Source organism: Burkholderia sp. COPS (genome assembly GCF_019425585.1).
In the GTDB taxonomy this organism is placed as follows: domain Bacteria; phylum Pseudomonadota; class Gammaproteobacteria; order Burkholderiales; family Burkholderiaceae; genus Burkholderia; species Burkholderia cepacia.
Window position 1 is genome coordinate 1 of the sequence record NZ_WIXR01000008.1, and the last position, 56,454, is coordinate 56,454.

Consider the following 56,454-nt stretch of genomic DNA (forward strand, 5'->3'; position numbering starts at 1 on the left):
GGCCGGCGACCCGCGCGTGCGCATCGTCGATCTCACCCGGCGCTTCGGCAAGGAAGCCGCGCTCACCGCCGGCATCGACGAAGCCGCCGGCACCGCCGTGATCCTGATCGATGCCGACCTGCAGGACCCGCCCGCCCTGATCCCCGCGATGGTCGAACGCTGGCTCGCCGGTGCCGAGGTCGTCGCCGCGAAGCGCACCGACCGCATGTGCGATCCGCTGATGCAGCGCGTAGCCGCCGCGCTCTACTACCGCGTGCACAACCGCCTCTCCGAAGTCGAGATGCCCGAGAACGTCGGCGATTTCCGGCTGATGGACCGCCAGGTCGTCGACGCGCTGCGCGCGCTACCCGAGCGGCGGCGTTTCATGAAAGGCCTGTTCGCGTGGGTCGGCTATCGCACCGAGATCATCGAATACACGCGTGCGCCACGCAGCGGCGGCCGCTCGAAATTCTCCGGATGGCGGCGCTGGAACTTCGCGCTCGAAGGCATCACGAGCTTCAGCACCGTGCCGCTGCGCGTCTGGACCTACGTCGGCCTCGCGTTCGCCGCCCTCTCGTTCATCTACGGCGCCTTCATCGTCATGCGCACGCTGCTGTTCGGCAATCCCGTGCACGGCTACGCGTCGCTCATCTCCGTGATGCTGTTCGTCGGCGGCATCCAGCTGATCGGCATCGGCGTGATCGGCGAATACCTCGGCCGCATCTATCACGAGTCGAAGCAGCGCCCCGTCTATCTCGTGCGGCGCCGTTATCGCGCGCAGCGGGACACCGCCGCGCATCCTGCGTCGAAACTGCTGCAGTTCCCGCTCAAGCGCACGCACGCGGCCCGCCGCCGGACGCCGCTCCCCGCGACTGCCGCCGGCCACGGCGCGCGGAAAATCTCCATCAAGTAGTCGCTACACGCCGCATGGATTTCCCCCGGGACACGACGCGATCGGCGGACCATCCCGTCCGCGCATGGCTGACTCCGCGGCGCGTCGTCGCGTACAGCGCGGTCGCGCTCGCGTGCTACGCGCTGTTCGGCGCGATCTGGGTATCCGTCGTCCGTCATGCGCCGGCCACCGCCTTGTCGCGCCCGGGCCCCGACTACGCGGTGTTCTGGACGGCGTCGTACGTGATGCTGCACGGCTCGCCATGGCAAGCGTACGATGTGCCGACCTTCACGCGGCTGGCCGCCGACCTGTTCCCGCAGTTCCGCCGCGAAGACCTCGTCGCGTGGCTGTACCCGCCCACCAACCTGCTGCTCGTGACGCCGCTCGCGCTGCTGCCTTTTGCGATCGGCTATCCACTGTTCGTCGCGTTCGGTATCGCCGTGTTCGGTTTCGCCGCTTCGCGCGTATCGGGCCTCGGCGCGATCCCCGGCGCTGCGCGCGTCGGCGGGTTCGCGCTGGTCGCCGCCCCGTGCGTGTTCGTCACCGGGATGTTCGGGCAAAACGCGTTCCTGACCGCGTCGTGCGCGGCGCTGGCCGTCTGCTGGGCGGACCGCCGGCCGATGTGGGCCGGCCTCTGCATCGGCCTGCTGTCGGCCAAGCCGCAACTGGCGTTGCTGTTCCCGTTCGTGCTGGTCGCCACGCGCGCATGGCGCACGATCGCGTGGGCCGCGCTCGCCACCACCGCGTTCGCCGCATCGAGCATCCTCGTCTGCGGCGTCGAGTCGCTCCATCGGTTCGTCGCCGGCACCGCGCTCGCGCGGTCGCTCCTCCTCGAGCAAGGTGTCGTGTTCTGGCTCGCGTCGCCGGCGCCGTTCGCCGCCTTCCGGCTCGCGGGCCTGACGCCCGGGCTCGCGTATGCCGCGCAGGCGTGCATCGCGGCGCTGGCGATCGCAGCCGCCTGCATCGTGTGGACGCGTTCGCGCGACATCCGCATGCGTGCCGCCGTCCTGGCGGTCGCGACGCTCGCGGCGAACCCTTACGTGTGGCACTACGAGCTCGCATGGCTCGGCATCGCGATCGCGTGCATGCTGGCGACCGGCTGGCAGGACGGCTGGCTGCGCGGCGAGCAGGCCGCGATCGCGCTCATGTGGCTGCTGCCGCTCGTCGAATACCTGAACCCGTGGCTGCAATGGCCGCAGATCGGCCCGGCCGTGACGCTGTTCGCGCTCCTCGCGCTGCTGCGCCGCGCCGGCCCGCGTGCTCACAACGCGAGCCGCGGCGGCACGTAGACGCCGTAGTACGGCCCGACGCCGGTCCCTGAGCCCGACATCTTCACGCCGGCGACGAAGTGGCCCTGGATGTACTTGTACGTGCCGCCGAGCGACACGTCGATATGGAACGGCGCGAACGCGACGATCGGCACGGTGGTGCTGGTCGCGGTCTGCGTGACGACCGGCAGCACCACCGTCGTGCCGACCGGCACCGATGTATAGAGCGTCGCCTTCACGCCGGTCGCGAGATTGATGCTGTCGCCGATGTTGAGCGCCGTCGGGTTGCCGGTCACCATCAGGTTGCCCATCGTCGTCGTGTCGGTCGCGGTCGACTGGAACGAGGTCCACTGCCCGCCCATGCAGAGCAGGCCGTAGACCTGGCCGTTCGTGATCGAGAACTCGTACGGCTGGCCGGTCAGCGGATTGATCAGCGGCTGGTTGGTCGCGGCGTTCCAGTACAGGTTGTACACGCACTGGTCGATCGCAACCGGAAACAGTGCGCCCGCCGCCACCCCGCCCGGCGCCGCCAGCACCGCCACCGCGGTCGCGCTGCCGGAGGCGCCGGGAATCCCCAGCAGCCCGCCGAGCAGCAGCGGAATCGAGCCGCCGTTCACGCCGGGCGCGCGCGACACGGTGACCTGCACCGCCGGCACGTCGTAGGTGCCGGGCGTGATGGTCGTCGGCTGCATCGACGCGGGATTGCGCGTCACGTTCCAGTATCCGGTGGTCACCGTGCCGGTCGACAGCGCCGCACCGGCCGCCGAGTTCCGCGCGATCACGCCGTTCGCCGCCGGCGCGGCCTGCGACCAGTTCACCGCGCCGCCGCTCGGCGACATCATCGCATCGGCCCCCGCGAGCGCGGCCGCATCGGCCGCGTTCTGCAACTGGTTGTTCACCGTGACCACCCACGCGATGTCGATCGCCAGTGCGCCGAACGACAGCAGCGGAATCAGGAACATCAGGAAGAACAGCGCGACCGAACCGCGCTGCCGCGCGGGGCCGGCGGGTTGCGTTGCGCGCGCGTCATTCATAGAGCATCACCGAAGTCGCCGAAACCGTCACCGGGCCGGTGAGCGCGCTGAACGCCGAACCCAGCACGAGCCCCGTATACGTGTAGGTCACGGTCACCGTCAGCGCGGTGCCCGACGTCGTGCCGTTCGCCTGCGTCACGGTCACCGCCGGGGTGGTCGCGGTGCCGCCGGTGATCAGGCTGTTCTGCATCGCGTTCTGCGCGATGCCCGCGATCTGCGTCGTGGTCAGCATCGGCACGCGCAGCACGACACCGGCCCGCGCCGCCTCGCGGCTCGCGTTCGTGATGACGGCCTTGTCGCACAGGATCAGGCTGGTGTCGATGATGCCGATCAGCACCATCAGCAGGAACGGCAGCATCAGCACGAATTCGAGAGACACGACGCCGCGCGCGCGGCGGGCGCCGGCCGCCCCGCGTGTCATTTTGCGGCCCCCGCACCCGGCGGTGCGGCGCCCGGCTCCAGCGCCGCGCCGGACATCGGCGGCGCGGCACCGGCCCCCCCTGCACTGCCGCCGCCCCCGCGCGACGCGAGCCGCGCGCGCACCGCCTGGTAGAAGCGCAGGTTGTCGGCCACCGCCGACGCGGGCAAATCCGCGGACAGCAGCTTCTTCGCCGAATCGGTATTGCCGAGCACGCCGTACGCGAACGCGAGGTTCTGGCGCGCCTGCCACGGCGCGGACGGCAGCCCGGCGACGTCGAGCAGCACGTTCACGCCCTCGCGCGGCCGGTTGCTCAGCACGAGCGACAGCCCGAGGTCGACGCGCAGCCCCTGCGCGTCCGGGTGCGCGCGCAGCGCGTCGCGATACACGACCTGCGCATCCGCATGACGCCCCTGCAGGTCGAGCACGGTGCCGAGCCCTTCCGCCGCGAGCGGATGGTTCGGCTGCGCGGCCAGCAGGTCGCGATAGCGCTGCGCGGCTTCGTCCAGACGCCGCTGCCGCAACGCGACGCGCGCGAGCCCGAGCCGCGGGCCGAGCTCCGCGGGCGCCTGCCGCTGCGCGTCGTCGTAGAGGATCCGCGCGCGCTCCAGGTCGCCCGCGCGATAGTTGACGTCGCCGAGCCCCAGGCGCGCCGCGAGCGATTCGGGATGCTTCGCGAGCACCTTCTCGTACAGCGTCGATGCGAGATCGACGTTGCCGCCGGCCAGCGCGCTGTCCGCGATGCGCAGCTCGGCCTGCGGGTCGTCGCTCTTGTGCGACAGCACCGGCCGCGTCTGGATGCCCGGCGCGCAGCCGCCGGCCAGCACCGGCAGCACGGCCGCGAACGCGAACGCGAACGCGCGTATGACGGATCGTGTCATCTGAATACCTCGAGCAGGCGAATCGCCGCCGGGCCCGCCGCGATCAGGCACACCGTCGGCAGGATGAACAGCATCATCGGCAACGTGATCTTCGGCGCCAGCTTCGCGGCCCGTTCCTCGAGCGCGACGATCTGCTCGGTGCGCTCGGTGCGCGACAGGGTGCGCAGCGCCTGCGTGATCGGCGTGCCGAAGCGCTGCGACTGCGTGAGCGTCGTCGCGAGCGACCGCGCCGACGTGAAATCGACGCGCGTCGCGAAATGCGCGAGCGTCGCGGACACGTCGCCGCTCAGCGTGAGCTCGTCCGCGCACACCGTCAGCTCGTCGGCGAGCGGCGGGCAGATGCGCGACAGTTCGTGCGCGACGCGCCGGATGCCCGACGCGAGGCTGTTGCCGGCCATCGTGCAGATCACCAGCAGGTCGAGCGCGTCCGGAAAGCACGCGGCGATGAGCCGCCGCCGCCGCCGGATCATCGCGCCGAGCACGTATTCCGGCACGATCACGCCGATCACGAACGCGGCGACCATCGCCAGCGCCCGGATCACGAAGTATTCGCCGAAGCGCGGAATCAGCGGGCTGAACACGATCGCGCCGCATGCGAACAGCACGCCGCAGCTCAGCTTGATCCCGATCATCGACGACACCGCGCGGCGCTCGCGAAAGCCCGCGCGCGTCAGTTGCAGGCCGAGCTTCACGCGCTGCATCGGGTCGAGCACCGGCAACCGTTCGCCCAGCTGCGCGAGCCGGCGCGTCAGGTCCTGGCGAACGCCGCCCGGCTGCAGCCACCCCGTCACGGGAGCCGGCGGGTGCTGCCCGGCAGCCTGCCGCACGCGCGCGGCGATCCGCTGGCGGGTGCCGCCGCCGGGTCTGCCGAGCACCGCCGCGACACAGGCGAGCAACAGCAGCAATTCGAAGCCGCGGGCGGCCAGTATCGACATCGTCATCGCGCGGTATCCAGTTTCGAGATCTTGCGGATCAACAGCAGGCCGACCGTCAGCAACCCGGCCGCGATCGTCAGCATCGTGTGCCCCGCGTGCGTCGAGAACAGCAGCATCACATAGTCGCGGTTCACGAGAAACAGCGCGCCGATCATCACGAACGGCACCGCTGAAATGATGTTCGTCGTGATGCGCCCTTCGGCGGTCAGCGCGCGGGTCTTCAGGCGGATGTCGCGGCGCGTGCGGATGATGCTCGACAGCTCGTCGAGCGTTTCGCCGAGGCTGCCGCCGGTCTCGCGCTGCAGCAGCAGGTAGACGGTGAAGAACGAGAAGTCCGCGATCATCAGCCGGTCCGCCGCCTGCGTCAGCACGTCCTTGAGATCCGCGCCGACGCGCAGGCTGTCGCCCATCGAACGGAACGTCGCGCGCACCGGCTCGGCCGCGCCGTCGCCGACCATGCTGATCGCCTGCGTGACCGGAATGCCCGCGCGCACGGCCCGCACGATCACGTCGATCGCGTCCGGGAACGCTTCGAGAAAACGCACCCGGAAGCGGTCGACCAGCGCACGGTAGCTGGCGCGCATCGCGACCAGCGGCAACCCGGCATAGATCAGCGGACGCAGGAAACCCGGCGGCCCGATCAGCTTCACCGCGACGATCGCCGCGATCGCACCGGCGATCGTGCTCGCGACGACGATCCTCACCCCGCCCTTGCCGCCCACCGCGCGCACCCGCGTTACGCGGCGTTGCAGCCATGCGCGCAAGCGGCCTTGCCGGCGCTCGAGGTTGAACAGCGCGACGCCGGGCGCGGCGGACGCGTGCCCGGCGTGCCCGGCGAGCGACGGCGACAGCTTGCGCATCCGTGCGCGGATGCGCTGCGCCGGGTGATGGCTCGCGCGATCGAACAGCGACGACAGCACGAGCCCGATCGCGAGGATCGTCACGAACCCGCCCACCGCGAACAGGTCGGCGGCCCTCATTGCCGGAAGACCTCGGCGAGCGCATCCTCGACGCCGTAATACGCGGCACGCGCCGCGAATCCCGGCCGCAACGGCGACGCCTCGAACACGCCCTTCACCGAATCGCGCGTCGTGTCGCCTTCCTGGCGGAACACGAACAGGTCCTGCGTGATGACCACCTCGCCTTCCATCCCGACGATCTCGGTGATCCGCGTCACGCGCCGCACCCCGTCGCGCATCCGTTCGATCTGCACGAACAGGTGCACGGCGCTCGCGATCTGGCGGCGGATCGACAGCAGCTGCAGGTTCGCGTTCGCCATCATCACCATGCTCTCGAGCCGGCTGATCGCGTCGCGCGGCGAATTCGCGTGAATCGTCGTCATCGAGCCGTCGTGCCCCGTGTTCATCGCCTGGAGCACGTCGAACGCCTCGGGGCCGCGAATCTCGCCGAGGATGATGCGGTCGGGCCGCATCCGCAGCGCGTTGCGCACGAGATCGCGCTGCGAGATCCCGCCGAGCCCCTCGGTATTTTCCGGGCGGGTCTCGAGGCTCACGACGTGCGGCTGCAGCAACTGCAGCTCGGCGGCATCCTCGATCGTCACGATCCGTTCGTGCTGCTCGATATGCTGCGACAGCGCGTTGAGCAGCGTCGTCTTGCCCGAGCCGGTGCCGCCCGAGATCACGATGTTCAGCCGGCACGCGCACGCGACCTTCAGCACCTGCAGCATCGGATGCGAGATGTTGCCCTGCTGCGCCATCCGCGCGAGCGTGATGTCGCGCTTCGCGAACTTGCGGATCGAGATCGACGGGCCGCGCATCGCGATCGGCGGCAGCACGACGTTCACGCGGCTGCCGTCGGCGAGCCGCGCATCGACCATCGGGCTGCTCTCGTCGACGCGCCGCCCCACCGCCGCCGCGATCCGCTGCGCGACGCTCGCCACGTGCGCGTCGTCGCGGAACTTCAGCGACGTGAGCTCGAGCCGGCCCGCGCGCTCCACGTACACCTGGTCGGGCCCGTTGACGAGGATGTCGGTGACCGTGTCGTCGGCCAGCAGCGGCTCGATCGGCCCGACGCCGAACATGTCGTTCAGGATCGCATCGACGATCAGCACCTGCTCGCCGGCCGTGATCTTCAGGCGCTCGCGCTCGACCGTGTGCGCGGCCACCTGCTCGATGCCCGCGCGCACCTCGTCGCGCGTCTTCATCAGCGCCGCCGACATGTTCATCGACGTGAACACCGCGTGGCGGATCGCATCGAACTTGCTCGACCGGATCAGCGCCTCGTGGGTATCGGCCGCCACGGGCGCACGGGCCGATGCCGACGCGGGCGCAGGTGCTTCCGCCGGTGCCGGCTCGTGCGCCACGGCGGGCGTCGCGGCCGGCACGGGGTTCGCCGGCGGCCGGTTGCGGGTACCGAACGTCACGATCCCTTCCTCCACTTGACGAGCCGCGCATACCACGGCTCGGCGACGGCCATCGGCTCGCCGGTAATGCCGTTCGCGAGCTGCCGGATCTGATCCACGAAGCCGTGCCGCTTCGCGCCTTCGATCGGCTCGCCGAGATTCTCGGCGACGGCGAGCGTCTGCGGCTCGTGCGGCAGTTCGTGCAGCGGCGCGCCGCCGAACGCCTCCTCGAAATCGACCGGCTCGACCCGGCCCGCGACGGGCGCGAGCGGGTTGTTCAGCACCATCGACAGCAGCCGCTCGCCGGGCAGTTCCCGCACGAAACGCACGAGCCGCGCGGCCTCGTATGCGGCATGCACCGAGCGGTCGACCACGACATGGACGAGATCGGATGCGACGAGCGCGTCCTCGAGCAGCTTGCCGGCACCGCTCCCGACGTCGAACAGCACATAGTGGAAGCGGTCCTTCAGCATGTCGACCAGGCGCGCGACGGCCTCGTCGCCCACCGGGGCGTCGGCACCGTACGCCAGCTCGGCGGACAGCACGTGCAGCCGGTCGCCCTTCGTGACGAACATGCGCTCGAACAACGCGTCGTCGGGGCGCTGGCCCATGTTCAGCAGTTCGATCAGCCCGTTGTTGCTGGACAGCCCGAACATCGAGTTCGCGCCGCCGCCATGCAGGTTCAGGTCGACATAGGCCACGCGGCGGCGCTTCTCGCCCGCCAGGAAGCGCGCGAGGCTCACCGTGATCGTGGTCGCGCCGACGCCGCCGCGGGCGCCGACGAAGCTGACGACCTTGCCGGTACGCGCCTGGACGACCGACTCCGTGGCCGTAAGCGCGCGCCGCATCAACTCGACGGTCAGCGGCTTGACGATGTAGTCCTGCACGCCGATGCCGAGCAGGTTGCGAAACAGCCCGACGTCGTTCTGCGTACCGATCGCGATGACGCGCACCGACGGGTCGCACACGTCGGCGAGCCGCATCAGGTCCGACACCGGCAGCACCGAATCCGACACGTCGATGACGAGCTGGCGCGGCGAACGCTCGTACTGCTGCAGCAGCCGGATTGCATCGTCGCAGGTGCCCGCCTGCAGATGGGTGCGCGTGATCGACAGCTCCTGCGCGACGCGGCGTATCACGTCCTCGCTGCCCGGATCGGCGACGACCGCGACGAGATCGGCCGCTCCCGCGGACGCGGCGCGCCGGGTGTGCTGGCGATCGAGGAGGTTCATGGGCGGCATCGTGATGGCATCCGGGTCGGTTCAATGGCCGGGCGAGCCGGTCGTCAGCGTCTTGCCGGGTGTCGGCTGCTTCACGCGATCCTCGACGTAGCGGCGCACCGCGTCGGCCGCGGCCTGCGCGTCCGCGCCGCCGTAAGGCACGGGCGCGACGAGATCCTCCGGCCGCGCGAGCATCGCCGCGAGGTTCGAGTAGGTCGCGCAGCCGAACGGCACGCCGGGCCGCGCGTACCCCGCGTCGACGAGATGCGACGGCTGCATCAGCGTCGCGCAATCGGGCGGCACCGCGCGCGCGCCGTCGAAGCCGATCGTCCGCGCATCGGGCAGGTTGACCGGCGGCGGCGCCGACAGGCAGCCCGCGAGCCCCAGCGGCAGCAGTGCGGCAACGATCGATCGGGTTCGCATGGGCGCGCCTCCGGTTCAGTACACGAAGCCCGCGGCGCCGACGAGGCGCGGCGTATCGCCCGACAACAGGTCGAGCCCCAGGTTGCGCTGCACCGCGAACTCCAGGTCGCTGCTCGGCCGCGCGACCGTGTCGATCGCCTGCTCGAGCTGGCCGGGCCCGGCCGGCTGCACGATGTACGGCGTGACGATGACGACCACCTCGGTCTTGTTGTCCTGGAAGTTCTTCGACGAAAACAGCCGGCCGATGATCGGCAGCCGGCCGAGCCCCGGGATCTGCGACACGGTGTCGGCCGTCTGGCTCTGCAGCAGCCCGCCGATCGCGAAGCTCTGCCCGCTCGACAGCTCGACCGTCGTCTCGACGCGCCGCACCGTGAGCCCCGGCACCTTGACGCCGCCGGTCGTCACGCTGTTGTTCGCATCGACCTCGCTCACTTCCGGCCGCACCTTCAGGCTGATCCGGTTGTCGGCAAGCACGGTCGGCGTGAAATCGAGCGACACGCCGAACGGCTTGAACTCGACCGTGATCGCGCCGGTCGACGAGCCGGCCTGTGCGACCGGGATCGGAATCTCGCCGCCCGCGAGGAAGCTCGCGGTCTCGCCGGACATCGCGGTGAGGTTCGGCTCGGCGAGCATCGTGATCAGGCCCTCCTGGTCGAGTGCGTCGAGCACCACGTCGATCGACCAGCGCCCCGCGCGGAACCCGCCGAGCACGGAGAACGCGCCCGTCGGCGACAGGTTGAACAGGCTGGTCGTCGGATCGAACAGCGTGCGCCCGTTGAACAGCCCGCCGACGAAGTTGCCGGCCCCGCCCAGCGAACTCCAGTTGATGCCGAGCTGCTGCGTGATGTTGCGGCTCACCTCCGTCACCCGCACGCGCAGGTTCACCTGGATCGGGCGCGACAGCGTGAGCCGGTTGACGATCTTTTCCTTGTCGTGCAGGTACGGCGTGAGCGACTGCATCACGGCGTCGGCGTCGGCCGCGCTCGGCACCTTGCCCGACACCATCAGCGAGCCCGGCGCACCGGACACCGACAGCTTCAGTTGCGGAAAGCGGCTGTCGAGCACGCCCTGCAGCGACGCCGTGTCGACCTGCACGATCACCGTCTTGCGCAGGATCGGACGATGGTTCGCGCCGAGCGCGATCAGCGTGGTCGTGCCCGCCTTCTTGCCGAACACGAATACGGTACGCGGCGACGGCACCTGGATGTCCGCGATGGCCGGATCGGCGACGAACATCGCGGTTGCGGGCTCGGGCAGCGACAGCAGTTCCCCCTTGCCGGTCGCGATCGACAGCGCCGCGCCCGCGTCCGGCGCCCGCGCGACCTGCGCGGCGGCGCCCCCGGACGCGATGCCGCAGGCCAGGCCCAGGAAAGCGATCCAACGAACCATGCGCACCATGCGTGTTCCCGTCAAATGCCGGCCGCCGGACGGACGGCCCGAATCGTCAATCCGTCACTGCACCGTCGCTCCCGGCGGCGGCGCACCCGCCTGCGCCGCGACATTGGCACCGCCCGGCGCCGCGGGCATCGCCGGCCACGACGGCAGCCCGGACGGCAGCGGCGGCAGGCCCGGCGTGCCGGTTCCGCCGCCGTGCGATCCGTCGTCGACCGACGAACCGCGATAGATCACCACCGCGTTGTTCCGCCACGCCGGCCGCGCGCCCGCATCCGGCCTGGCGGACGGCTCGCGCGCAATCTCGCGCGCCGCGCGCGACACGTCGCCAGCCCACACCGGCTGGGTATCGGCCTCCTGCTCGTCGCCGCCCGCCGGCTGCCGCCGGTCGCTCGTCGCGAAGCTGCGCAGCGCGAGCGACAGCGAGCCGAGGCGGGTCGCCACCAGCACGACCTGCGCGGTGCGCGGCGCGACCTCGAGCGTGACCGTGCGCGCACGCGCCGTCGCGTCCGGCGCGCTCGCGGGTGCCTTCGCGCGCTGGAATTCGGAACCGACCGCGAGTACACGCGCGCGCCGCACCACCGTCTCCGCTTCGAACGTGCCCGGCGACGTCGCCGAGCCGCCGATCTGCTGCGTCAGCAACACGTCGACGAAGTCGCCCGGCTGGATCAGCCCCGCATTGCCCGACACGTCGTCGACCGGCACCGAGATCGCGCGCATGCCGGGTTGCAGCGCGGCCGCGAGAAAATCCGGCGCGCCGGCCGGAATCACGTTCTCGACGCGAATCGGCGCGCCCGCGCCCACGCGGTTGCGTAGCAGCGCGCCCTTCAGGTCCGCGCCCGGCTGCGACTCGACGAACGCGCCGGCCGGCACCTGCGCGCGCGGCATCCGTTTCCACGCGAGATCGTTGTCGCGCAGCAGCAGCCCTTCCGGCAGGTCGGCGGCGGCGACCCGCACACGCGCCTGATCCGTTTCTACGGGCACCGACGGCGTCGACGCGGCGACGTACAGTTCGCGCAGGATGAACGCACCGATGCCGGCGGCAACGACGAGCACGGCCATTCTCAGCGGTTTGGGCATGGCGGCGTGCGTCCCCCGGGCTAGGTAAGCGAAACCGTGTGTGGAAACGACACCCAGACGGCCAGCGTGCCGCCGAGCGCGAGCGCCACGCCGTACGGCACGCCGCGCGCGTCGATCGCGTGCACCGGCGTGGCACGCCGCGACCGCGATACCAGCAACGCGACGCCGCACAGCGCACCGCCCGCGCCGACACTCGCCAGCACCGGAAACACCAGCGCCGGGCCGGCCCACAGGCATACCGCCGCCGCGAGCTTGACGTCGCCTCCGCCGATCCAGCCCGCGTGGCGCATCGCGCCGAACAGCAGCAGCGTCGCCGCGCCGATCGCGACATGCCCGGCCAGCGGTGCGAAACCGTCGCGCGCGAGCGCCGCCGCGACGAAATACAGCGCCGCGAACGCGAGCACCACGCGATTGGGCAGCCGCCGGTCGCGCAGATCCTGCGCGGCGAGCGAGGCCAGCAAGACCGTGGCCACCGACTGCACGAGCGTGAGCATGGGAGAGCCGTCCGTCGACACGCACCGGCCGCGGATACGTTCTACCGCTGCGGATCCCGGTGTTCGTCGGTGGCGCGCGGGTTCAGCGGATCAGATCAGGCTCGTCACCTTGTTGATCAGCGTCGTGAATATGCTCGGCAAGCCGCCGCTGGTGCTGCTGAGGATTACGCCGACCGCCGCCAGCGCGACCACGACGATGCCGGCCAGCACTGCGTATTCGAGCGAGCTGACGCCGCGTTCGTCACGCAGCAGGGACTTGACGTATTGCAGCATGGCAACCTCCGTGTAACGGGTCGGTGACCGACCGTTGAACGCAAAGACGCACCCTTGCTCCGGCGGTTGCGCAGGACATTCGCCCATTGCGATGCCTGCGGGCGACCCTGGCACTGGGTCGTTCGCATCCCCCGGAATACTCTCGAACACGACAACACGCGGCGAGCAACGATGACTTCGACCGTTGCGTGCCCGCATCCCTGGTGCGGTCTTCCCGCACGATGCAACCGCGCTGATTCGTCTAGGGTATAGACAATTTTTCAGGCGAATTCAAATGATTTGGCGTCGGAGTGCATTTATGGATTTCATGCTGCAACGATGAAAGCCATATCGCTCATTTGCCTTCATTTTTCTCGCGGTATTTCGCGTGGTTCACCTATCTGAACAGGCATAGCCACTGTTGCGGCGCATGATTTTCCGACCGGCCATCGAACCGTTTCCATTCGATTTGTCGGCATGCCGGATCGATCGACAGTGGCTCGTTTCTCCTTATCCAGCGTGCCTTCCCGGCAAAATTGACCGGCCCTCGTCGCATTTCCCCGATTACCTGCCTCCATCTTTCCGCCCGGATTCGTCCAGCGATCCTTACGTAAATCCATCCACGTCACCATTGCGATTTTCAAATCGACGATTTCCCTATTCCGCATCCGGCCGCAATCGACATGATGGGAATCCTGAATGAATCTCCAATGCATGTGAATGCGGTTCTCCGTCGCAAAGAACGGAACGCGCGACGCGGCAACCCGTAAAGCGGCGATAAGCATAGTTCAAATCGTTTCTTGTCCGGCCCCGGCACGTCATCGAGAATGCCCCGACGGGCTGCGGCCCTGCCTTGTTCCTCAACGTTCCGGACCCGTCGATTCATGCTTCCACTGCGCCTGCTGCGATCGCTGCTCATTGCGTCCCTCATTGCGTTGCCGGCCGCCGCCGCGCACGCCGACAAGCCCGCCACCATCCGCATCGGCGTCGCCCAGCAAGGCGCCGGCGATCCGCCGACGTTCGGCGGATCGAGCCCCGCCACCGCGCAGTTGCAGCAACAGGTCGAAAAGGAGTTCGCGGCAGACGGCATCAAGGTGGAATGGCTGTTCTTCAAGGGCGCGGGGCCTGCCGTCAACGAGGCGATCGCCAACAAGGCGCTCGACTTCGCGTACCAGGGCGACCTGCCCGCCGTGCTCGCGCGTGCGAACGGAATCAAGACGCGCCTGCTGCTCGCCGCGAGCGTGCGCTCGGGCGTCAAGATCGCGGTGCCGCCCGACTCCACGATCCGCTCGATCAAGGACCTGAAGGACCGCCGCGTGTCGATCTTCCGCGGCACCAACCTGCAGCTCGTCGCCGACAACGCACTCGCGAAAAACGGCCTCGGCGAACGCGACCTGCGCGTGATCAACCTCGATGCCGCAAGCTCGCTCGCCGCGCTCGCGTCGAAAGGCATCGACGCGTCGGTGGGCGACTACCAGTTGTACAAGCTGCGCGACGCAGGGCTCGCGAAGATCATCTACGAATCGCAGAACGACGGCCCGCAGTTCACGCGCCAGACCCACCTGCTCGTGCTCGACGACTTCGAGCGCGCGCATCCGGACATCGTGCAGCGTGTCGTGACCGCGATCGTCAAGAGCGCGCAATGGTCGTCCGACGAAGCGAACCGCGATGCGCTGTTCAAGCTGTGGGCGAAGAGCGGCGTGCCGGTTTCGTCGTGGCAGGCCGACTACGCGAACCAGCGCCTGAAGGACCGCTTGTCGCCGCTGATCGATCCGTTCTTCGTCGCGCGCTACAAGTCCGTCGCGCAGGATGCGCTCGCGTTGAAACTGATTCGCCAGCCGGTCGACGTCGACGGCTGGTTCGAGCCGAAGTATCTCGACAACGCGCTGCGCACGCTGAAGCTCGAAAACTACTGGCAACGATACGACGCGGCCGGCAAGCCCCTTTCCTGACCCGGACTTTCCCGATGAGCGACACCGCGTTTTCCGTCCCGTCGTCCGACACTCGCACGCCCGCCGCGCTCGCCGCGCAGCCGCACCCGGCGGCGCACGTGAAACGATGGCCGTGGCGGCTCGCGCCGTGGCTGCTGCCCGCGCTGCTGTTCGCGCTGTGGAGCGTCGGCAGCGCGCGCGGCTGGATCGCGCCGCAGATCCTGCCGCCGCCGGAACGCGTGTTCGACGCGCTCGCGGATCTCGCGACGAGCGGCGATCTCGTGCGCCACACGCTGATCAGCCTGCAGCGCGTGCTGGTCGGGTTCGCCGCCGGCACGCTGCTCGGCTTCGCGACCGGCGTCGCGCTCGGCCTGTCGCGCACGCTGGAAGCCTACGTGCTGCCGAGCTTCAACGCGCTCGTGCAAATTCCGGTGCTCGGCTGGCTGCCGTTCCTGCTGCTGCTCGTCGGCGTCGGCGAACCGCTCAAGTACCTGCTGATCGCGCATGCGGCACTCGTTCCCGTCACGCTGAGCACGCTGCAAGGGTTTCGCCAGACACCGCCCGCGCTCGACGAAGTCGCGCGCGTATTCGGCTACACGCGCCGCCAGCGCATCGTGCACGTCGTGCTGCCCGCCGCGATCCCGACGCTCGCGACCGGCGTGCGGCTCGCGTTCACGAAGTCGTGGCTCGCGCTCGTCGTCGTGGAGCTCGTCGCGTCGTCCGAAGGGCTCGGCTACCTGATCGTGTACGGGCGGCAACTGTTCCAGCTCGATCTCGTGATGGCCGCCGTGATCGTCGTCGGGGCGGTCGGCCTGCTGATCAACCGGCTGCTCGACGCGCTCGAGGCGCGCCTGCGCCGCGGCGTGCCGTCCGCCTTCCGGGGCTGAGCCACACACGATGCCCGCCCCGCCCGCGCAACCGAAGGAGATTCTCCCGTGACGCATTCCGCTTCGCCGGACGCCGCACCGCCGGCCGCCACGGCCGCCAGGGTCGCACGCCGCCTGCGTGCGCCCGACTGGCGCGGCTTCGTCCTGCCGCTCGTCGCGTTCGCGCTGTGGTGGGCCATCGCCTCCGCGCACCTCGTGAACAGCGGCCTGCTTGTCGGCCCGGCCGACGTGTTGCGCACCGCATGGGTGCAAGCCACGAGCGGCGCGCTCGGCCGCGCGCTGTCCGCGTCGCTCGCGCGCGAAGCCTGCGGTTTTGCGATCGGCGCGGCCGGCGGGCTGCTGCTCGGCACCGCGCTCGGGCTGTCGCGCCTCGCCGCGCGGATGGTCGGCCCGAGCTTCGACACGTTCAAGCAGATCTCGCTGTTCGCGTGGATTCCGCTGATTTCCGTATGGTTCGGCCTCGGCGACGTCGCCAAGGTCGTGTTCCTGTCGCTCGCCGCGCTGCTGCCCGTTGCCGCGCACACCTGCGACGGCATTCATGCGGTGCCGCGCGCGTATGTCGACGTCGCCCGCGCGCTGCGCTACTCGCGGTTCCAGCTCGTGCGCCACGTGATCCTGCCGGCCGCGCTGCCGTCGATCTTCACCGGGCTGTATCTCGGCCTGATCTATTCGTGGCTCGCAACGCTCGGCGCCGAATACCTGCTGGTCGCCGGCAGCGGGATCGGCAACACGCTGATCGACGGCAGCGAGCAGTTCCGGATGGATCTCGTGCTGTTCGGGATCATCGTCGTCGGCGTGACCGGCTGGGCCCTAAACGCGATCGCACGCGCGATCGAGCGCAAGGTGCTGGCCCGGCGCGGCGACCTGCCGCGCTGATCGCCCTTTCCTTACCTCCTTCCTCGCACCGCCATGACGACCCTCGCCTCCGATTCGCTCGACATCCTCCACGTGAGCAAGCACTACGCGCAACGCGGCGCCGCGCTCGCCGTGCTCGACGACGTGTCGCTGCACGTGCGCGCCGGCGAGTTCGTCACGATCGTCGGCGCGAGCGGTTGCGGCAAGTCGACGCTGCTGCGCCTGATCGCCGGGCTCGACACCGATTACGCGGGCGAGATCCGTGCCGGTGCCGAGCGCGTCCGCGATACGTCGCTGCAGCGCGGGATCGTGTTCCAGGATCACCGGCTGTTCCCGTGGCTGACCGTCGCGCAGAACATCGAGGCCGCGCTGCGCAACGCGCCGCTCGATGCGGCCGCGAAGCGCCGCGCGGTCGCCGATCACGTCGCGCTCGTCGGGCTGAACGGCTTCGAGCACGCGTATCCGAACCAGTTGTCGGGCGGGATGGCGCAGCGCGTCGCGATCGCACGCGGCCTCGTGAACCGCCCGCGCGTGCTGCTGCTCGACGAGCCGTTCGGCGCGCTCGACGCGCAGACGCGCGCGCGGATGCAGAACGAGCTGCTGCGCATCTGGGAACAGGAGCGCATCACGATGATCCTCGTCACACACGACGTCGACGAAGCCGTGTATCTCGGCGACCGTGTCGTGACGATGGCGCCGCGCCCGGGCCGCATCGAGCGCATCGTCGATGTCGCGCTGCCGCGCCCGCGCCGGCGCGATTCACCGGAATTCGCACGGCTGCGCGACACCGTGCTCGCCGGTTTCGACGACGGCGAACCGCCGGGCGACGACCACCCGCGCGGCAAGCGTATCGACCCGCCGCGCCCGCACCGGATCGGCGAATGGCGGCTCGCGTGGTAGCACGCATGGCGCTTCGATTTGCTCAGCACGACGACGCATATCGATCGTCGCCGCTCGCACGCTAAGGTTGTGACGATTCATCGGTTCCGGTTGCGCACGGTCCCTGCTTGAATGGAGACTCGACCGACCCGACTCCAGGAGACTCCCGATGTCCGAAGTCCAGCACGCCGCTCACCCGTCTTCGCATGCTTCGCACGCCGCACCGCGCACGGCCGCCACCCCGCTCCAGCTTCGCCAGGTCGCCGGCCGGATCGGCGCCGAGATCGCCGGCGTGCGGCTGTCGGGTACGCTCGACGACGCGACGTTCGACGCGATCCAGGCCGCGCTGCTGCGCCACAAGGTGCTGTTCTTCCGTGGCCAGCACCACCTCGACGACACCGCGCAGGAAGCGTTCGCACGCCGCTTCGGCGAGACCGTCGCCCACCCGACCGTGCCGTCCGTCGACGGCAGCGCGCACCTGCTCGAACTCGATTCCGCACACGGCGCGCGCGCCAATTCGTGGCACACCGACGTGACGTTCGTCGATGCGTACCCGAAGGTCTCGATCCTGCGCGCGGTCGTGATTCCGCCGTTCGGCGGCGATACCGTGTGGGCCAACACGGCCGCCGCCTATGCGAACCTGCCCGACACGCTGCGCGCACTCGCCGACACGCTGTGGGCGCTGCATACCAATGCATACGACTATGCGTCGACGCACGTGCATGCGGACGATGCGCAACTGAAGCGCTATCGCGAAGTGTTCACGTCGACCGTCTACGAAACCGAGCACCCGGTCGTGCGCGTCCATCCGGAAACCGGCGAGCGCACGCTCGTGCTCGGGCATTTCGTGCAGCGGCTCAAGGGGCTGTCGGCGCAGGATTCCGCGCACCTGCTGCAGGTGTTCCACGAACATGTGACGCGTCTCGAGAACACCGTGCGCTGGAACTGGCAGGAAGGCGACGTCGCGATCTGGGACAACCGCGCGACGCAGCACTACGCGATCAACGACTACGGCGATGCGCGCCGTGTCGTGCGCCGCGCGACCGTGCACGGCGACGTGCCGGTCGGCATCGACGGCCGCCGGAGCGTCGTGCTGAAGGGGCCGGGCGCGACGCTGCAATAACGCCCGCGTCACGCGGCGGCGCCGTTCCGTGCCCGCCGCCGCACCTGCCTCCCCGCCACCGGACACCCGACCATGCCTTTCCCGCCACCGGACCGACGCGCGCACGCGCAACGATGTCGGCCCCGCACCCCGTTCACTTCCGCCAGGAGCGTCGCATGAGCGCCTTACTCGAACCCGCCGCCGAGCCGATCGACGTGATCCCGCTGTCCGCCCATATCGGTGCGGAAATACGCGGCGTCGACCTCACGCAACCGCTGACCACGCCGCAGATCTCGGCGATTCGCGCCGCGCTGCTGAAATGGCGCGTCATCTTCTTCCGCGAGCAGTTCCTCACGCACGAGCAGCACGTCGCGTTCTCCGCGCAGTTCGGCGAGCCGACGGTCGGCCACCCGGTGTTCGGGCACGTCGACGGGCATCCCGCCGTGTACTCGATCGCGAAACACCGCAAGGCAACCCGCTTCGAAGGCGAACCGGTGCGCCGGCCGTGGACCGGCTGGCACACCGACGTGACGGCCGCCGTGAACCCGCCGTGGGCGTCGATCCTGCGCGGCGTGACCATCCCGTCTTACGGCGGCGACACGCACTGGACCAACCTCGTGCGCGCGTACGAAACGCTGTCCGCGCCGCTGCGCGGCTTCGTCGACGGCCTGCGCGGCCTTCATCGCTTCACGCCGCCGGCCGGCGCGCGCGCAACCGATGCGTTCGACGACGCGGTCGAACGCCGCCCGCTCGTGACCGAACATCCGCTCGTGCGCGTGCACCCGGAGACCGGCGAACGCGCGCTGTACGTGAGCCCGAGCTTCCTGAAATCGATCGTCGGGCTGACGCCGCGCGAGAGCCAGGCCCTGCTCGAACTGCCGTGGGAACACGTGACGCGGCCCGAATTCACGATCCGCTTCAAGTGGGAGCCGCGCAGCATCGCGTTCTGGGACAACCGCGCGACCGCCCACCTCGCGCCGGTCGACATCTTCGATCTCGACTTCGACCGCCAGCTCTATCGCACGACGCTCACCGGCGACGTGCCGGTCGGCCCCGACGGCCGGCCGTCGGTCGCACTCGAAGGCTCGCCGGTCGAGGCCGCGGCGGCGGTCGCGCTCAACTGAACCGGCGGCAGCCGGCGCACCGCGGCGCGCCGGCCTTTCCTTCGCTTCCGTCACGCCATGCGGATGAATGCGCGGGCCGCGCGTGTGCGCGGCCCGTCCGTCAATCCAGCCAGACCCCGTCGAAGCGGTGCCCGCCGAGCGGCGAGAACGTCAGCCCGTGCACGCGCTTCGACACGGGCAGCGACACGATCGACGTCGCGATCGGCGTGAACGGCACCTGGTCCTTGAACACGACCTGCGCCTGTTCGTACAGCGCCGTGCGTTTCGCGACGTCCGCATTGGAACGCGCGGCGTCCACCAGCCGTTCGAAATCCTGGTTGCACCATTTCGCGAGATTGCTGCCGTGCACAGCGTCGCAACCGAGCAGCGTGCCGAGCCAGTTGTCGGGATCGCCGTTGTCGCCCGACCAGCCGTACAGGATCGCGTCGTGCTGCCCTTCGAGCTTCGCGCGGCGGTTGTATTCGCCCCATTCGTAGCTGACGATCTTCGCGCGCACGCCGATCTTCGCCCAGTCCTGCTGGATCAACTGCGCCATCAGCTGCGCATTCGGGTTGTACGGGCGCTGCACGGGCATCGCCCACAGCGTGAGGTCGAAGCCGTTCGGGAAACCGGCCTGCGCGAGCAGCGCCTTCGCGGCCGCCGGATCGCGCGGCGCATCCTTCAGGCGCGGGTTGTACGACCATTGCGCGGGCGGCATCGGGTTCGTCGCGATCTTCGCGTCGCCGTTGAACACGGTCTTCACGATCGCCGACTTGTCGATCGCGATGTCGAGCGCGCGCCGCACGTCGACGCGATCGAGCGGCGCATGCTGCGTGTTGTACGCGACGAAGCCGACGTTGAAACCCATTCCCGAGAACAACGACAGCTTCGGGTCGCGCCGCACCGTGTCGAGGTCGGCCGGCCGCGGGAACACCGACACCTGGCATTCGCCGGACACCAGCTTCTGCAGGCGCGCGGCCGGATCGGGCGTGATCGCGAACACCAGACGGGCGAGCTTCACGTCGTCCGGCTTCCAGTAGTCCGGATTCGCGTCGTAGCGGATCAGCGCGTCCTTCTGGTACGTGCGCAGCAGGAACGGCCCCGTGCCGACCGGGAACTGGTTGATGTCGGCCTCTCGATGACGCGCCGCGAGCTGCGACGCGTACTCGGCCGACAGGATCGACGCGAACGCCATCGCGAGATTGCGCACGAACACGACGTCGGGCGTCTTCAGCACGAAGCGCACCGTGTAGTCGTCGACCTTGTCGATGCGTTCGATGTTGCGGTCGAAACCGAGGTCGCTGAAATACGGGAAGCTGACCGGATAGGCCTTGCGGAACGGATCGTCCCGATCGAGCATCCGGCGGAACGTGAATACGACGTCGTCGGCCTGGAACGGCCGCGTCGGCTTGAACCAAGCGGTCGTCTGGAACTTCACGCCGCGCCGCAAATGGAACGTGATCGTGCGCTGGTCGGGCGACACGTCCCAGCTCGTCGCGAGCGACGGTTCGAGATCGAGCGTGCCGCGCCTGAACTGCACGAGCCCGTTGTAGATCGTGAACGTGCTCGCGTCGAAATCGGTGCTCGTCGTGTGCTGGCCCGGATCGAAGCCGGCCGGGCTGCCTTCGGTGCAATACACGAGCGTCTTGCCAGCGGGCGCGGCAAGCGCGTGGGTGGCCGCGCCGGCGAGCAGCAGCGACGCCGCGATGCAGCGCAGCGCCGTCGCGGCGCGCGGCGGTTTCCGCACGCGACGCGCGGCGGGCGAAACGAAAGAGGTCTTCATGGTGGCGGAATCGATGGCTGTCATGCAGATGACGACGGCCGATCTTCGCGCGTCGCCCGCCGATCGCTTACCAATTAATTCCGCGTTGCTTATCGCTGGATCGGCATCCCGCCGCCGCGGCACGGGGATGTCCGTGCGAGCGTCGGGCACGTGGCCCGCGTGGTCTCTTCCGGCCCCGTGCAGGTTCGCCGAAATGGGCGCATCGTATCGGCTGGCCAACGCCGGCGCGCATCCCGTCGCGCCGCCGATTCCAGGAGGACACACCATGCCTGTCAGCCCCGATACGCCTGCTCGCCCGGTGAAGACGCCGGGCCCCGATCACCCGATCACGATCGAATCGCACCCGCGGCGGGTCGTGGTCAAGGCGGCCGGCCGGATCGTCGCCGACACGCGCCGCGCGCTGGCGCTGCGCGAAGCCGCCTACCCGGCCGTGCTGTACATCCCGCGCGAGGACGCCGACCTGACGCTGCTGCTGCGCACCGATCACGCGACCTACTGCCCGTACAAGGGCGACTGCGCGTACTACTCGATCCCGGTCGGCGGCGAACGCGCGGTCAATGCCGTCTGGACCTACGAGGCGCCCTATCCGGCCGTCGACGCGATCCGCGGGCATCTCGCGTTCTATCCGGATCGCGTCGATTCGATCGAGGAAAGCCCGACCGGCTCCGATTGAGCGTCGCGGCAGCGGTTCAGGCAGCGGCTCGTCGAACGCCGGGCGGCCACGCGTGTGACGCGGCGATTTCTCCGGGGCGGCCTGCCATGCCGCGCCGTTCCGGCCGCGTTCCGGCCGTGTTCCAGCCGCGGTTTGACCACGTTTCGGCTCGTCGCTGCGGGTTCCGGCTCGTCCCGGCGGGTTTTTGCACCGATCGCCGGAGCGAAAGCCGACAACGCGTCCACCGCTGATTTGCATATGCGCATTCGTTGGTTGGCCGCCGGTGCGGGCGGACGTATCGTCACGAGTCCGGCGCGGGCCGGCCCGTGGCGTGCAGCGCCCGCATCCGGCCCCGCCCTGCGCCGACCGCGTCGCCCTTCGCGCGCGGCCCGCTCCTTCGCCCGCAGGACGCCTCGATGAACGACACACCGCACGCAGACGTTGAACCGACACCGGCGAACCCGCATCGCCGCCACTGGCTGCAAGGCGCGGCCGCCGGGCTGGCCGGGCTCGCGCTCGGCCCGCTCGCCGGCCTGCCCGCGTACGCGCAAGACAGCGGCACGCGGCTGCGCGTCGGCTTCCAGAAATACGGCAACTTCGTCGTGCTCAAGGCACGCGGCACACTGGAAAAGCGGCTCGCGAGCCAGGGCGTCACGGTGCAATGGCTCGAATTTCCGGCCGGCCCGCAATTGCTCGAGGGCCTGAACGCCGGCGCGATCGACGTCGGCACGGTCGGCGAGACGCCACCGATCTTCGCGCAGGCGGGCGGCGTCGATTTCGTCTACATCGGCAACGAGCCGCCCGCGCCACAGGGCGAGGCGATCGTCGTGCTGCCCGATTCGCCGATCCGCAACGTCGCGCAGCTGCGCGGCAAGAAGGTGGCGTTCAACAAAGGCTCGAACGTCCACTACCTGCTCGTGAAGGCACTCGAACACGCGGGCCTGACGTATGCCGACATCCAGCCGATCTACCTGACGCCCGCCGACGCGCGCGCCGCGTTCGTGCAGCGCAACGTCGATGCGTGGGTGATCTGGGATCCGTACCTGGCCGCCGCCGAGCGGCAGATCGGCGCGCGCGTGATCGCGAACGGCGAAGGGCTCGTGCGCAATACGCAGTACTACCTCGCCGCCCGAAAATACGCGGCCGCTCATCCGCAGGTGCTGCGCGCGCTGCTCGACGAAGTCGACGCGGTCGACCGCTGGGCACGCGACCATGTGACGGAAGTCGCCGCGCAACTGTCGCCGCTCGTCGGCCTCGACGCGCCGACGCTCGAAGTCGCGCTCAAGCGCGCCGGTTATGGCGTGCAGCCGATCAGCGACGCGACGCTCGCGTATCAGCAGAACATCGCCGACGCGTTCAGCGCGCTGAAGCTGATTCCCGGCAAGCTGTCGGTGGCCAGCGCACGCTGATGCACTGCCGCTGACGCACGGCACGGCACGACGCGGCCCGCGTGCGTCAGCGCGCGGAGGCCGCGCCGATGCGTCGCCATTCGTCGTAGTCGGTGACGAGGCCCGCTTCGTCGACCGCGATATCGGCCGCATACGTGCCGCTTTCGTAGCGGTACACGTGTTCCGCCGCGCGGGTATAACGCTGCTCGCCGCGCACGAACTCGAATTCGGGGAAGCGCAGCCACGCGGTATGGATCACGGCCGCCTCGCCGACGGCCAGCCCGAGCCGCCGGATCGGCAACGTGTTCGTCGACGGGCTGAAACCGAGATCGATATCGGTCGCGCCCGCGAGCGCCGGTACGTCGACGCCGTCGATCGTCCAGCGCCCTGCGTCGCACGCAATATCCCGCTGCCGTGGCGGCTGCGTGCCGCCCCACTGCGTGATGCGTGCCGCGCGCGTGAGCCAGTCGGCACCGCACGAGATCGCGTAATCGACACGAAACGGCGCGCCGTCGATCGCACCCGACACCGACCCCGACAAGCCGATACCCGTTCGCGACTCGACGAGCCTGCACCATTCGGCCGCCTGCCAGGTCTGCACGATCTGCCATGCGACGCAGCGCGTGCGCACCGCTTCATCCTGTTGCGTCATGTCGTCGTCTCCAGTCGATCGCACGGAAGCCGATTGTCGCCCATCGCACCGGCGAACACACGCGGCCTGCGCAACCGATGGTCAGTATCGGGTCGCTCCGCACCTTCATTCAGCCGTGCTTTGGTACCATCCGTCGATCGGCATCAACCGGAACCGGACAAGGGGCGCGACTTCATGGATTTGCTGGCGACGATGCGCATCTACGTCAGGGTCGTCGAGCGCGGCACGATGTCCGGCGCGGCGCGCGATCTCGACATGGGCCAGCCGGCCGTCAGCGAGCGTATCGAACGGCTCGAGAAGCATCTCGGCACACGGCTTCTGATGCGCAGTGCGCGCACCCTCGTGTGCACGGAAGAAGGCCGGATCTTCTACGACCGCAGCAAGGCGCTGCTCGAAGCGGCCGACGATGCGGTCGCATCGGTCTCGAAGACGGAAACCGCGCTCGACGGCACGATCCGGCTCGCGGCGCCGCAATGCTTCGGCGAGGTCGTGCTGCCGGGCGTGCTGATGCATGTCCGCACCGCGTATCCGGGCCTGCACATCGATCTGGTCCTGAACGACGACATCGTCGATCCGGTCACGGAAGGCGTCGACATCTCGATCCGCGTCGGACAGCTCGGCGACGGCGGGTTCGTCGCGCACCCGGTCGGCGCGGTGGGCCGCCGGCTCGTCGCCGCGCCGTCGTATCTCGACCGGTGCGGCCCGATCGACACGGCGGCCGATCTGGCCAACCATCCGTTCATCCGCGTGAAAGGCGTCTTCGCGAGCGAACGGCTGCCCGTGCAGCACGACGGCGGCCCGCTCGAATACGCGCGCATCCGCACGATCATGACGACGAGCCACTGGCGGCCGATGTTCGACACGATCGCGGCGGGCGGCGGCATCGGCGTGGTCCAGCACCCGGCCTGCGCCGACGCGCTCGCGGCCGGCACGCTCGTCGAGCTCCTGCCGCGCTACGCGATTCCCGACTTCGCGCTCAACGTGCTCGTCCACGCGCAGCGGCCGCTGCCGCAGCGCGTGCGGGCCGTCGTCGACGTGCTGAAACAGGACATCCCGCCGCTGCTGGCCCGCGCCGCCCGCTGACGACGGCGGCCGCCGTCAAGCCTGCAGCGACTTCCCCGGCTCCTTCACGTGCGCGTCGACTTCCATCTGGTAGAAGCGCGCGCTGACGAAACCGAACAGCGTCCAGCCCAGGAACACGCACAGGCCACCGAGCATCAACGCCTGCTCGCCCGAGCTGAACAGCGCATAGAAGCTGTACGCGGTGGCCACCATCGCGATCACGTTCGTCAGCAGCGCCTTCGCCGGCGGCACCTTCGCGACCTTCTGGATCGTGATCAGCGCGGCCATCGACATCACGTAAGGCACGAGGTTCGTGACGACGGCCAGATCGACGATCTTCTGGAACTGGCTGCTCAGTTCCGGGCTGATCGTCATCAGCGCGAGCGCGACCTGCGCGACGAGCAGGATCACCATCCCGACGATCGGCGTGCCGGTGCGGGTCGCCTTCGCGAACACCGGCAGGAAATAACCGACGTCCGCCGAACTCTTGAACACCTGCGCGACCGTGAACTGCCAGCCGAGCAGCGAGCCGATGCACGCGATCACCATCAGCGCGGTGACGATCGTGCCGACCGTCGGCGTGAACATCGTCGCGAACGCAATGCCGAACGGTGCGTTCGACTTCGCGAGGATCGCGTTGGGCACGATCCCTGCGATCACGTTGGTCGACACGATGTAGAAGATCGCCGACGCGATCGTGCCGCCGAGCACGGCGATCGGCACGTTGCGCTCCGGATTCTCGACCGCGTCCGAGTTCGCGCACGCGGATTCGAGCCCGAGGAACGCCCACAGCGTCACCGCGATCGAGCTGCTGACGGCCGGCCCGAACGGCAGGTTGTTCGGATTCCACGCGGCGCCCCAGGTCGCGCCGCTGAACCAGAACCAGCCGATCAGCGACACGGCGACGACCGGAATGATCACGCCCCACACCGTCACCGCGCCGATCCGGCCGGTGATGCGCGAGCCGCCGAAGTTCGCGACCGTCGTCAGCACGAGCAGGAAGATCGTCCACAGGCCGGTTTGCAGCGGCGACAGCGTCGCGTCGAACAGCACGGTGCCGTAGCCGACTGCCGTCACGCCGATCGCGACGTTGGCGATCACCAGCGACAGCCCGTACGTGTAGTTCGCCATGTAGTTGCCGGCCTTGCCGAACGCGTATTCCGCGTAGCCGCCCATCCCGCCCGGCTTGCGGCTCAGCATGCCGCAGCGCGCGAACGCATAGGCCAGCGCGAGCGAGCCGCCGGCCGTGACGATCCACGACAGCAGCGAGATCGTGCCGACCTGCGCGAGCTTCGACGGCAGCAGGATGATGCCGGAGCCCATCATGTTGACCGCCGTGAGGATGGTCAGCTGCCAGACGTTCATCCGGTTCTTCGGCGCGGCCGCCGTGGCCGCGTCGGACATGCGCGCTGCGTTTTCCATGATGTCGATCCTTCGATGTGAGGCCGCCGCGCGGCCGGTCGCCTGCTCGCGTGTTCGCGTGTTCGCGTGTTCGCGTGTTCGCGTGTTCGCGGGTTGACCCGTTCGCCCGGCCGGATGCTCAGGCCGCCAGGCAGTACACGCGGTACGTGCCGTCCTCGACTTCCACGCCGTGGGTGTCGTGCGCGAAGCCCGGGAAGCGCCGGTCATACGCCTCGAGCGCCTTCAGGTAACCGAGCACCGGGCCGCCGGCCGGCCCCGCGTTCTCGCCGGGCATCAGCAGCGGAATGCCCGGCGGATACGGCACGACGCCGGTGGCGACCGTGCGTCCGGCCAGTTCCTCGAGCGTGACCTGCTCGACGCGGCCCTGCACCAGATGCTCGTACGCGCGCACCGGGCTCATCTCCGGCTTCGGCAGGATCGAGAAGGCTTCCGACATCAGCCGCGTCGTGCCGAGCTGCTCCATCGCCGCGAACATCGTGTCGGCCAGGTCCTTCAGCCCCATGCCCGCATAGCGCGAACCATGCGCCTTCGCGAGCGACGGAATCGCCATGTCGAGCGGCAGGTTCGCGTCGTAGTCGCGCTTGAAGTCGCACAGCGCGCTGACGAGCGAGCCCCACTTGCCTTTCGTGATGCCGATCGAGAACAGGAACAGGATCGTGAAGTCGGTCGTCTTCTCGACGACGATCCCGCGCGCATCGAGATACGCGGTCAGAACGCTCGCCGGAATGCCGACCGGCATCAGGCCGCCGGCCGGCGCGACACCCGGCGTGACGATCGACACCTTGATCGGATCGAGCATGCAGTAGCCGTCCTCGATGTTGCCGAAGCCGTGCCATTGCGCGCCGGGGCGCAGCACCCAGCACGACGGATCGCTCGCGAGCAGCTCGGGCGGCGCATCGTGGAACGGGAGCGTGCGGCCCGTGCGCGTCTCGAGCACGGTGTCCGGTTGCCAGCATTCGAAGAACCAGTCGCCTTTGGCGCCGAACTCGCTGTTCATCCGCGCGATCATCTGCCGGAACGCGACGGCCTCCTCGATCGACTCGTGCGTGAGCGCCGCGCCGCCGGGGCCGTCCATCATCGCGGCCGCGACGTCGTTCGACGCGATGATCGCGTAGTTCGGCGACGTCGACGCGTGCATCATGAATGTTTCGTTAAACTGACCATGCGGGATCGGATTGCGGCCGTCGCGCACGTGGATGTACGACGCCTGCGACAGCGCGGTCAGCAGCTTGTGCGTCGACTGCGTCGCGAACACCGTCGGGCGGTCCGCATGGTGGTCGCGCAGGTCGCCGTGCATCGCGTGGCGATCGCGGTAGAGCGGATTGAAACGCGCGTAGCCATACCAGGCCTCGTCGAAATGCAATCGATCGACGCTCGCGCCGAGCAGCTCCTCGACGCGCGCGACGTTGTAGCACAGGCCGTCGTACGTCGAGTTGGTGACGATCGCATGCTTCGGCTGGCGATCGGCGAGCCCGGCCGTGAGCGGATTCGACGCGATCGCCTCGCGGATCGCCGTCTGCGTGAGGCGCTCGGACGCGATCGGCCCGATGATCCCGTAGCGGTTGCGCGTCGGCACGAGGTAGGTCGGGATCGCACCCGACATCGTCATCGCGTGTTCGGCCGACTTGTGGCAGTTGCGGTCGCACAGCGCGATCTGGTCGCGGCTCACGCTCGCCATCAGGATGATGCGGTTCGACGTCGACGAGCCGTTCGTCACGTGATACGTGCGATGCGCGCCGAACACGCGTGCCGCGTAGCGCTCGCTCTCGCCGATCGGCCCCGAGTGGTCGAGCAGCGAACCGAGCTCGCCGACCGAGATCGACAGGTCGGAACGGAACAGCGCTTCGCCGAAGTATTCGAAGAACGCGCGGCCCACCGGCGATTTCAGGAAACCCGTGCCGCCCGTGTGGCCGGGTGTATGCCATGAGTACTCGTAGACGCGCGAGAATTTCGCGAGCGCGCCGAACATCGGCGGCAGCACGGTGGCGCGATAGCGTTCGATCGCCGCATGGATGCGCCCGCCGATGAAGTCGGCGGTATCTTCGAGCAGCCACACGAAATCGTCGACCTGGCCCATCACCGCGGACGGCACCGTCGATGCGACGCTGCGGTCGGCCAGCAGGAAGATCGGCACCTTGCCGTTGCGATGGCGGACCGCGTCGAGCACGGCCTCGGACGGCCCGTGGCCGTCCACGCCGAGATCCCAGTCGAGCAGCACGCACTGGATCGACGGATCGGAGCGGATCAGCATGATCGCATCGTCGGCCGAGGTTGCCGTGAGCACGTCGATGTCGCGCTGTGCGAGCTCCGCGCTCAGCGTGCGGACCGCGCGCCCGGTCGCCGTTTCCTGCGTGATCTCGTCGTCGACCAGAAGCGCGCGCATGCCGAGACGACGAATGCCACCGACGGACGTATTCATGTTGTTGCCCTCGTTGTTCCGATGCTTCGTTAGTGTGATCGGTCTCACGAGCACGCGGACAGCAGGCCACGGGCCGCGGCGTGAGACGCTCGCCAATCCGGTTTGATTCGCCATCCAATTCGGAGCCGACTATGCCATAGATGCCTTTTGATGAAAAGCAGACGATTCGGTGAAACTGTCAGCCGTTTTCAAATCGCATTTCACGCCCGGTTCATTTTGATGTGCATTGCAACACGCGCATTCCCGATTATTCGAGTGCTTTCACCCGGCAGCCGGACCGGCAATTCCGGTCGATTGAATTCGCAGGGTTTTGTTGCTACGATCGGCTGCGCCGTGCGTTGACCGGCGGCGGCTGCACGGCGCCGCGCAAGGCCTCTGCGCGCGGCGCGCCGTGCGTCATTCGGCATTCAGCATTCGCGGGAGCATTTCAATCGGCTGCGGCGCGTGCCGGATTATGCGGATTACGCGCCCGTGCGAATGCGGCTCCCGTTTCAGCACATTTACGGGAGAATTCGCGTGAGCCTGTTGAAAATCGCAGTCGAGCCGGCGCTGATCGGCGCCTTCCTCACCACGCATGAACAGGTCGATGTATTTCAGACCGATTTCACGAATATCGCGGCAATCGTGGTCGGAATCGATTCGGCGCAACAGGTGCTGAAAACCGTCGAACGAACCGGGTTCGCGATTCCGTTCTTCGTCGCGGTCGAGCCCGGCCAGGAAGTGCCGCCGTCGGTCCTGCCGAGCGCGAGCGGCGTGATCCAGCTCCGTCATGGCGGCCGCCACTACTACGGCCGGCAGATCTCCGCCGCCGCCGACATCTACAGCGAGAACCTGCTGCCGCCGTTCTTCAAGGTGATGCGCGAATACGTTCAGCGCGGCTATGTGGAGTTCGACTGCCCCGGCCACCAGGGCGGCCAGTTCTTCTCGAATCATCCGCTCGGCCGGATGTTCTTCGACTTCTTCGGCGAGACGATCTTTCGCGCCGACCTCTGCAACGCGGATGTCCGGCTCGGCGATCTGCTGATCCACGAAGGCCCCGCGCTGGAAGCGCAGCGTAATGCCGCGCGGATCTACAACGCGGACAAGACGTATTTCGTGCTGAACGGCACGTCGACGTCGAACAAGGTCGTCACGAGCGCACTGCTCGCCCCCGACGATCTCGTGCTGTTCGACCGCAACAACCACAAGTCGGTGCATCTCGGCGCGCTCGTGCTGTCGGGCGCGCGCCCGGTCTACCTCGAAACCGCGCGCAACGCGTGGGGCCTCATCGGCGGCGTCGACAGCGCGGCGCTCGACGAGGCGCGCATTCGCGACGCGATCCGCGACGTCGCGCCGGAGCGCGCCGACCGGCCGCGCCCGTTCCGGCTCGCGGTGATCCAGCTCGGCACCTACGACGGCACGATCTACAACGCGCGCGAGATCGTCGACCGGATCGGGCATCTGTGCGACTACATCCTGTTCGATTCGGCGTGGGTCGGCTACGAGCAGTTCATCCCGATGATGCAGGACTGCTCGCCGCTGATGCTCGCGCTCGGCCCCGACGATCCCGGCATCTTCGTCACGCAGTCGGTGCACAAGCAGCAGGCCGGCTTCTCGCAGACGTCGCAGATCCACAAGAAGGACAGCCACATCGAAGGCCAGAAACGCTTCTGCGATCACCGGCGCTTCAACAACGCGTACATGATCCATGCGTCGACGAGCCCGTTCTACCCGATGTTCGCGGCGCTCGACGTCAACGCGCAAATGCACGCGGGCCCGGCCGGCAAGCGCCTGTGGCGCGACTGCGTCGCGCACGGCGTCGACGCGCGCAAGCTGCTGCTCAAGACCTGCCGCCAGATCCGTCCGTTCGTGCCGCAGAACGTCGACGGCCGCCCGTGGGCCGACTACCCGACCGAGCAGATCGTCGACGACCTGCGCTTCTTCCGCTTCCACCCGGCCGATACCTGGCACGGCTTCGAGGGTTATGCGGACGACCAGTATTTCGTCGACCCGTGCAAGCTGCTGCTGACGACACCCGGCATCGATCGCGATACGCACGAGTACGCGTCGTTCGGCGCGCCGGCGCCGATCCTCGCGCGCTACCTGCGCGAGCACGGCGTCGTGCCCGAGAAGGCCGACCTGTACACGATCCTGTTCCTGCTCACGCCGTCGGAAAGCTTCGGCAAGCTGCAGCACCTGGTCGCGCACCTCGCGCAGTTCGAACGGCATCTCGACCAGGACACGCCGCTGCGCGAAGCGATTCCGTCGCTGTGCGAAGCGTATCCGGAGCTGTACGGCAACATGCGCCTGCGGCAGCTGTGCCAGCGGATGCACGACTTCTACCGCAGCCACGACATGAAGCATCTGCAGAAGCTGATGTTCCGGCGCGCACGATTTCCGAAGCAGGCGATGCTGCCGCAGGCCGCGAACGCCGAGCTGATCCGCAACAACGTCGAACTCGTCACGCTCGATCGCATCGAAGGCCGGATCGCGACGGAAGGCGCACTGCCCTATCCGCCCGGCATCTTCTGCGTGGTGCCCGGCGAAGTCTGGAGCGGCCCGGCGCTCGACTACTTCCGCGCGCTCGAAGCCGGGATCAACGCGCTGCCGGGTTTCGAGCCGGAAATCCAGGGCGTCTATCTGCAAACGCAGCCGGACGGCACGAAACAGGCGTCGGCGTATGTGGTGGCGGCCGGCGCCGACGCGTCGAGCGCATAACCCGGCGGGCAGTGCGGCAGCTGTGCTTCGGGACTGCCGGACGGCGCGGGCATCGTGACGTGAATGCGTGGCGGGCGGCGCGCCGCGCCCGCCCCGTCACCACGCCTGCCGGTAAATCTCCAGCGCGTCTGCTTCCGTCACCTCGCGCGGGTTGTTCACGAGCAGGCGCGTCTGCAGCATCGCGTCCGACGCCATCCTCGGCAGGTCGGCCTCGCCGATACCGACCTCGCGCAGCGTGCGCGGAATGCCCGTCGCGGCGATCAGCCGGTCGATCTCGCCGATCAGCGCGTGCGTACGCGCTTCGTCGCTGCCCGTCGCCGACGGCGCGACGATCGCCGCGAGTTCCGCATACAGCGGTGCGGCGGCCGGTGCGTTGAAACGCAGCACGTGCGGCAGCACGAGCGCATTCGACAGCCCGTGCGGCACATGGAAGATCCCGCCGACCGGATAGGCCAGCGCGTGCACGGCCGCGACCGGCGCATTCGCGAACGCCTGCCCCGCGAACATCGCGCCGACCAGCATTGCCTCGCGCGCGTGGCGGTCGTGGCCGTCGTCGCACGCCGCGAGCAGGTTGCGCGACAGCAGCGTCAGCGCGTGCACGGCCAGCATGTCGGACACCGGGTTCTTCAGCCGCGCGGACGTGTAGGCCTCGATCGCATGCACCATCGCGTCGATGCCCGTCGCGGCCGTCGCCGCGCGCGGCAGGCCGAGCGTCAGCTCGGCGTCGAGGATCGCGACATCCGCGAACAGGTGCGGCGACACGACGCCCATCTTGCGCGCCTCGCCGACCGTGACGATCGACACGGCCGTCACTTCGGAGCCCGTGCCGGCGGTCGTCGGCATCTGCACGAGCGGCAGCCGCGCGCTCGTGACCTTGTCGACGCCGTACATGTCGGCCAGCGCCTGCTGCCCGGGCACGAGCACCGCGATCAGCTTCGCGACGTCCATCGACGATCCGCCGCCCAGGCCGAGCACGATCTCGGCATCGGCCGCGACGGCCCGCTCGGTCGCGTCCAGCACCACGTGCTCGGGCGGATCGGCGATCACGTCGTCGATCACGGTGACCTGCCAGCCGTGCGCGGCGAGACTCTCCAGCGCCGGCGCGAGCACGCCGCTGCGATGCAGGAACGCATCGGTGACGACGCACAGCCGCACGAGCGCCGGAAAACGTTCACGCAACAACGCGCCGAGCCGGCGCGCGGCGCCGAATTCGACGACCTGCGTCGGCACGGTACGGAATTGAAACGGGTTCATCAGGCGCCTCCCGGCGACGTCGCCGTGCCGGTGTCCGGCTGCACCATGAAGCGCAACACGTCGCGGCGATCAAGCAACGGAAAGATCGCGCCAACACCGATCCGCTGGAAATGCGGCGTATCCCGATGCACGTCGAGGCCGTCCGCGTAGCGGTAGCGTTCGAGGATCACGATGTGGTCGGGATCCTCCGCCGACCGGAAATACGCGTAGTCGAGGTTCTGCGGCTCGGTACGCGTCGCCGGCGCGAGTTCCGCGAGCAGTTCGAGCACGCGGTCGCCGTTGCCGGGTTTGGCGAAGAAATGCGCGATGACCTGCAGGTAGGGTTCGTTCATGTTGCGCTCCGTGTTCGACTGGGGGCCGTCACGACGGGGACGCACACGATGCGCGGCGAACCGGGGGATTCGAACGCGACGGCGCAACGCCGTGTCACTGGCTTGTCGTCGCATTGTATTGAATCCGCACGGTCTTCGCAGAGCCGGCATCGGGCCGCAAAAGGCCTGGCGAAACCCGCGCCCCGATCACGAGGCGGCGGATCGCAGCGGGGAGCCCGCCGTGACGATTACCACGGCACCGTGCGCCCCAGATAGTCGAGATACTCGAGCCCCGGGCGCGCCCGCTTGGCGACCAGCACGTCGACGAGGCTCGGCACGCTTTCCTCGATCGTCAGGCGCGCATCCGGCCCGCCCAGCTCCGTACGGACCCAGCCGGGTGCCATCAGCACCATCGCACGCCGCGTATCGGCCTGGCGCGCCGCGAAGCTGCGCATGAACTGGTTCAGCGCGGCCTTGCTGCCGCGATAGACCTCGCGCATCCCGCTGACGTTGTTCGCGACGCTGCCCTGCCCCGACGACATCGCACCGATCAGGCCGTCCGCGGTCACGCAATCCTGCAGCGTCTCGATCACGCGCATCGGCGCCAGCGCATTCGTGACCATCACGCGCACGAACTCGTCGGTCGTCACTTCGCCGATCGTTTCGGTCGGCTCGTTCGTCGTTCCCGCATTCACGAACAGCATGTCGAAGCGCCGGCCCGACAGCCGCTCGCGCAGCGCCGCCAGTTGCGCCGGCTCGCAGATGTCGAGCGTCTCGATGTCGAGCCGGCCGTCGAACCGGTCGGCGAGGTCGTGCAACCGCGTGCGCCCCGATCCTTCGCGCACGGTGCCCGTGACGCTCCAGCCCTTGCCCAGGAATTGCTCCGCCATCGCGAGGCCGAGGCCGCGCGAGGCCGCGACGAGCAGGATCGTCGGTGCGTTTTTACTCGATACAGTCGATTGCATGGTGTCCGCCTTTGCCGGGTTGCGTCATGCAGCCACTATAGGTGCGCATCCCGACAGGCGCCAGACGCACCCGACTCAAACCATAGTTGCACCGAACGCCATGTCACATCGTGCAGTGGCGTATCCTGTCGCCATGGAAGACATCGACCTGAACCTCGTCACCGCGCTCGACGTGCTGCTGTCGGAAGGCAGCGTGACCGGCGCCGCGCGCCGGCTCGGCCTGAGCACGTCCGCGATGAGCCGCACGCTCACGCGGCTGCGGGTGTCCACCGGCGATCAGCTGCTCGTGCGCGCCGGGCGCAAGCTCGTGCCGACGCCGCACGCAGCCGCGTTGCGCGACCGCGTGCACGCGATCGCAACCGATGCGCGCGCGGTGCTGCGGCCGGCGACGGCCGACGTGGATCTGGCAACGCACGCGTCCACGTTCACCATCCGCGCGGCCGCATCGTTCATGGAAATGCTGTCCGGCCCGGTGGTCGCCGCACTCGGCGAAATCGCGCCGCAGGTGCGCATCCGCTTCGTCCCGAAACCCGACCGCGATCCGCAAGCGCTGCGCGACGGCGCCGTCGATCTGGAAATCGGCAAACGCGGCGACGATGCCCCCGAACTGCACACACGCATGCTGTTTCACGACTGGCACGTCGCGGTGGCACGCGCCGGGCATCCGCTGTTCGCATCGGGCAGGATCACGCCCGCGCGTTATGCGGCCTGCCGTCACGTGATCGCGTCGCAGCTCGGCGATTTCGGCGGGCCGGCCGACGACCCGGCCGGCGGGGCCGGCCAGGGCGACGCCGTGCGCGTCGTCGTACCGGGCTACCCCGATGCGATGCGTGTCGCGGCCAGCACCGACCTGATCGCGCTCGTGCCGCGCTCGAGCCTCGGCAACGCGTTCTCGCCGGGGCTCACGGACGCCCTCGGGCTGCGCAGCTTCGAGATCCCGGTGCGCCTGCCCGGGATCCTCGTTTCCGCGCTGTGGCATCCGCGCATGCACGGCGACCCCGTGCATCGCCGCCTGCGCGATGCGGTCATCGCCGTCTGCCAGCGCGCGTATCCGGATTCCCGCACACCGCACACATCGCACACATCACGCCCGCCGGCACGCCGCACCGGCCCGCGCGCCGCAGGCTGACACGCGGTTCAGACCAGCCGGCCGCCGCCGTCGATGTGCAGGATCTCGCCGTTCATGAAGCCGTTGCCCAGCAGGAACGCGATCGCCTCCCCCACTTCATCGGCACGCCCGACCCGGCCGCCGGGCAAAGCCGACGCCGCACCCGCGAGAATCGTGTCGCGCGCTTCCGCGCCGAACGCGTCGTACAGCGGCGTCTCGACGAAGCCGGGCGCGACGACGTTCACGCGAATCGGCTTCAGTTCCAGCGCGAGCGACTGCGCCAGCGCCTCGACGCCGCGCACGGCGGCGGCGATGACGGACGTGCCGTGCGCGGCCGGACGATCCGACAGTTGCCCGCCGGTCAGCACGATCGAGCCGGTCGCCGGCATCAGCGGCAACGCGGCCCGGATCGCGTAGACCGGCCCGGCGATACGTTCCTGCAGCGCGGCGAGCAGGTGATCGGGATCGGTCTCATTCAGCTTGCCCGCAATGAACCGGCCGGCCGTGACGACCAGGTGATCGACGCGCGTGAGCGCGTCGAATACGGCCTGCACCGCCTGCCGGTCCGCGATGTCGGCCACCGCGATGCGCGCGCCGCCGATCGCTTGCGCGGCGGCCTCGAGCTTCGCGCGGGTCCGGCCGACCAGCGTGACGCTCGCGCCTTTCGCCTTCGCGGCGGCCGCGGCCTCGAGGCCGATTCCGGAGCTTCCGCCGAATATCACGACGTGCGCACCGTCCAGTGCCGAAGATTGCGTTGCCTCGTTCATGTCGACTCCTCGTCAGGGATTGAAGGTTCGCGAACGTTAGGTCATTCTCCATTGCGCAGGAACGTGGGAGACTTGAATAAGGTTCATTCCCGAAAGGAATAAGATGGAATCGCTGCGATCCATGCGCGTGTTCGTCCGCGCCATCGAGCTCGGCAATTTCTCGGCGGTCGCGCGCGAGGAAGGCACCGGCCAGCCGACGATCAGCAAGATCGTCGCCGCGTTCGAAAAGGAACTCGGCGTCCGCCTGCTCGAACGCTCGACCACGAGCCTCGCGCCCACCGACGAAGGCCGCCGGTTCTACGATCGCTGCAAGCGCGTGATCGACGAATACGCGAGCGCGGTGGCCGAGGTGCGCGGGCAAACGGTGCGGCCGGTCGGCAAGCTGGTCGTCAATGCACCGCTGGGGCTGGGCGAGCTGAGGCTGAATGCGCTCGTGCTCGAATTCCTCGCCGCATGGCCGGAGATCGAGGTCGAGCTGCAATTGACCGATCGCGTGATCGACCTGGTCGAAGAAGGCGTCGACGTCGCCATTCGCCTCGGCCACCTGCTGCCGCCGGATGTCGTGGCGCGCCCCATCGCGTCGTCGCCCCGCCTGCTGGTCGCCACGCCGAAGTACGTCGCGCAGGCACCGAGGCTCCGCCGGCCGGAAGACCTCGCGCGGCACGCGTACGTCGGCTACGCACGCGCGGACATCGGCAACGAACTGGCATTCGCCCGCGGCGACGAGCAGGTCGCCGTTCCGGTGCGCGGCCGGTATCGCGTGAACAGCTCGATGGCGCTGCGGGAATGCTTTCTCGCCGGGAACGCGGTGGGCAGCGGGCCGGCGTGGCTGGTTCAGGACCTGATCGACAGCGGCCAACTCGTCCGGTTGCTGCCGAAGTGGGACATGGTGCCGCCGCATGCGCTGCACCTCGTGTATGCATCGCGCCGGTATCTGCCGCTCAGGACCCGCACGTTCCTGCAGTTCATGGAGCAGCGGATTCCCGGGCTGCCCGGGTTCCATGCGACGACCGCCGCGACCGCCAACTCGGCCGCGCGCGCATCGCGGCAGCCCCGCTGACCGGCGGGCGTCGCGGTCACGGCCGCCCGGGTGCCGATCCGCCACCGTTTTACCGATCCGCCGAATTCCCGCTATTGCGGCGCCACCCGGCGGCGCCGGCGGGCCGTTCGGCTAAAATGCCGCACTTTCCACCTTGTCCGGCCCGCTCGCCATGCAACCCGCCTCCTCCGCCCAACCCGCCGCTCATGGCGCCGACGCCGCAGGTGCGGCCCGCGACCTCGTCTACGGCCCGAACGACCGGCCGGCGCCGATGGTCGCCTTCATCGCAGCGCTGCAGCACCTGCTGGCGATCATCGTGCCGATCGTCACGCCCGGCCTGCTGATCTGCCAGGCGCTCGGCGTGTCCAGCCGCGATACGACCCTCATCGTGTCGATGTCGCTGGTGATTTCCGGCATCGCCACCTTCGTCCAGTGCAAGCGCTTCGGCCCGCTGGGCGCCGGCCTGCTGATCGTCCAGGGCACCAGCTTCAACTTCGTCGGCCCGCTGATCGCCGGCGGCAGCCTGATGGTCAAGCAAGGCACGCCGGTCGAAACCGTGATGGCCGCGATCTTCGGCGTCGTGATTGCCGGATCGTTCGTCGAAATGGGCGTGTCGCGCATCCTGCCGTTCGTGAAGCGCCTGATCACGCCGCTCGTCACCGGCATCGTCGTGCTGCTGATCGGCCTCACGCTGATCAAGGTCGGCCTCATCAGCATGGGCGGCGGCTTCGGCGCGATGGCCAACGGCACCTTCGCGAGCGCGGAGAACCTGACGTTGTCCGGCCTCGTGCTCGGCACGATCATCCTGCTGAACCGCGTGCCGATCGTGTGGGTGCGCAGCACCGCGCTGGTCATCGCGCTCGTCATCGGTTATCTCGCGGCCGCGTTCCTCGGCCGCCTCGACTTCACCGGCATGCACCAGGCCGCGCTGTTCCAGGTCCCGACGCCGCTGCACTTCGGCATCGGCTTCTCGTGGTCGCTGTTCGTGCCGATGCTGATCATCTACCTCGTCACGTCGCTCGAAGCGATCGGCGACGTCACGGCCACCAGCAAGATCTCGAACGAGCCGGTCGAGGGCCCGGTGTGGATGCAGCGGATCAAGGGCGGCGTGCTCGTCAACGGCGCAAACTCGCTGCTGGCCGGTGCGTTCAACACGTTCCCGAGCTCGGTGTTCGCGCAGAACAACGGCGTGATCCAGATCACCGGCGTCGCCAGCCGCCACGTCGGCATCTGGATCGCGGGGATGCTCGTGGTGCTCGGCCTGTTCCCGGTCGTCGCCGGCGTGCTGCAGGCCGTGCCGGAACCCGTGCTCGGCGGCGCGGCGATGGTGATGTTCGGCGCGGTGGCCGCATCGGGCATCAACATCCTCGCGGGCGTCCAGCTCGATCGCCGCGCGCTGCTGATCATCGCGGTGTCGCTCGCGCTCGGCCTCGGCGTGTCGCAGGTGCCGGACATCCTCAACAGCCTGCCGCACGCGCTGAAGAACGTGCTGGAATCGGGCGTAGCGACGGGCGGCATCTGCGCGCTCGTGATGAACTGGTTCCTGCCGGAAAAGAAGTAAGCGGATGAGCCCCACGACGCGCGGTACGCCTGACGGGCCGCACCGCGCGTCGTACCGGCCGGCACCCGCTGCGCCCGGTGCGGGCAACGCGATCGGCGTATCGCCAACCGGCCGACTCCGCTCGCGCCACCCGTTGCCCCGATTCCACGCGGTGCTGCGGCGCGCCTGAAACCGCTCGGCCGCTATCGCCGGCATCACCGTCCCGTACGAACGCCGCATCGGACAATTGCAGCAGCGTACGCACGACAGCCACCACGTCGTGAACCGGCAGCAGCCCGCCATCGCAAGGGCGTCCGGCGCGGCACAAGCCACCAGCCACACCCCACGAAACGCGCACGCCGAACTGCGCTTTCAGCGTACCCCGGGTTTATCGACCCCGTGTCGGCGGCGATCAAAGGTCAAACCCGGTCATGCCGCCTTGGCCGATCGATTTGTGCTGGTTAGAATCACGACATGCCTCGAGCCCCTGCCCCCAACAACGCCCCCGAGACGCCTGCCGTCCCCGTCAAGGAACGCGCGACCGTCGTCTGCTACCGCGGTGAACGAGTCCTGCTCGTCGCCCGCGCGGCGTCGCGCTGGGCTCTTCCCGGCGGCACGATCAAGCGCGGGGAATCGCCGCTCGAAGCCGCGCATCGCGAGTTGTCCGAAGAAACCGGCATAACCGGCCAGAATCTCGTCTATTCGATGCAGTTCACCGGGCTCGCAAAGATCCATCACGTGTTCTTCGCGGAAGTCGCCCCGGACCAGACACCGCAAGCGAACAACGAGATCGAGAAATGCAAGTGGTTTCCGATCGACGGCGTCGACGGATTGCGCGCAAGCATTCCGACGAAGCGAATCGTCGAACTCGTCCATCAACACGAAATCCGCAAGGCGTAGCGCGCGACGGACGAGCGCATCGGTCGGCCGGCGGCCGGCTCGAGTCGCTGGTCGTGAACCCGCGACGCACGACCGCTCAGTGCATGCGCTTCCTGCGTAATTCGCGCGTGGAATAGACGACGAGGAAGATGCCCAGCATCGCGGCACCGGACGCCATGAAGTCGTTTGCGCTACCCGAACCGTGCAGGGACGCCGGGAATATGCCGAGACTCAATCCTGCGGCCGCGAGAAGCAATCCTGCAGCCACGCCCCAGATCGGTCCGGTGGTCTTGTCGATTTTATTTTGCATGCAGCACCCGTCTACAGTCATTACCTGAACGGTATCGGCAAAGAACGCCGCGCCTACCTTCAGTGATCCCACTATAGCCCGGAAAAAAATCATTGAAGCTTCAGTGCTTCTACCGATCAAGTTTTATCGATCACGGCCGCCCGGGCGAGCTGTTGTCAAAGATGCCGCTCCGGATTGCAGTCTCGGTGTCCCGGGAACGTGCCCGGTATCGCTGACGTCGGCATGCACACATCCGCGAGTGGCCGGAACGGATCGGCAATCCGGCTCGGCCAAGCCGGCGCCGGCCACCCAAGAACGCATATGCCGCACGCCCATATGCATTCCACGATCGCTTGTTTTACCGCACAACGTCGCGGCGCTAAGCTCGGAACCCGCCGTCGACTTCCCAATGGCTTCCCCGCCTTCGCCCACCATGCCGAACTCCGCCGAACAGGCCGCCGACTGGCTGCTCTCCGGACTCGAACTGCGCAGCACGCTGTTTCACGTGGGCCGGTATTGCGGCGTCTATCGCGCATCGACGGCCGGCCATCAGCGCGCGAGCTTCCACCTCGTGCTCGAAGGCGCATGCTGGTTGCACCTGCCCGCCCGGAACGGCCGTGCCGCGCACAGCACGCGACTCGTCGCCGGCGACGCGGTGTTCCTGATGCACGACATGACGCATTGCCTGACGCCCGACGCGATTGCGCCGTCCGACGACGAATACACGGTACGGATCGGCACGATGACGCCGCTTGCCGAGCCGGCGTCATCACCGGGCGATGTCGCGCTGGCATGCGGTTTCTTCGAGTTTCGTTCCGATCTTGGCGACGCGATCGCCGGCCTGCTGCCCGACCACCTCCTGGCGCGCCACGACGACGCGAAGCTGGCGGGCGCGCGCACGCTGTTCGACCTGATCCGCACCGAAGCGGCGCGTGCCCAGGATGCACCGTCGCCGCTCGTCAATCGTCTGACGGATGCGCTGTTCTTCTATGCACTCCGTGCCGTCGCGAGCAGCGACGACTTTGCGCCGGGCCTGTGGTCGGTCATGCGGCGCGCCGAATTTACGCCGCTCGTCGGCGCGATCATCGAGAAACCCGGCGACGACTGGACCACGCACACGATGGCCGCGTTTTGCCACATGTCCCGCGCGCGCTTCTGCAAGCAGTTCGCGCAGGCATGTGGACAGCCGCCCGCGCAGTTCCTTGCGCTGCTGCGCATGAAGGTCGCGGCCGAGATGCTGCGGCAGGGGGCATCCACGCTCAGCACGGCCGAGCATGTCGGCTATCAGTCGGAATCCGCCTTTGCGCAGGCATTCAAGCGCGTCACCGGCCTGCCGCCCGGCACCTGCCGCCGCGCCCCGGAGCGCACCGGCGCGACACCCGTGCATTGACGCGAGACAAACGCGCATGAAACAGAGACGGCCGCGCATTGCCGGCTCGACCGGCGCCGCCAACAATGACGGCTTTCCGATCGAGGATGCCATGAGCCGCCTGCCCCTCCAAACCGTCGAAAGCGCGCCCGAAGCCAGCCGCCCGTTTCTCCAGAAGTCGCAAGCCGCCAACGGCTTCCTGCCGAATCTCGTAGCCGCACTCGCCAATGCACCGGTTGCGCTCGAAACGTACCTGACCGTCGGTGAAATCAACTCACGCAGCGGCCTCACGCTGGCCGAGCGCGAAATCGTGCAGATCACCGCCGCCGCCGTTCATGGCTGCGGTTTCTGCGTGGCCGGCCATACGGCCGTCGCGCTGAAGAAGGCGCAATTGCCCGCCGAGCTCGTCGACGAGGTCCGCGCCCAGCGCCCGTTGTCCGACGCGCGCCTCGATGCGGTCGCCACGTTCACGCGCGACGTGATCGCGACGCGCGGCGCCGTGTCCGACGAAGCGCTCGCCGCGTTCAAGGCGGCCGGCTACAGCGATGCCGGCGCGCTTGAAGTGGTACTCGGCGTGAGCCTCGCGACGCTTTGCAACTTCGCGAACAACCTGGCGCGCAACGAACTGAATCCGCAGCTCGAAGCGTATCGCTGGGAGCCGACGGCGCGCGCAGCATGACCGCGCCGGCGAGCTCCGATGCGTTCGACGCATGGCTCGAAGCAAATGCCGACGCGATCGACGTCGACTCGTCGCGTGCGGCGGACATCCTGCCGCAGCTGGTGCGCTCGCGCACCGTCGCCGTTGGTGTGCCGGAGGTCATGGGCGGCACGGGCGGCACGATCGCGGACGCGATCGACACGGTGGCCGCCGTCGCGCAACGCTCATTGACGGCCGCATTCGTGCTGTGGGGACATCGCACCTTCATCGAATACGTACTGCAGAGCGACAACGACGCGCTGCGCGCGCGTTGGCTGACGCCGCTGCTCGACGGCGAAGTGGCGGGCGCCACCGGTCTTTCGAACGCGATGAAGTACCTGTCCGACATCGAGCCGTTGCAGATGCACGCGGCCCGCAGCGGCAACGCATTCGTGCTGAACGGCAGCCTGCCGTGGATCACGAACCTGCGGCGCGAAGGCTTCATCGCCGCGGCAGCGTTCGATCACGACGACGGTACGCCGCCGTCCGTCTTCGCGATTCCGCACGACGCGCGGGGCGTCGAGCGCAGCGACGATCTCGACCTGATCGGCCTGCGCGCGAGCAATACGGCCGCGCTGCGCGTGAGCGATACCGTCCTCGACGAATCGTACCGCCTTGCGGCCGACGCCCCGGCCTGGCTCGCGCGCGTGCGCCCGGCGTTTCTCGGCTTGCAATGCGGGATGTCGATCGGGCTGGCGCGGCGTGCATTGCTGGCCACGCTGGATGCCAGCGCGCCGTCGCGCGCGTCGATCGGCGCGGAAATTCGCGAACTCGAAACGACGCTCGCCGATCAGGCCGCGCAGTTGAAGCGCGGCGTGCTCGACGGCACCTTCTTCCGCTCACCCGCGACGATGTTCGAACTGCGCATCGCGCTCGTCGAGACCGTCTCGCAGGCGGTCTCGCTCGAAGTGCAAGCGACCGGAGGCCGCGGCTATCTGCGCGGCCAGAGCGGCAGCGCGCGGCGCGTGCGCGAAGCGTCGTTCATCCCGATCGTGACGCCGAGCCTCGTGCAGTTGAAATCGCAGCTCGCGCGGCATCGACGGGCGGTGGCAGCATGACGCAAGGCGCGCATATCGTCGCGAACGGCGTCACGTTGCGGTACGGATCGCGCAGCGTGCTGAACGGCGTCGACCTGTCGGTTGCGCCCGGCGAACTCGTTGCGCTGCTCGGGCCGAGCGGGTGCGGGAAGTCGTCGCTGTTGCGGGCCATCGCCGGCCTGACGCGAACCGCATCCGGCACGATTCGCGTCGATGGCGAGCCCGTCGACGGCCCGCGCCCGGAGGTCGCCCTCGCGTTTCAGGACCCGTGCCTGCTGCCATGGCTCACGGTCGAGCGGAACGTGGGGTTCGGGCTGACCTTCGCGCGTCAACCGCACCTGACACGTGCAGACCGCAAGGAACGCGTGACGAACGCATTGGCCGCCGTCGGGCTCGACCATGCACGGCACGCGCTGCCGTCGCAGTTGTCGGGCGGCATGGCACAGCGCGCGGCGCTGGCGCGCTGCCTCGCGCGGGCGCCGCGCGCGCTGCTGCTCGACGAACCGTTCGGCGCGCTCGACGAAGTGACCCGCGCCGACATGCAGCAGCTCCTGATTGCCGCGGTGCGCAACACCGGCGCGTCCGCGCTTCTCGTCACGCACGATATCGACGAAGCGCTGCTCGTCGCCGATCGGATCGTGCTGCTCGGCAAGCGAGGCACGCTGGTCGGACGCTGGGCCGTCGAACTGCCGCAGCCGCGGCACACGCAAGTGCGCTCGCTCGGCGAGCTGCGCATCTCCATTCTCCAGGCGCTGCAGAACTCGATTTCAGCAGCCGCCTGAATCCGGCCGATACCAGCGGGGAATCCTCATGTGCAACGTACCGATGTCACGACGCGAATGGCTGAAGCTCGCGTCGCTCTTTACCGTCGCGGGCGCGGCGCCGCTGCTGAAGGCATCCGACGCGCGCGCGGCAGCCGATCCGAATGCGCCCGTTCGCATCGGCTACCTGCCGATCACCGATGCAGCGCCGCTGCTCGTCGCACACAACAACGGCTACTTCGACGCGGCCGGCATCCAGGCGGAGAAGCCGACGCTGCTGCGAAGCTGGGCGCAGCTGGTCGAGGCGTTTCTGTCGGGACAGGTCAACGTCGTGCATCTGCTGTCGCCGATGACCGTGTGGGCGCGCTACGGCAGCAAGGCGCCCGCGAAGGTCGTCGCATGGAATCACGTAAACGGCTCTGCGCTGACGGTTGCGCCCGACGTAAACACCGTCGCGGACCTCGGTGGCAAGACGGTTGCGGTACCGTTCTGGTATTCGGTGCATAACGTCGTGCTGCAGGACCTGCTGCGCGCGCAGGGTCTCGCGCCCGTGCTCAAGCAGTCGGGGCAGCCGGGGCCGAAGGAAGTCAACCTGGTCGTGATGGCGCCGTCCGACATGCCGCCCGCGCTGGCGTCGAAAAAGATCGCCGGATATATCGTCGCCGAACCGTTCAACGCGGCCGCCGAGCAGCTGAACGTCGGCAAGATTCTCCGCTTCACGGGCGACGTGTGGCGCAACCACGCATGCTGCGTGATCTTCATGCACGAGCAGGACCTGACGCAACGCGCGGCGTGGTCGCAGAAGGTCGTCGATGCGATCGTCAACGCCCAGCTGTGGACGCGCACCCATCCGCAAGAGGCGGCCAGGCTGTTGTCGAAGGAAGGCCCGAACCGCTACACGCCGCATCCTTCGCAACTGCTCGCCCGCGTGCTCGCACCGCAAGCAGCCGATCAGGGGCGCTATCTCGGCGATCGCGCGATCCAGCACGCGAACTGGGGCGTGAAGCGCATCGACTTCCAGCCGTATCCGTATCCGAGCTATACGGAAGAACTCGTGCGCCGGTTGAAAACGACCCAGGTGGAAGGCGCGAGCCAGTTCCTCGCGTCGCTCGATCCGAAACGGGTCGCCGGCGATCTGGTCGACGACCGGTTCGTGAAGAAGAGCATCGAAGCGCTGGGTGGCTTGTCCGCGTTCGGCCAGGATGGCGGTTATGCACGCAAGGAGACGATCGTTGTCTAGCGTGCTCGTTCGGGAAACGTCGGCGGCGGCGCGGCGTCCGGCGCCCGCGTCCGCGCACTGGCGCAGCATCGTGCTGGGCGGTGCGGGACTGGCAGCCGCCCTGGCGCTTTGGTGGCTCGCCGTCACGCTGCTCGCGGGCCACAACGCGATGGCCGCGCAATTCGCGCCGCAGCGTGCGTTCGAAGCGCTGCCGTCGCTCGTCGCCGAGGACCAGCTGCTCGTGCATGTGGCGACCAGCCTCAGGCGCATCACCGTCGGGCTGGCGTGGGCGCTCGTGGTCGGCGTGCCGTTGGGATTCGCGATCGGCCGTCTGCGCTGGCTCGAACGGACGCTGTCGCCGACGCTGCAGTTTCTTCGCATGATCTCGCCGCTTTCGTGGATGCCGCTTGCAGTGATGTCGCTCGGCGTCGGCGATCGCGCGGTGTATTTCCTGCTCGCTTTCGCCGCGGTGTGGCCGCTGGTGATGAGCACCGCATCGGGTGTCGCGCATCTCGACCGACGCTGGGTCCAGCTTGGCGAAAGCCTTGCCGCGACGCGCGCGGAAATGCTCTGGCACATCTACGTGCCGGGTATCGCCGCGCATGTGCTCACCGGCGTGCGCCTCGCGATCGGCATCTTGTGGATCGTGCTGGTCCCGGCGGAAATGCTCGGCGTGAGCGCGGGGCTCGGCTACCTGATTCTCGACACGCGCGACCGGCTCGCGTATTCGGAGCTGACGGCCGTGATCCTCGTGATCGGCGTGCTCGGTTTCCTGCTCGATCTGGCCGCGCGCGCGGTCGCGGCCCGGCTGTCGAGCGATATGTCCGGGGGGTGATCGGTAGATTCCGGAGAGTCGGGGATGCGTTGCGTGGCGGAAGGCAGCAGGAGTCGAACCTACCCGGGAGTGTCTGACACCCCCAACTGGATTTGAAGTCCAGCCGTACCACCGGATACGAATGCCTTCCGTCGCGGGAAAAAAACAAAGAACAACGAGCGCCTACGCCTGAATACCCGCCCAACCGCTGTCAGGCCGCAGGAAGTGAAGATCGCGGTGGAAGCGAGTATACCCAACCCGGTCGAAGAACTCGAGAATCTGGATCGCACGCTTGCGGCCGAGCCCCGTCGCGTCGCGGAACGTCGCGGCATCGAGCCCGCCGTCGCGCGACGGCGCGAGATGCGCAACCAGTTCCGCGAGTTCGCGCACGACGTCCGCGTGATAGAACAGGTCGCGCACGACCTGGTGCACGTCGCCGCGCCGTGCGAGCTTGCGCAGCACGGTACGCACCGCGTCCTCGGCCGCCCCGGTGTCGCGGGCCAGGTCGCGCACCCACGGCGGATCGAAGCGCCCCGCATGAATCAGCGGCAGCAGTTGCTGCGCCAGCGCTTCCTCGCGCGGCTCGAGGCTCACCGAATGCGACGGCAGGTGCAGCCACGGCCCGCTTCGCGCCACTTCGCCGCCGGTCACCAGCGCATCGACGAGCGCGCGCCACAGCGCATCGCCGGCGAGCGGCGCCGCCATCCGCCGCAGCCGCGCGGCGTCGAGCCCCTGCTCGTCGGGCATGCGCTCGTGATACGCGCGCAGCGTATCGATCGCCCGCGTCTGCAGCGCACGCCAGTGCGCATGCGCAATCACCGTTCCGTCATTCGACGCGGCGTCGCGCTGCCCGATCGCCAGCGCGTCATCCGGCAAAACCAGTGCGTTCGGCGCAAAACCCGTCAGATGCGTGAGCATCGCGCGCGGGATGCCGAGCGGCGCCTGCGCGAGCAGCGCATCGAGACCCCCGGCGTCGAGCCATTCGGCCAGCGCGTCGAGCCACGCGCGGCGCTGCGGCGTGCGACGCTTGCGCGCCGGCCCGAACGGGTCGAGCACGCGGCCGCCGCCGACCGTGCGCGTCGCCTGCGGATTGCGGACGATGAACCGATCGCCCGGCAACGCAAACACCGGCTCGTCGAATACCAGTTGCACGCGCATCCGCTGGCCGGCCGCAAGCGTATCGCCGTCGAGCAGCGCGACATGCGCGACGCGATGCAGCGTGCCGAGATGCACGTGCAGCGGTGCCCAGTGCGTGAGCGTCAGCCCCGCATCCGCGAGCAACGTCAGTTCGACGTCGAGACGCGGCGACGTCGCGACGAGCCGCGCATCGGCCACGGTATCGCCGCGCTCGACATCGGCCTTGTCGACCCCGGCCAGGTTCAGTGCGCAACGCTCGCCCGCGCGGCCGGCCTCGACCGGCCGGTTCTGCGCATGGATGCTGCGCACGCGCGCCGCGCCGCCCGTGCGCACGATCGCGAGCGTATCGCCGGTTGCGACGCGGCCCGCGAACGCGGTGCCCGTCACGACGGTGCCCTGCCCCGAGAGCGTAAACACACGATCGATCGCGAGCCGGAACAGCCCGTCGTCGCGGCGGGCGCGCCACGCGATCGCCGCGTCCGCCAGGTGACGCTTCAGCGCGGCGACACCCGGATCGTCCACGGCCGTCGCCCGCGTTTCGAAGATCGGCACGCCGGCCAGCGTCGAATCGTTCAGCCACGCGGCGATCTCGTCGCGCACCTCGGCCACGCGCGCGGCGTCGACGCGATCGCACTTCGTCAGCGCGACGGCGCCATGCGCGACGCCGAGCAGTTGCAGGATCGCGAGATGCTCGCGCGTCTGCGGCATCACGCCATCGTCGGCGGCGATCACGAGCAGCGCGAAGTCGATCCCGCATGCGCCGGCCGCCATCGTGTGAATCAGCTTCTCGTGGCCCGGCACGTCGATCAGGCCGAGCACGTCGCCGTTGTCGAGCGGCGTATACGCATAACCGAGTTCGATCGAGATGCCGCGCGCCTTCTCTTCCTTCAGGCGGTCGGTATCGACGCCCGTCAGCGCGCGCACCAGCGTCGTCTTGCCGTGGTCGATGTGTCCGGCGGTACCGACGATCATGCAGCGGGCCCCGCGAGCGGCACGCATTGCGCGACGAACGCCGCCTCGTCGGCCGCTTCGAGGCAGCGCAGGTCGAGCCGCAGCGCGTTGTCGGCCACGCGGCCGATCACCGGGCGCGGCCATTCGCGCAGCCGCTTCTCGAGCTGCGCGAGCGCGCGGCCGCCGCGCTTGCCGTCCGCCGTGCGCACGACGAGCCCGGCGCTCGGCAGCTGGTCGACCGGCAGCGCACCGCTGCCGATCTGGCTGAACATCGGCTCGACCGCTACGTCGAAACCGCCGCCGAGCGCGGCCTGCAGCGCCGGACGCACGCGTTCGGCGGCCTCGGCGATCTCGCCGTGCGGGCGCGTCAGCAGGCGCAGTGTCGTGAGCCGGTCGCGCAGGAACTCGGGGGACTGGTAGAGGCGCAGCACGGGTTCGAGCGCCGCGAGCGTCAGCTTGCCGACGCGCAGCGCGCGCTTGAGCGGATGTTTCTTGATCTTCGCGATCAGCGCGCGATCGCCGACGATCAGGCCGGCCTGCGGCCCGCCAAGCAGCTTGTCGCCGCTGAACGTGACAACGTTTGCGCCGGCGGCGACGGTTTCCTGCACGGTCGTCTCGTGCGGCAGGCCCCATTGCGTCAGGTCGGCGAGCGTGCCGCTGCCGAGATCGACGGCGACCGGCAGCCCGTGCTCGCGCGCGAGCGGCGCGAGTTCGGCGAGCGACGTCTCTTTCGTGAAGCCGCTGATCGCGTAGTTGCTGCAGTGCACCTTCATCAGCAGCGCGGTGCGCGGGCCGATTGCCTCCGCGTAGTCGCGCAGATGGGTGCGGTTGGTCGTGCCGACTTCGCGCAGCCTGGCGCCCGCGCGGCTCATGATGTCGGGGATGCGGAATGCGCCGCCGATCTCGACCAGCTCGCCGCGCGACACGACGACTTCCCGCTTCGTCGCCAGCGCCGACAGCGCCAGCAGCACGGCCGCCGCGTTGTTGTTGACGACGGTCGCGGCTTCCGCGCCGGTCAGTTCGCACAGCAGATCGTCGATCAGGTCGTCGCGATCGCCGCGGCGGCCCGTCGCGAGGTCGAATTCGAGGTTGACGGGGCGCGTGAGCGCGTCGACCACCGCGCGCACCGCGTCGTCGGGCAACAGCGCGCGCCCGAGGTTCGTGTGCAGCACGGTGCCCGTCAGGTTGAACACGGTGCGCACCGCGCCCGCGCTCTGCGCAGCCAGCGCGCGCGCGACGGCCGCGGCGATGCGCGGTTCGTCGAGCGGTTCGGCGCCCGCCGGATCGTGCTGCGCGGCGGTACGCCAGCGTTCGAGCTCCGCGCGCACGGCGTTCAGCACGCGCGTGCGGCCGTAGTCGGCGAGCAGCGGTTGCAGCGGTGCCGACGTCAGCACGCGCTCGACCGACGGCACACGCGCCAGTACGGCATTCAGTTCATTCAAACCGGGTTCGGTCACGTCGTGGTGGCTCCAGTCTCATGCTTCGCAGTCGGCCGGCGCCGGCGCTCGCGCGCCGCCCCGGCCGACGTCGTCAATCCGCTTCCTGCGCGACGTCCGGCCACAGCAGCGGGTTCGGCGAACTGCGCTGGTAACCGGCCTCGTTCATCAGCAGGTCGAGCGTGAGGCTCGCGAGATCGTCCGCCAGCGGCTCGAACTCGTAGTCCTTGTCCTGATAACCGATCTTGCGATAGGTCTTGCACTCGTCGCACGATTCGGCCTTGACGGCTTCGCTGCCGCCCTCGATCCCGTGATACGCGATGCCTTTCGTCGAATCGCAGTGCGAGCACTTCGTGCGCACCATGTGCCACTCGGTCGTGCACAGCCCGCACTGCAGGAAACGGTAGCCCTGGTACTGCCCGCCGACCCGCACGACGCTCGCGACCGGGTGCGTGCCGCACACGGGGCACAGCCCCGGCTGGTCGAGATACGGGACGTCGGCCGGCGCAACGCAGCTTGCGAGATCCGTCCAGACGACCTGCAGCGCGGCCATCAGGAACGGCGCGGTGGCCGGATCGACTTCGGCGAAGCGCAGCGCGAGGATCGCGTCGGCCTGCGCGTCGAGTTCGGCGGGCGCCATCAGGCGCAGCCGGTCGAGCAGCTTCGCGAGCTGCGGGTTGACGAGCCCGGCGCCTTCGACGCGGTCGAGCAGTTCGTACAGCACGGCACGCCATTGCGGGTTGCGCTCGCCGTCGAGCGCCGGTATGAGCGGCATCGAATGCTGCTGTGCAAGCGCGATCGCTTCCTTCGACGGCAGCGGCAGTTCCAGCGCCTGCAGTGTCGCGTGCTGCGCATCGGCAACGGTGGCCATCAGCCGCAGGTAGCCGCTGATCGGGTTCAGGTCGGCCAGCTTGCGCAGCCGCGCGGCGCGCGCCGAGAACGCGGTGGCGCGCTCCGGCAGGCGAAAGCGCGGGATGGCCGAATGATCGAGTGTCGAGATCTCGGTCGGTTCGAGGATGCGTTGTGTCACAAAAATGTCTTCCAAATAAACAAGCGCCGACGCATCGGCGCTTTCGGGCGATTCCGGCGGTTGGCGGAACGGCCCGCCGCAACTGGCGAGCCGCCCCGCTCCGGTGCGTTATTTCACGCTTTCACGGAACCACTTCGGGTGATGCTTGCGAGCCCAGCCCAGCGTGACGGTGCCGCGCACCATCGCGCCGATCGAGCCCTTCACCCACAACGCCGCGTAAATGTGCACGATGATGCTCGCGATCAGCACGAAGGCCGCCACGGCATGCACGACAGCGGCCGCGCGGATCACCCCGATCGGGAAGTAGAACGAGAAGTAACGCCGCCAGATCACGACTCCCGACAGCAGGAGCAGCAACAGGCACGCCACCAGCGTGAAGAATAGCAGCTTCTGCCCGGCGTTATAGCGCCCGACGGGCGGCAGCTTGTCCTCCTGGTTGGTCAGCACGTCGCCGATCTGCTTCAGCCATTGGCGATCGTCCGCATCGAGCGCGTTGTGGTGCCAGAAGCGCACGACCAGGATCGCGAACGACACGAACATCACGAGGCCGACGAACGGATGCAGGATCCGCGTCCACTGGCCGCCGCCGAACAACGCGGTCAGCCAGAACATCGACGGATGAAACAGCGCGAGCCCGGACAACGCGAGCAGCACGAACGTGATCGCGGTGATCCAGTGGTTCGTGCGCTCGTTCGGCGTGTAGCGGACGATCAGGTTGGGGTCGTCGTGGCTCATTTCGCGTCCTCCTTGATGCGTCGCGCCTCGTCGCGGGCGGCGGCTTCCTCGTCGTCGGTGACCTCGTTCGGACCGACCCGCGTGTAGTGGAAGAACCCGGCCAGCGCGGTCAGCGCGAGGCCCGCGACCGCGAGCGGTTTCGCGATGCCCTTCCACAGCTTCACCATCGGGCTGATCGACGGGTTGTCGGGCAGCCCGTGGTACAGCGACGGTTTATCGGCATGGTGCAGCACGTACATCACGTGCGTGCCGCCGACGCCCTGCGGGTCGTACAGCCCCGCATGCTCGAAGCCGCGCTCCTTCAGGTCCTCGATCCGCTCGGCCGCGTGCTGCTTCATGTCCTCCTTGGTGCCGAACACGATCGCGCCCGTCGGGCAGGTCTTCACGCAGGCCGGTTCCTGGCCGACCGCGACGCGGTCGGAACAGAGCGTGCACTTGTACGCGCGATGATCCTTCTTCGAGATCCGCGGAACGTTGAACGGGCAGCCGGTCACGCAATAGCCGCAACCGATGCAGTTCTCCTCGTGGAAATCGACGATCCCGTTGTTGTACTGCACGATCGCGCCCGGCGACGGGCACGCCTTCAGGCAGCCCGGATCCTCGCAGTGCATGCAGCCGTCCTTGCGGATCAGCCACTCGAGGTCGCCCGCCGGGTTCTCGTATTCGGCGAACCGCATCACCGTCCACGAGTGCTCGGAGAGGTCGGCCGGGTTGTCGTACACGCCGACGTTGGTGCCGACTTCGTCGCGCAGGTCGTTCCACTCCATGCATGCCGTCTGGCATGCCTTGCAGCCGATGCACTTCGATACGTCGATCAGCTTCGCGACGCTCCCGGTCACCGGTTCGCGCACCGTGGGCGGTGGCGTCGTGGTGGCCGAGACGCGCTTGATATCCAGCGATTGCAATGCCATCTCTTTCCCCTTACGCCTTTTCGACCTTCACCAGGAACGACTTGAATTCCGGTGTATAGGAGTTGCCGTCACCCACGGACGGAGTCAGGGTATTCGCGAGATAGCCGGGCTTCGTCACACCCTTGAAGCCCCAGTGCAACGGGACGCCGACCGTCTGGACCTTCTTGCCGTCGACCATCAGCGGCTTGATCCGCTTCGTGACGAGGGCGACCGCGATGATGTAGCCGCGCTTGGACGACACCTTCACGCGATCGCCATGCACGACGCCGACTTCCTTCGCGAGGTCTTCGCCGATCTCGACGAATTGCTCGGGCTGGATGATCGCGTTCAGCCGCGCATGCTTGGTCCAGTAGTGGAAATGCTCGGTCAGCCGGTACGTGGTCGCCGCGTGCGGGAACTCCGGTGCCTGGCCGAACGACGCCCGGTCGTCCGGGAACACGCGGGCGGCCGGGTTGTTCAGCGCCAGCGGGTTGTTCGGGTGCAGCGGGTTCGTGCCGATCGGCGTTTCGAACGGCTCGTAGTGCTCGGGGAACGGGCCCTCGTTCATCCCCGCACGCGCGAAGAAGCGCGCGACACCTTCCGGATTCATGATGAACGGCCCCATCCCGTTTTCGGGTGGTTCGTCCGCCTTGAAATCGGGGATGTCGGCGCCCTTCCACGCGCTGCCGTTCCAGCCGATCAGCTTGCGGGTCGGGTCGAACGGCTTGCCGCTCACGTCGCACGATGCGCGGTTGTACAGGATCCGCCGGTTCGCCGGCCAGGCCCACGCCCAGTTCAGCGTCTGGCCGATGCCGGTCGGATCGGAGTTGTCGCGCCGCCCCATCTGGTTGCCGGCCTGCGTCCAGGCTCCGCAGAAGATCCAGCAGCCGCTCGCGGTCGTGCCGTCGTCCTTCAGCTGCGCGAACGCGGCCAGCTGCTCGCCTTTCTTCACGAGCGTCTTGGCCGGATCCTTCGGATCGGGCTGGTCGGCGAGCGCCTTCCCGTTGAACTCCATCGCGAGCTCTTCGGGCGTCGGGCTTTCCGGGTTCGCGTACGGCCAGGTCAGGTTGACGATCGGGTCCGGATACTTGCCGCCGTCCGTCTGGTACATCTTGCGCATGCGCAGGAACAGCCCCGACATGATCTCGAGGTCGCTGCGCGCTTCGCCCGGCGGCTCCGCGCCCTTCCAGTGCCATTGCAGCACGCGGCTCGAACTCACGAGCGAACCGTTTTCCTCCGCAAAACACGTGGTGGGCAGACGGAACACCTCGGTCTGGATCTTCGACGCATCGACGTCGTTGTAGTCGCCGTGATGCTTCCAGAACTCGGACGTCTCGGTCGCGAGCGGATCCATGATCACGAGCCACTTGAGCTTCGCGAGCCCTGCCGCCGTCTTCACCTTCGACGGCGCCGCCGCGAGCGGGTTGAAGCCCTGGCAGATGTAGCCGTTCATCTTGCCGGCATTCATCAGCTCGATCGCCTGCAGCAGGTCGTACTGCTTGTCCAGCTTCGGCAGGTAGTCGTAGGCCCAGTTGTTCTCGGCGGTCGCCGCGTCGCCCCACCAGGACTTCATGAAGCTGACGTGGAAGGCCTTGTAGTTCTTCCAGTAGCTCAACTGGTTCGGCCGCAGCGGCTGCTGCACGCGCTTCTTGATGTAGCCGTCGAAATCCTGCTCGGCCTGCATCGGCAGCGTCATGTAGCCCGGCAGCAGGTTCGACATCAGCCCGAGGTCGGTCAACCCCTGGATGTTCGAGTGGCCGCGCAGCGCGTTCATCCCGCCGCCGGCGATGCCGATGTTGCCGAGCAGCAGCTGCACCATCGCGCCGGTGCGGATGATCTGCGCGCCGATCGAGTGGTGCGTCCAGCCGAGCGCGTACAGCACCGTGCCGGCGCGGCCGGGAACGGCGGTGGTCGCGAGCATCTCGCACACCTTCAGGAACTTCTCCTTCGGCGTGCCGCAGACCTGCTGGACCATGTCCTGCGTATAGCGCGCGTAATGCTGCTTCAGCAGGTTGTACACGCAACGCGGGTGCTGCAGCGTCGGGTCGACCTTCACGAAGCCGTCGTCGCCGCGCTCGTAGTCCCAGCTCGATTTGTCCGGGTACGCGTGTTTCTCCGCGTCGTAGCCGGAATAGATGCCGTCGTTGAACGCGAAATCCTCGCGCACGATGAACGAGAAGTCCGTGTAGTTCTTCACGTACTCATGCTGGATCTTGTCGTTCGTCAGCAGATAGTTGATCACACCGCCCAGGAAGACGATGTCGGTGCCGGTGCGGATCGGCGCGTAGTAGTCGGCCACCGAGGCCGTACGCGTAAAGCGCGGGTCGACGACGATCAGCCGCGCCTTGCGGTGCGCCTTCGCCTCCGTTACCCACTTGAAACCGCACGGATGGGCCTCGGCTGCATTGCCGCCCATCACGAGAATCACGTCCGCGTTCTTGATGTCGACCCAATGGTTCGTCATCGCTCCACGGCCAAACGTCGGGGCAAGACCTGCCACCGTCGGGCCATGTCAGACACGCGCCTGATTGTCGAATGCGAGCATCCCGAGACTGCGAACCGTCTTGTGCGTCAGGTAGCCGACCTCGTTGCTGCCCGCCGACGCGGCCAGCATGCCGGTCGTCAGCCAGCGGTTGACCTTCGCACCGTCCTCTGCCGTCTCGACGAAGTTCGCGTCGCGGTCGGCCTTCATCAGCTTCGCGATCCGGTCGAGCGCGTCGTTCCACGAGATCGGTTCCCACTTGTCCGAGCCGGGCGCGCGATACTCGGGGTGCGTCAGGCGGTTCGGGCTGTGGATGAAGTCGATCAGGCTCGCGCCCTTCGGGCACAGCGTGCCGCGATTGACGGGATGGTCGGGATCACCTTCGATGTGGATGATGCTCGGCTGCGCGTTCTTCGCGCCGTCTCCGAGGCTGTACATCAGGATGCCGCAACCCACTGAACAGTAAGGACAGGTGTTGCGCGTTTCGACGGTGCGCGCCAGCTTGTACTGTCGGACTTCGGCGAGCGCTTCGGACGGAGCGAAGCCCATCAGGGCTAGACTCGATCCGGCAAGCGACGTAGCCGTCACCTTCAGGAACTGGCGCCGGGACATTTGGAGCATGGCTGGTCTCGGCGTTATTGTGGGGGTGAGGAAACTGAAAGGAATTATAGACAGTTCGCGCAACTATGTTCGAATCTTCGGATCAATACTGAATTGTCTGATTACCAACGATGATCCGCGTTCCGCGCGCCCCCCGAACCGTCATGAAACGACAGATCACCTCCGAAGCCACCCGTCTCGCGCAACAACAGGCCAACTGGGCCCTCACGGCGTTCAAGCGCTTCTCGGCCGACCGTTGCTCCGCGATGGCCGCTGGCATTGCATTCTTCTCCGCGTTCTCGCTCGCGCCGATGCTCGTGATGGTGATTGCCGTGGCCGGCTGGTTCTACGGCGACGACGCCGCGCGCGGCCAGGTGTTCGAACAGGCGCACCAGCTGATCGGCGACGACGCGGCGGCCAGCATCCAGACGATCGTGCAGAACGCGCACCGCGCGGGCGAGCGCGGCGGCCTCGCCACCCTGATCTCGTTCGCCGCGCTGGCCATCGGCGCGTCGGCCACCTTCGCGTCGCTCAGCGCCGCGCTCAGCGTGATCTGGCCGGCCACCGAGAACCGCTGGTCGAGCATGCTCGGGCTCGTGCGCGTGCGGCTGATCTCGTTCGGGCTCGTGCTCGGCGTCGCGTTCCTGCTGATCGTGTCGCTGGTGCTCGACACCGCGATCACGTTCGTCGGCACCTGGCTGCTGGGCAATTCGCCGTACGTGGTCGTCACGAACCTCGTGCAGTTCTTCGTCGGCATCGCCGTGCTCGCGGGCGCGTTCGCATCGCTGATGAAGTTCCTGCCCGATGCGCGCGTCGCGTGGCGCGACGCCGCGATCGGCGGCATCGTGTCCGCGATCCTGTTCTCGGGCGGCAAGAAACTGTTCGCGCTGTACCTCGCGCACGCGGGCACCGCCAGTGCATTCGGCGCGGCCGGATCGTTCGCGGTCCTGCTGATGTGGCTGTACTTCTCCGCGATCGTGCTGCTGCTCGGCGCGGAATTCGCGGCGGCCCGCGGCAACGCGCATCGTCTCGCCGGTACCGCACCGGCCGCGTCCGCGCAAGCCGACCGGCCCGTCGATCGCATGCGCGACGACTGATTCACGCTGTTGGCAACGTCGCGGCGCGACCCCGCACACCCGCCTGCCTTCCTGCAACCACGTAGTCCGCCGCGCATTCGCGCGACGTTGATACGTCCTTTGCACGCCTCGGCTTCGTTGTCGCAACCGCAAACGTTTGCATGCCTCCATTTCTGCCCGCCAACGGGCCGAAACAGGCTGTCTGCCGCAATGCGCATCAACTTTTGAAACAATCGCGCCGCAGCAATTGTCAACTATTTCAAAAATGGGAACAGTCGTTGATGTGCTTGATATATATGGACTTTTTCGCGCTGTTACCTTTTCGAGACACTTTATTTTTTAGGCTTTCTTGCGTCTATGGCACTGAGCTATTCTCCAATCCGCAACAAATAACGATGAATCACTTGCGTGGAGAAACTCAACGATGAAGAAACTTGCTCTCTCGACCCTCTCGCTCGCCCTGCTGGGCGCCGCCGGCGCTGCTCAGGCACAGTCGAGCGTGACGCTGTACGGCGTGATCGACACGTCGATCACCTATGTTCACGGTAACGCAGGTCAAGGCAACAATTCGTGGTCGATGGGTAGCGGCAACCTGCAAGGCAGCCG

General features: G+C 68.3%; 52 protein-coding genes and 1 tRNA gene (1 of these 53 only partly in view). 24 read left to right on the forward strand and 29 right to left on the reverse strand.

Features of this window, described 5'->3' with window-relative positions:
* Both FOZ70_RS05185 and FOZ70_RS05190 read left to right on the forward strand, forming a co-directional pair.
* Positions 1-892 (forward strand): glycosyltransferase (locus FOZ70_RS05185; RefSeq protein ID WP_219705100.1); only part of this gene is annotated, 892 nt, incomplete at its 5' end.
* Positions 893-906: 14 nt separating this feature from the next.
* Positions 907-2,160, forward strand: coding sequence for a glycosyltransferase family 87 protein (locus tag FOZ70_RS05190; RefSeq protein WP_219705102.1), 1,254 nt, complete (start codon positions 907-909; stop codon positions 2,158-2,160).
* On the opposite strand, the gene FOZ70_RS05195 is transcribed toward FOZ70_RS05190, so the two are convergent.
* The 13 genes from FOZ70_RS05195 to FOZ70_RS05255 form a co-directional block, all read right to left on the reverse strand.
* Entirely contained in the window at positions 2,133-3,173 is a 1,041-nt protein-coding gene (locus FOZ70_RS05195) for a TadG family pilus assembly protein (RefSeq protein WP_059815304.1), read from the reverse strand. The two genes, FOZ70_RS05190 and FOZ70_RS05195, sit on opposite strands and share 28 nt — an antisense overlap.
* Entirely contained in the window at positions 3,166-3,594 is a 429-nt protein-coding gene (locus tag FOZ70_RS05200; protein WP_059649041.1) for a TadE family protein, read from the reverse strand. Before FOZ70_RS05200 ends, FOZ70_RS05195 begins: the two co-directional genes overlap by 8 nt.
* On the reverse strand, positions 3,591-4,472 hold the full coding sequence (locus FOZ70_RS05205) for a tetratricopeptide repeat protein (protein WP_219705104.1): 882 nt from the start codon (positions 4,470-4,472) through the stop codon (positions 3,591-3,593). The genes FOZ70_RS05200 and FOZ70_RS05205 overlap by 4 nt, the downstream gene beginning before the upstream one ends.
* Positions 4,469-5,413, reverse strand: coding sequence for a type II secretion system F family protein (locus FOZ70_RS05210; protein WP_219705105.1), 945 nt, complete (start codon positions 5,411-5,413; stop codon positions 4,469-4,471). Before FOZ70_RS05210 ends, FOZ70_RS05205 begins: the two co-directional genes overlap by 4 nt.
* Positions 5,410-6,387 carry a type II secretion system F family protein gene (locus tag FOZ70_RS05215; RefSeq protein WP_219705106.1) on the reverse strand — a complete coding sequence of 326 codons (978 nt, stop codon included), beginning with the start codon at positions 6,385-6,387 and terminating at the stop codon, positions 5,410-5,412. The genes FOZ70_RS05210 and FOZ70_RS05215 overlap by 4 nt, the downstream gene beginning before the upstream one ends.
* On the reverse strand, positions 6,384-7,790 hold the full coding sequence (locus FOZ70_RS05220) for a CpaF family protein (RefSeq protein ID WP_219705107.1): 1,407 nt from the start codon (positions 7,788-7,790) through the stop codon (positions 6,384-6,386). Before FOZ70_RS05220 ends, FOZ70_RS05215 begins: the two co-directional genes overlap by 4 nt.
* Positions 7,787-9,010 (reverse strand): AAA family ATPase, encoded by a 1,224-nt coding sequence (locus FOZ70_RS05225; protein ID WP_042978295.1) that lies wholly within the window; start codon positions 9,008-9,010, stop codon positions 7,787-7,789. The genes FOZ70_RS05220 and FOZ70_RS05225 overlap by 4 nt, the downstream gene beginning before the upstream one ends.
* Before the next feature lie 21 nt (positions 9,011-9,031).
* The gene (locus tag FOZ70_RS05230; protein WP_021164087.1) at positions 9,032-9,412 is read right to left on the reverse strand and encodes a CpaD family pilus assembly lipoprotein; all 381 of its coding nucleotides are present in this window, start codon (positions 9,410-9,412) and stop codon (positions 9,032-9,034) included.
* 15 nt (positions 9,413-9,427) lie between these two features.
* Complete coding sequence (locus FOZ70_RS05235) at positions 9,428-10,810, reverse strand: type II and III secretion system protein family protein (protein ID WP_021164088.1); 1,383 nt, start codon at positions 10,808-10,810, stop codon at positions 9,428-9,430.
* 54 nt (positions 10,811-10,864) lie between these two features.
* The gene (gene cpaB / locus FOZ70_RS05240; RefSeq protein ID WP_219705109.1) at positions 10,865-11,884 is read right to left on the reverse strand and encodes a Flp pilus assembly protein CpaB; all 1,020 of its coding nucleotides are present in this window, start codon (positions 11,882-11,884) and stop codon (positions 10,865-10,867) included.
* A 20-nt stretch (positions 11,885-11,904) separates the two neighbouring features.
* Positions 11,905-12,378 (reverse strand): prepilin peptidase, encoded by a 474-nt coding sequence (locus FOZ70_RS05245; protein WP_219705111.1) that lies wholly within the window; start codon positions 12,376-12,378, stop codon positions 11,905-11,907.
* Positions 12,379-12,468: 90 nt separating this feature from the next.
* A complete protein-coding gene (locus FOZ70_RS05250) occupies positions 12,469-12,651 on the reverse strand; it encodes a Flp family type IVb pilin (protein WP_021162901.1) in 183 nt (60 codons plus the stop codon).
* A gap of 344 nt (positions 12,652-12,995) precedes the next feature.
* Positions 12,996-13,415, reverse strand: a complete 420-nt coding sequence (locus tag FOZ70_RS05255; RefSeq protein WP_219705113.1) for a hypothetical protein — start codon at positions 13,413-13,415, stop codon at positions 12,996-12,998.
* Between the two features lie 99 nt (positions 13,416-13,514).
* Here FOZ70_RS05255 and FOZ70_RS05260 point away from each other — a divergent pair, with 99 nt between their 5' ends.
* The 6 genes from FOZ70_RS05260 (at position 13,515) to FOZ70_RS05285 (ending at position 19,408) form a co-directional block, all read left to right on the forward strand.
* Complete coding sequence (locus FOZ70_RS05260; RefSeq protein WP_059552942.1) at positions 13,515-14,582, forward strand: ABC transporter substrate-binding protein; 1,068 nt, start codon at positions 13,515-13,517, stop codon at positions 14,580-14,582.
* Positions 14,583-14,596: 14 nt separating this feature from the next.
* Complete coding sequence (locus FOZ70_RS05265) at positions 14,597-15,448, forward strand: ABC transporter permease (RefSeq protein WP_219705114.1); 852 nt, start codon at positions 14,597-14,599, stop codon at positions 15,446-15,448.
* Between the two features lie 48 nt (positions 15,449-15,496).
* Positions 15,497-16,324 (forward strand): ABC transporter permease, encoded by an 828-nt coding sequence (locus FOZ70_RS05270; RefSeq protein WP_059484249.1) that lies wholly within the window; start codon positions 15,497-15,499, stop codon positions 16,322-16,324.
* 33 nt (positions 16,325-16,357) lie between these two features.
* Positions 16,358-17,203: an ABC transporter ATP-binding protein gene (locus FOZ70_RS05275; RefSeq protein ID WP_021162897.1), complete on the forward strand. Its 846-nt coding sequence runs from the start codon at positions 16,358-16,360 to the stop codon at positions 17,201-17,203.
* A gap of 148 nt (positions 17,204-17,351) precedes the next feature.
* A complete protein-coding gene (locus FOZ70_RS05280; RefSeq protein WP_219705115.1) occupies positions 17,352-18,305 on the forward strand; it encodes a TauD/TfdA family dioxygenase in 954 nt (317 codons plus the stop codon).
* Positions 18,306-18,460: 155 nt separating this feature from the next.
* Positions 18,461-19,408, forward strand: coding sequence for a TauD/TfdA family dioxygenase (locus FOZ70_RS05285; RefSeq protein ID WP_219705117.1), 948 nt, complete (start codon positions 18,461-18,463; stop codon positions 19,406-19,408).
* A 100-nt stretch (positions 19,409-19,508) separates the two neighbouring features.
* Here the strand turns inward: FOZ70_RS05285 and FOZ70_RS05290 are convergent, their stop codons facing one another.
* Complete coding sequence (locus FOZ70_RS05290; RefSeq protein ID WP_048026485.1) at positions 19,509-21,170, reverse strand: ABC transporter substrate-binding protein; 1,662 nt, start codon at positions 21,168-21,170, stop codon at positions 19,509-19,511.
* A 265-nt stretch (positions 21,171-21,435) separates the two neighbouring features.
* On the opposite strand from FOZ70_RS05290, the gene FOZ70_RS05295 reads away from it, so the two are divergent.
* Complete coding sequence (locus tag FOZ70_RS05295; RefSeq protein ID WP_048026487.1) at positions 21,436-21,843, forward strand: DUF427 domain-containing protein; 408 nt, start codon at positions 21,436-21,438, stop codon at positions 21,841-21,843.
* Between the two features lie 395 nt (positions 21,844-22,238).
* Positions 22,239-23,231, forward strand: coding sequence for a sulfonate ABC transporter substrate-binding protein (locus FOZ70_RS05300; protein ID WP_060224373.1), 993 nt, complete (start codon positions 22,239-22,241; stop codon positions 23,229-23,231).
* A gap of 46 nt (positions 23,232-23,277) precedes the next feature.
* Here the strand turns inward: FOZ70_RS05300 and FOZ70_RS05305 are convergent, their stop codons facing one another.
* Positions 23,278-23,862 carry a putative glycolipid-binding domain-containing protein gene (locus FOZ70_RS05305; protein WP_060218164.1) on the reverse strand — a complete coding sequence of 195 codons (585 nt, stop codon included), beginning with the start codon at positions 23,860-23,862 and terminating at the stop codon, positions 23,278-23,280.
* Positions 23,863-24,036: 174 nt separating this feature from the next.
* Between FOZ70_RS05305 and FOZ70_RS05310 the strand changes: the two genes are divergently transcribed.
* Positions 24,037-24,945, forward strand: a complete 909-nt coding sequence (locus FOZ70_RS05310; RefSeq protein WP_219705119.1) for a LysR family transcriptional regulator — start codon at positions 24,037-24,039, stop codon at positions 24,943-24,945.
* A 15-nt stretch (positions 24,946-24,960) separates the two neighbouring features.
* Here FOZ70_RS05310 and potE read toward each other — a convergent pair whose 3' ends face one another.
* Complete coding sequence (potE, locus tag FOZ70_RS05315; protein WP_021162888.1) at positions 24,961-26,346, reverse strand: putrescine-ornithine antiporter; 1,386 nt, start codon at positions 26,344-26,346, stop codon at positions 24,961-24,963.
* A 118-nt stretch (positions 26,347-26,464) separates the two neighbouring features.
* Positions 26,465-28,765, reverse strand: a complete 2,301-nt coding sequence (locus tag FOZ70_RS05320) for an Orn/Lys/Arg decarboxylase N-terminal domain-containing protein (protein WP_219705121.1) — start codon at positions 28,763-28,765, stop codon at positions 26,465-26,467.
* A gap of 516 nt (positions 28,766-29,281) precedes the next feature.
* On the opposite strand from FOZ70_RS05320, the gene FOZ70_RS05325 reads away from it, so the two are divergent.
* A complete protein-coding gene (locus FOZ70_RS05325; RefSeq protein ID WP_219705122.1) occupies positions 29,282-31,462 on the forward strand; it encodes an ornithine decarboxylase in 2,181 nt (726 codons plus the stop codon).
* A 96-nt stretch (positions 31,463-31,558) separates the two neighbouring features.
* Here FOZ70_RS05325 and FOZ70_RS05330 read toward each other — a convergent pair whose 3' ends face one another.
* The 3 genes from FOZ70_RS05330 to FOZ70_RS05340 form a co-directional block, all read right to left on the reverse strand.
* Complete coding sequence (locus FOZ70_RS05330) at positions 31,559-32,716, reverse strand: iron-containing alcohol dehydrogenase (protein ID WP_021162885.1); 1,158 nt, start codon at positions 32,714-32,716, stop codon at positions 31,559-31,561.
* Entirely contained in the window at positions 32,716-33,048 is a 333-nt protein-coding gene (locus tag FOZ70_RS05335; RefSeq protein WP_048026491.1) for a putative quinol monooxygenase, read from the reverse strand. The genes FOZ70_RS05330 and FOZ70_RS05335 overlap by 1 nt, the downstream gene beginning before the upstream one ends.
* 227 nt (positions 33,049-33,275) lie before the next feature.
* Positions 33,276-33,992, reverse strand: coding sequence for an SDR family oxidoreductase (locus tag FOZ70_RS05340; protein WP_059495064.1), 717 nt, complete (start codon positions 33,990-33,992; stop codon positions 33,276-33,278).
* A 133-nt stretch (positions 33,993-34,125) separates the two neighbouring features.
* Here FOZ70_RS05340 and FOZ70_RS05345 point away from each other — a divergent pair, with 133 nt between their 5' ends.
* Positions 34,126-35,121, forward strand: coding sequence for a LysR family transcriptional regulator (locus FOZ70_RS05345; RefSeq protein WP_060072346.1), 996 nt, complete (start codon positions 34,126-34,128; stop codon positions 35,119-35,121).
* Positions 35,122-35,129: 8 nt separating this feature from the next.
* On the opposite strand, the gene FOZ70_RS05350 is transcribed toward FOZ70_RS05345, so the two are convergent.
* Positions 35,130-35,867, reverse strand: a complete 738-nt coding sequence (locus FOZ70_RS05350) for an SDR family oxidoreductase (protein WP_021162881.1) — start codon at positions 35,865-35,867, stop codon at positions 35,130-35,132.
* A 103-nt stretch (positions 35,868-35,970) separates the two neighbouring features.
* On the opposite strand from FOZ70_RS05350, the gene FOZ70_RS05355 reads away from it, so the two are divergent.
* From FOZ70_RS05355 to FOZ70_RS05365, 3 genes are all read left to right on the forward strand, one after another.
* Positions 35,971-36,927 (forward strand): LysR family transcriptional regulator, encoded by a 957-nt coding sequence (locus FOZ70_RS05355; RefSeq protein ID WP_219705124.1) that lies wholly within the window; start codon positions 35,971-35,973, stop codon positions 36,925-36,927.
* A 151-nt stretch (positions 36,928-37,078) separates the two neighbouring features.
* Positions 37,079-38,467 (forward strand): uracil-xanthine permease family protein, encoded by a 1,389-nt coding sequence (locus FOZ70_RS05360; protein WP_060127278.1) that lies wholly within the window; start codon positions 37,079-37,081, stop codon positions 38,465-38,467.
* A gap of 453 nt (positions 38,468-38,920) precedes the next feature.
* Positions 38,921-39,346 (forward strand): NUDIX hydrolase, encoded by a 426-nt coding sequence (locus FOZ70_RS05365; RefSeq protein ID WP_021162877.1) that lies wholly within the window; start codon positions 38,921-38,923, stop codon positions 39,344-39,346.
* 76 nt (positions 39,347-39,422) lie between these two features.
* Here FOZ70_RS05365 and FOZ70_RS05370 read toward each other — a convergent pair whose 3' ends face one another.
* Positions 39,423-39,635: a hypothetical protein gene (locus FOZ70_RS05370; protein WP_021162876.1), complete on the reverse strand. Its 213-nt coding sequence runs from the start codon at positions 39,633-39,635 to the stop codon at positions 39,423-39,425.
* Positions 39,636-40,023: 388 nt separating this feature from the next.
* Here FOZ70_RS05370 and FOZ70_RS05375 point away from each other — a divergent pair, with 388 nt between their 5' ends.
* From FOZ70_RS05375 to FOZ70_RS05400, 6 genes are all read left to right on the forward strand, one after another.
* Positions 40,024-41,004: an AraC family transcriptional regulator gene (locus FOZ70_RS05375; protein WP_226233633.1), complete on the forward strand. Its 981-nt coding sequence runs from the start codon at positions 40,024-40,026 to the stop codon at positions 41,002-41,004.
* 91 nt (positions 41,005-41,095) lie between these two features.
* Complete coding sequence (locus FOZ70_RS05380; RefSeq protein WP_059649178.1) at positions 41,096-41,662, forward strand: carboxymuconolactone decarboxylase family protein; 567 nt, start codon at positions 41,096-41,098, stop codon at positions 41,660-41,662.
* Positions 41,659-42,738 (forward strand): acyl-CoA dehydrogenase family protein, encoded by a 1,080-nt coding sequence (locus FOZ70_RS05385; protein WP_219705126.1) that lies wholly within the window; start codon positions 41,659-41,661, stop codon positions 42,736-42,738. Before FOZ70_RS05380 ends, FOZ70_RS05385 begins: the two co-directional genes overlap by 4 nt.
* The gene (locus FOZ70_RS05390) at positions 42,735-43,499 is read left to right on the forward strand and encodes an ABC transporter ATP-binding protein (protein ID WP_048022032.1); all 765 of its coding nucleotides are present in this window, start codon (positions 42,735-42,737) and stop codon (positions 43,497-43,499) included. The genes FOZ70_RS05385 and FOZ70_RS05390 overlap by 4 nt, the downstream gene beginning before the upstream one ends.
* 28 nt (positions 43,500-43,527) lie before the next feature.
* Entirely contained in the window at positions 43,528-44,718 is a 1,191-nt protein-coding gene (locus FOZ70_RS05395) for an ABC transporter substrate-binding protein (RefSeq protein WP_219705128.1), read from the forward strand.
* Positions 44,719-44,785: 67 nt separating this feature from the next.
* Positions 44,786-45,532: an ABC transporter permease gene (locus FOZ70_RS05400; RefSeq protein ID WP_346656390.1), complete on the forward strand. Its 747-nt coding sequence runs from the start codon at positions 44,786-44,788 to the stop codon at positions 45,530-45,532.
* A 34-nt stretch (positions 45,533-45,566) separates the two neighbouring features.
* On the opposite strand, the gene FOZ70_RS05405 is transcribed toward FOZ70_RS05400, so the two are convergent.
* The 7 genes from FOZ70_RS05405 to fdnG all read right to left on the reverse strand — a co-directional run bounded on the left by FOZ70_RS05405 (position 45,567) and on the right by fdnG (position 54,793).
* Positions 45,567-45,662 (reverse strand) — tRNA-Sec (locus FOZ70_RS05405).
* Between the two features lie 32 nt (positions 45,663-45,694).
* A complete protein-coding gene (gene selB / locus FOZ70_RS05410) occupies positions 45,695-47,620 on the reverse strand; it encodes a selenocysteine-specific translation elongation factor (protein WP_219705130.1) in 1,926 nt (641 codons plus the stop codon).
* Positions 47,617-49,056: an L-seryl-tRNA(Sec) selenium transferase gene (gene selA, locus FOZ70_RS05415; protein ID WP_042977439.1), complete on the reverse strand. Its 1,440-nt coding sequence runs from the start codon at positions 49,054-49,056 to the stop codon at positions 47,617-47,619. The genes selB and selA overlap by 4 nt, the downstream gene beginning before the upstream one ends.
* 73 nt (positions 49,057-49,129) lie before the next feature.
* Positions 49,130-50,065, reverse strand: a complete 936-nt coding sequence (gene fdhE, locus FOZ70_RS05420) for a formate dehydrogenase accessory protein FdhE (RefSeq protein WP_175851567.1) — start codon at positions 50,063-50,065, stop codon at positions 49,130-49,132.
* 108 nt (positions 50,066-50,173) lie between these two features.
* Complete coding sequence (locus tag FOZ70_RS05425) at positions 50,174-50,800, reverse strand: formate dehydrogenase subunit gamma (protein ID WP_034205142.1); 627 nt, start codon at positions 50,798-50,800, stop codon at positions 50,174-50,176.
* Complete coding sequence (gene fdxH, locus FOZ70_RS05430) at positions 50,797-51,711, reverse strand: formate dehydrogenase subunit beta (RefSeq protein WP_021162865.1); 915 nt, start codon at positions 51,709-51,711, stop codon at positions 50,797-50,799. The genes FOZ70_RS05425 and fdxH overlap by 4 nt, the downstream gene beginning before the upstream one ends.
* Before the next feature lie 10 nt (positions 51,712-51,721).
* Positions 51,722-54,793, reverse strand: coding sequence for a formate dehydrogenase-N subunit alpha (fdnG, locus tag FOZ70_RS05435; protein ID WP_219705132.1), 3,072 nt, complete (start codon positions 54,791-54,793; stop codon positions 51,722-51,724).
* Between the two features lie 143 nt (positions 54,794-54,936).
* Between fdnG and FOZ70_RS05440 the strand changes: the two genes are divergently transcribed.
* Positions 54,937-55,869 carry a YihY/virulence factor BrkB family protein gene (locus FOZ70_RS05440; RefSeq protein ID WP_048022044.1) on the forward strand — a complete coding sequence of 311 codons (933 nt, stop codon included), beginning with the start codon at positions 54,937-54,939 and terminating at the stop codon, positions 55,867-55,869.
* Between the two features lie 403 nt (positions 55,870-56,272).
* Positions 56,273-56,454, forward strand: partial view of a porin gene (locus FOZ70_RS05445; protein WP_048022047.1) — the start only. It continues 979 nt past the right edge of the window; 182 of the gene's 1,161 nt are visible here — the first part of the coding sequence; it begins with the start codon at positions 56,273-56,275; its stop codon lies beyond the right edge, outside the window.

What these genes read in the sequence shown, in the direction of transcription:
- FOZ70_RS05190 (WP_219705102.1), top strand. Translation starts at nt 907, where the DNA reads ATGGATTTCCCCCGGGACACGACGCGATCGGCGGACCATCCCGTCCGC.
- FOZ70_RS05195 (WP_059815304.1), bottom strand. Translation starts at nt 3,173, where the DNA reads ATGAATGACGCGCGCGCAACGCAACCCGCCGGCCCCGCGCGGCAGCGC.
- FOZ70_RS05200 (WP_059649041.1), bottom strand. Translation starts at nt 3,594, where the DNA reads ATGACACGCGGGGCGGCCGGCGCCCGCCGCGCGCGCGGCGTCGTGTCT.
- FOZ70_RS05205 (WP_219705104.1), bottom strand. Translation starts at nt 4,472, where the DNA reads ATGACACGATCCGTCATACGCGCGTTCGCGTTCGCGTTCGCGGCCGTG.
- FOZ70_RS05210 (WP_219705105.1), bottom strand. Translation starts at nt 5,413, where the DNA reads ATGACGATGTCGATACTGGCCGCCCGCGGCTTCGAATTGCTGCTGTTG.
- FOZ70_RS05215 (WP_219705106.1), bottom strand. Translation starts at nt 6,387, where the DNA reads ATGAGGGCCGCCGACCTGTTCGCGGTGGGCGGGTTCGTGACGATCCTC.
- FOZ70_RS05225 (WP_042978295.1), bottom strand. Translation starts at nt 9,010, where the DNA reads ATGCCGCCCATGAACCTCCTCGATCGCCAGCACACCCGGCGCGCCGCG.
- FOZ70_RS05230 (WP_021164087.1), bottom strand. Translation starts at nt 9,412, where the DNA reads ATGCGAACCCGATCGATCGTTGCCGCACTGCTGCCGCTGGGGCTCGCG.
- FOZ70_RS05235 (WP_021164088.1), bottom strand. Translation starts at nt 10,810, where the DNA reads ATGGTGCGCATGGTTCGTTGGATCGCTTTCCTGGGCCTGGCCTGCGGC.
- cpaB (WP_219705109.1), bottom strand. Translation starts at nt 11,884, where the DNA reads ATGCCCAAACCGCTGAGAATGGCCGTGCTCGTCGTTGCCGCCGGCATC.
- FOZ70_RS05245 (WP_219705111.1), bottom strand. Translation starts at nt 12,378, where the DNA reads ATGCTCACGCTCGTGCAGTCGGTGGCCACGGTCTTGCTGGCCTCGCTC.
- FOZ70_RS05250 (WP_021162901.1), bottom strand. Translation starts at nt 12,651, where the DNA reads ATGCTGCAATACGTCAAGTCCCTGCTGCGTGACGAACGCGGCGTCAGC.
- FOZ70_RS05255 (WP_219705113.1), bottom strand. Translation starts at nt 13,415, where the DNA reads ATGCTTATCGCCGCTTTACGGGTTGCCGCGTCGCGCGTTCCGTTCTTT.
- FOZ70_RS05260 (WP_059552942.1), top strand. Translation starts at nt 13,515, where the DNA reads ATGCTTCCACTGCGCCTGCTGCGATCGCTGCTCATTGCGTCCCTCATT.
- FOZ70_RS05265 (WP_219705114.1), top strand. Translation starts at nt 14,597, where the DNA reads ATGAGCGACACCGCGTTTTCCGTCCCGTCGTCCGACACTCGCACGCCC.
- FOZ70_RS05275 (WP_021162897.1), top strand. Translation starts at nt 16,358, where the DNA reads ATGACGACCCTCGCCTCCGATTCGCTCGACATCCTCCACGTGAGCAAG.
- FOZ70_RS05280 (WP_219705115.1), top strand. Translation starts at nt 17,352, where the DNA reads ATGTCCGAAGTCCAGCACGCCGCTCACCCGTCTTCGCATGCTTCGCAC.
- FOZ70_RS05285 (WP_219705117.1), top strand. Translation starts at nt 18,461, where the DNA reads ATGAGCGCCTTACTCGAACCCGCCGCCGAGCCGATCGACGTGATCCCG.
- FOZ70_RS05290 (WP_048026485.1), bottom strand. Translation starts at nt 21,170, where the DNA reads ATGAAGACCTCTTTCGTTTCGCCCGCCGCGCGTCGCGTGCGGAAACCG.
- FOZ70_RS05295 (WP_048026487.1), top strand. Translation starts at nt 21,436, where the DNA reads ATGCCTGTCAGCCCCGATACGCCTGCTCGCCCGGTGAAGACGCCGGGC.
- FOZ70_RS05300 (WP_060224373.1), top strand. Translation starts at nt 22,239, where the DNA reads ATGAACGACACACCGCACGCAGACGTTGAACCGACACCGGCGAACCCG.
- FOZ70_RS05305 (WP_060218164.1), bottom strand. Translation starts at nt 23,862, where the DNA reads ATGACGCAACAGGATGAAGCGGTGCGCACGCGCTGCGTCGCATGGCAG.
- FOZ70_RS05310 (WP_219705119.1), top strand. Translation starts at nt 24,037, where the DNA reads ATGGATTTGCTGGCGACGATGCGCATCTACGTCAGGGTCGTCGAGCGC.
- potE (WP_021162888.1), bottom strand. Translation starts at nt 26,346, where the DNA reads ATGGAAAACGCAGCGCGCATGTCCGACGCGGCCACGGCGGCCGCGCCG.
- FOZ70_RS05320 (WP_219705121.1), bottom strand. Translation starts at nt 28,765, where the DNA reads ATGAATACGTCCGTCGGTGGCATTCGTCGTCTCGGCATGCGCGCGCTT.
- FOZ70_RS05330 (WP_021162885.1), bottom strand. Translation starts at nt 32,716, where the DNA reads ATGAACCCGTTTCAATTCCGTACCGTGCCGACGCAGGTCGTCGAATTC.
- FOZ70_RS05335 (WP_048026491.1), bottom strand. Translation starts at nt 33,048, where the DNA reads ATGAACGAACCCTACCTGCAGGTCATCGCGCATTTCTTCGCCAAACCC.
- FOZ70_RS05340 (WP_059495064.1), bottom strand. Translation starts at nt 33,992, where the DNA reads ATGCAATCGACTGTATCGAGTAAAAACGCACCGACGATCCTGCTCGTC.
- FOZ70_RS05345 (WP_060072346.1), top strand. Translation starts at nt 34,126, where the DNA reads ATGGAAGACATCGACCTGAACCTCGTCACCGCGCTCGACGTGCTGCTG.
- FOZ70_RS05350 (WP_021162881.1), bottom strand. Translation starts at nt 35,867, where the DNA reads ATGAACGAGGCAACGCAATCTTCGGCACTGGACGGTGCGCACGTCGTG.
- FOZ70_RS05355 (WP_219705124.1), top strand. Translation starts at nt 35,971, where the DNA reads ATGGAATCGCTGCGATCCATGCGCGTGTTCGTCCGCGCCATCGAGCTC.
- FOZ70_RS05360 (WP_060127278.1), top strand. Translation starts at nt 37,079, where the DNA reads ATGCAACCCGCCTCCTCCGCCCAACCCGCCGCTCATGGCGCCGACGCC.
- FOZ70_RS05365 (WP_021162877.1), top strand. Translation starts at nt 38,921, where the DNA reads ATGCCTCGAGCCCCTGCCCCCAACAACGCCCCCGAGACGCCTGCCGTC.
- FOZ70_RS05370 (WP_021162876.1), bottom strand. Translation starts at nt 39,635, where the DNA reads ATGCAAAATAAAATCGACAAGACCACCGGACCGATCTGGGGCGTGGCT.
- FOZ70_RS05375 (WP_226233633.1), top strand. Translation starts at nt 40,024, where the DNA reads ATGGCTTCCCCGCCTTCGCCCACCATGCCGAACTCCGCCGAACAGGCC.
- FOZ70_RS05380 (WP_059649178.1), top strand. Translation starts at nt 41,096, where the DNA reads ATGAGCCGCCTGCCCCTCCAAACCGTCGAAAGCGCGCCCGAAGCCAGC.
- FOZ70_RS05385 (WP_219705126.1), top strand. Translation starts at nt 41,659, where the DNA reads ATGACCGCGCCGGCGAGCTCCGATGCGTTCGACGCATGGCTCGAAGCA.
- FOZ70_RS05390 (WP_048022032.1), top strand. Translation starts at nt 42,735, where the DNA reads ATGACGCAAGGCGCGCATATCGTCGCGAACGGCGTCACGTTGCGGTAC.
- FOZ70_RS05395 (WP_219705128.1), top strand. Translation starts at nt 43,528, where the DNA reads ATGTGCAACGTACCGATGTCACGACGCGAATGGCTGAAGCTCGCGTCG.
- selB (WP_219705130.1), bottom strand. Translation starts at nt 47,620, where the DNA reads ATGATCGTCGGTACCGCCGGACACATCGACCACGGCAAGACGACGCTG.
- FOZ70_RS05425 (WP_034205142.1), bottom strand. Translation starts at nt 50,800, where the DNA reads ATGAGCCACGACGACCCCAACCTGATCGTCCGCTACACGCCGAACGAG.
- fdxH (WP_021162865.1), bottom strand. Translation starts at nt 51,711, where the DNA reads ATGGCATTGCAATCGCTGGATATCAAGCGCGTCTCGGCCACCACGACG.
- FOZ70_RS05440 (WP_048022044.1), top strand. Translation starts at nt 54,937, where the DNA reads ATGAAACGACAGATCACCTCCGAAGCCACCCGTCTCGCGCAACAACAG.